Source organism: Marinomonas colpomeniae (assembly GCF_014803385.1).
In the GTDB taxonomy this organism is placed as follows: Bacteria; Pseudomonadota; Gammaproteobacteria; order Pseudomonadales; family Marinomonadaceae; genus Marinomonas; species Marinomonas colpomeniae.
Genome location: NZ_JACYFC010000001.1, coordinates 374,821 through 432,491 on the forward strand (window position 1 = coordinate 374,821; position 57,671 = coordinate 432,491).

Annotated in this window: 54 protein-coding genes and 1 riboswitch (2 of these 55 only partly in view); of the genes, 39 read left to right on the forward strand and 15 right to left on the reverse strand. The window is 40.1% G+C overall.

Annotated elements, in window-relative coordinates; all coding sequences use genetic code 11:
• On the reverse strand, positions 1 to 229 hold the 5' end (the start) of the coding sequence (locus tag IF202_RS01820; RefSeq protein ID WP_191593162.1) for an inositol monophosphatase family protein. Its footprint begins 560 nt before the window's first position; only the first 229 of its 789 coding nucleotides appear in the window; it begins with the start codon at positions 227 to 229; its stop codon lies beyond the left edge, outside the window.
• A 282-nt stretch (positions 230 to 511) separates the two neighbouring features.
• Here IF202_RS01820 and IF202_RS01825 point away from each other — a divergent pair, with 282 nt between their 5' ends.
• Entirely contained in the window at positions 512 to 1,234 is a 723-nt protein-coding gene (locus IF202_RS01825) for an RNA methyltransferase (RefSeq protein ID WP_191593163.1), read from the forward strand.
• Between the two features lie 110 nt (positions 1,235 to 1,344).
• On the opposite strand, the gene gndA is transcribed toward IF202_RS01825, so the two are convergent.
• Complete coding sequence (gene gndA / locus IF202_RS01830; RefSeq protein WP_191593164.1) at positions 1,345 to 2,868, reverse strand: NADP-dependent phosphogluconate dehydrogenase; 1,524 nt, start codon at positions 2,866 to 2,868, stop codon at positions 1,345 to 1,347.
• Positions 2,869 to 3,379: 511 nt separating this feature from the next.
• On the opposite strand from gndA, the gene IF202_RS01835 reads away from it, so the two are divergent.
• The 4 genes from IF202_RS01835 (at position 3,380) to IF202_RS01850 (ending at position 7,149) form a co-directional block, all read left to right on the forward strand.
• Entirely contained in the window at positions 3,380 to 4,936 is a 1,557-nt protein-coding gene (locus IF202_RS01835) for a phosphoenolpyruvate carboxykinase (RefSeq protein WP_191593165.1), read from the forward strand.
• A 100-nt stretch (positions 4,937 to 5,036) separates the two neighbouring features.
• Positions 5,037 to 5,816 carry a TatD family hydrolase gene (locus IF202_RS01840; RefSeq protein ID WP_191593166.1) on the forward strand — a complete coding sequence of 260 codons (780 nt, stop codon included), beginning with the start codon at positions 5,037 to 5,039 and terminating at the stop codon, positions 5,814 to 5,816.
• The gene (locus IF202_RS01845) at positions 5,813 to 6,691 is read left to right on the forward strand and encodes an SDR family oxidoreductase (RefSeq protein WP_191593167.1); all 879 of its coding nucleotides are present in this window, start codon (positions 5,813 to 5,815) and stop codon (positions 6,689 to 6,691) included. Before IF202_RS01840 ends, IF202_RS01845 begins: the two co-directional genes overlap by 4 nt.
• Before the next feature lie 50 nt (positions 6,692 to 6,741).
• Entirely contained in the window at positions 6,742 to 7,149 is a 408-nt protein-coding gene (locus tag IF202_RS01850; RefSeq protein WP_206705339.1) for a hypothetical protein, read from the forward strand.
• 96 nt (positions 7,150 to 7,245) lie between these two features.
• Here the strand turns inward: IF202_RS01850 and IF202_RS01855 are convergent, their stop codons facing one another.
• Positions 7,246 to 9,165, reverse strand: a complete 1,920-nt coding sequence (locus IF202_RS01855; RefSeq protein ID WP_191593169.1) for a beta-ketoacyl synthase — start codon at positions 9,163 to 9,165, stop codon at positions 7,246 to 7,248.
• A gap of 161 nt (positions 9,166 to 9,326) precedes the next feature.
• Positions 9,327 to 10,169 (reverse strand): glucosaminidase domain-containing protein, encoded by an 843-nt coding sequence (locus tag IF202_RS01860; protein WP_191593170.1) that lies wholly within the window; start codon positions 10,167 to 10,169, stop codon positions 9,327 to 9,329.
• A gap of 383 nt (positions 10,170 to 10,552) precedes the next feature.
• On the opposite strand from IF202_RS01860, the gene IF202_RS01865 reads away from it, so the two are divergent.
• The 3 genes from IF202_RS01865 to IF202_RS01875 all read left to right on the forward strand — a co-directional run bounded on the left by IF202_RS01865 (position 10,553) and on the right by IF202_RS01875 (position 13,448).
• On the forward strand, positions 10,553 to 11,713 hold the full coding sequence (locus tag IF202_RS01865) for a GGDEF domain-containing protein (RefSeq protein WP_191593171.1): 1,161 nt from the start codon (positions 10,553 to 10,555) through the stop codon (positions 11,711 to 11,713).
• A 467-nt stretch (positions 11,714 to 12,180) separates the two neighbouring features.
• Positions 12,181 to 12,831 carry a TetR/AcrR family transcriptional regulator gene (locus IF202_RS01870; protein ID WP_191593172.1) on the forward strand — a complete coding sequence of 217 codons (651 nt, stop codon included), beginning with the start codon at positions 12,181 to 12,183 and terminating at the stop codon, positions 12,829 to 12,831.
• Positions 12,828 to 13,448: a LysE family translocator gene (locus IF202_RS01875; protein WP_191593173.1), complete on the forward strand. Its 621-nt coding sequence runs from the start codon at positions 12,828 to 12,830 to the stop codon at positions 13,446 to 13,448. Before IF202_RS01870 ends, IF202_RS01875 begins: the two co-directional genes overlap by 4 nt.
• Before the next feature lie 68 nt (positions 13,449 to 13,516).
• On the opposite strand, the gene upp is transcribed toward IF202_RS01875, so the two are convergent.
• Positions 13,517 to 14,173 carry a uracil phosphoribosyltransferase gene (gene upp / locus IF202_RS01880; RefSeq protein ID WP_191593174.1) on the reverse strand — a complete coding sequence of 219 codons (657 nt, stop codon included), beginning with the start codon at positions 14,171 to 14,173 and terminating at the stop codon, positions 13,517 to 13,519.
• 261 nt (positions 14,174 to 14,434) lie between these two features.
• Between upp and lon the strand changes: the two genes are divergently transcribed.
• Positions 14,435 to 16,864, forward strand: coding sequence for an endopeptidase La (lon, locus tag IF202_RS01885; RefSeq protein WP_191593175.1), 2,430 nt, complete (start codon positions 14,435 to 14,437; stop codon positions 16,862 to 16,864).
• Positions 16,865 to 16,994: 130 nt separating this feature from the next.
• Positions 16,995 to 18,374, forward strand: a complete 1,380-nt coding sequence (locus tag IF202_RS01890) for an MATE family efflux transporter (protein WP_191593176.1) — start codon at positions 16,995 to 16,997, stop codon at positions 18,372 to 18,374.
• Between the two features lie 19 nt (positions 18,375 to 18,393).
• Here IF202_RS01890 and IF202_RS01895 read toward each other — a convergent pair whose 3' ends face one another.
• On the reverse strand, positions 18,394 to 19,158 hold the full coding sequence (locus IF202_RS01895) for a TlyA family RNA methyltransferase (protein ID WP_191593177.1): 765 nt from the start codon (positions 19,156 to 19,158) through the stop codon (positions 18,394 to 18,396).
• Positions 19,159 to 19,281: 123 nt separating this feature from the next.
• On the opposite strand from IF202_RS01895, the gene IF202_RS01900 reads away from it, so the two are divergent.
• Positions 19,282 to 20,118 (forward strand): sulfurtransferase, encoded by an 837-nt coding sequence (locus IF202_RS01900; RefSeq protein ID WP_191593178.1) that lies wholly within the window; start codon positions 19,282 to 19,284, stop codon positions 20,116 to 20,118.
• Positions 20,119 to 20,191: 73 nt separating this feature from the next.
• Here IF202_RS01900 and IF202_RS01905 read toward each other — a convergent pair whose 3' ends face one another.
• Positions 20,192 to 20,509: a hypothetical protein gene (locus IF202_RS01905; RefSeq protein WP_191593179.1), complete on the reverse strand. Its 318-nt coding sequence runs from the start codon at positions 20,507 to 20,509 to the stop codon at positions 20,192 to 20,194.
• A 313-nt stretch (positions 20,510 to 20,822) separates the two neighbouring features.
• On the opposite strand from IF202_RS01905, the gene IF202_RS01910 reads away from it, so the two are divergent.
• Both IF202_RS01910 and IF202_RS01915 read left to right on the forward strand, forming a co-directional pair.
• The gene (locus IF202_RS01910) at positions 20,823 to 21,851 is read left to right on the forward strand and encodes a glycosyltransferase family 9 protein (RefSeq protein ID WP_191593180.1); all 1,029 of its coding nucleotides are present in this window, start codon (positions 20,823 to 20,825) and stop codon (positions 21,849 to 21,851) included.
• Positions 21,852 to 21,854: 3 nt separating this feature from the next.
• Positions 21,855 to 22,955, forward strand: coding sequence for a glycosyltransferase family 4 protein (locus tag IF202_RS01915; RefSeq protein WP_191593181.1), 1,101 nt, complete (start codon positions 21,855 to 21,857; stop codon positions 22,953 to 22,955).
• Here IF202_RS01915 and IF202_RS01920 read toward each other — a convergent pair whose 3' ends face one another.
• From IF202_RS01920 to IF202_RS01935, 4 genes are read right to left on the reverse strand one after another with little or no spacing between them, the layout of a single operon-like run.
• Positions 22,956 to 23,732: a glycosyltransferase family 2 protein gene (locus tag IF202_RS01920; RefSeq protein WP_191593182.1), complete on the reverse strand. Its 777-nt coding sequence runs from the start codon at positions 23,730 to 23,732 to the stop codon at positions 22,956 to 22,958.
• A gap of 8 nt (positions 23,733 to 23,740) precedes the next feature.
• Positions 23,741 to 24,763 carry a lipopolysaccharide heptosyltransferase II gene (waaF, locus tag IF202_RS01925; RefSeq protein ID WP_191593183.1) on the reverse strand — a complete coding sequence of 341 codons (1,023 nt, stop codon included), beginning with the start codon at positions 24,761 to 24,763 and terminating at the stop codon, positions 23,741 to 23,743.
• Complete coding sequence (rfaD, locus tag IF202_RS01930; protein ID WP_191593184.1) at positions 24,756 to 25,703, reverse strand: ADP-glyceromanno-heptose 6-epimerase; 948 nt, start codon at positions 25,701 to 25,703, stop codon at positions 24,756 to 24,758. The genes waaF and rfaD overlap by 8 nt, the downstream gene beginning before the upstream one ends.
• 58 nt (positions 25,704 to 25,761) lie before the next feature.
• Positions 25,762 to 26,913 (reverse strand): AGE family epimerase/isomerase, encoded by a 1,152-nt coding sequence (locus IF202_RS01935; RefSeq protein WP_191593185.1) that lies wholly within the window; start codon positions 26,911 to 26,913, stop codon positions 25,762 to 25,764.
• Positions 26,914 to 27,013: 100 nt separating this feature from the next.
• On the opposite strand from IF202_RS01935, the gene hldE reads away from it, so the two are divergent.
• From hldE to IF202_RS01965, 6 genes are all read left to right on the forward strand, one after another.
• Positions 27,014 to 28,441 (forward strand): bifunctional D-glycero-beta-D-manno-heptose-7-phosphate kinase/D-glycero-beta-D-manno-heptose 1-phosphate adenylyltransferase HldE, encoded by a 1,428-nt coding sequence (hldE, locus tag IF202_RS01940; RefSeq protein ID WP_191593186.1) that lies wholly within the window; start codon positions 27,014 to 27,016, stop codon positions 28,439 to 28,441.
• Positions 28,442 to 30,226, forward strand: coding sequence for a lipid A export permease/ATP-binding protein MsbA (gene msbA, locus IF202_RS01945; protein WP_191593187.1), 1,785 nt, complete (start codon positions 28,442 to 28,444; stop codon positions 30,224 to 30,226).
• Between the two features lie 2 nt (positions 30,227 to 30,228).
• Complete coding sequence (locus IF202_RS01950) at positions 30,229 to 31,455, forward strand: 3-deoxy-D-manno-octulosonic acid transferase (protein ID WP_191593188.1); 1,227 nt, start codon at positions 30,229 to 30,231, stop codon at positions 31,453 to 31,455.
• Between the two features lie 22 nt (positions 31,456 to 31,477).
• Positions 31,478 to 31,596, forward strand: a riboswitch (TPP riboswitch).
• A gap of 71 nt (positions 31,597 to 31,667) precedes the next feature.
• Positions 31,668 to 32,681: a thiamine ABC transporter substrate binding subunit gene (thiB, locus tag IF202_RS01955; RefSeq protein ID WP_191593189.1), complete on the forward strand. Its 1,014-nt coding sequence runs from the start codon at positions 31,668 to 31,670 to the stop codon at positions 32,679 to 32,681.
• An 11-nt stretch (positions 32,682 to 32,692) separates the two neighbouring features.
• A complete protein-coding gene (thiP, locus tag IF202_RS01960) occupies positions 32,693 to 34,285 on the forward strand; it encodes a thiamine/thiamine pyrophosphate ABC transporter permease (protein WP_328797181.1) in 1,593 nt (530 codons plus the stop codon).
• Positions 34,272 to 34,976, forward strand: a complete 705-nt coding sequence (locus tag IF202_RS01965) for a thiamine ABC transporter ATP-binding protein (protein ID WP_191593190.1) — start codon at positions 34,272 to 34,274, stop codon at positions 34,974 to 34,976. The genes thiP and IF202_RS01965 overlap by 14 nt, the downstream gene beginning before the upstream one ends.
• 52 nt (positions 34,977 to 35,028) lie before the next feature.
• Here the strand turns inward: IF202_RS01965 and IF202_RS01970 are convergent, their stop codons facing one another.
• The 3 genes from IF202_RS01970 to IF202_RS01980 are packed head-to-tail and all read right to left on the reverse strand — an operon-like array spanning position 35,029 to position 37,622.
• On the reverse strand, positions 35,029 to 35,940 hold the full coding sequence (locus IF202_RS01970) for a DMT family transporter (RefSeq protein ID WP_191593191.1): 912 nt from the start codon (positions 35,938 to 35,940) through the stop codon (positions 35,029 to 35,031).
• Positions 35,941 to 35,951: 11 nt separating this feature from the next.
• The gene (locus IF202_RS01975) at positions 35,952 to 36,845 is read right to left on the reverse strand and encodes a DMT family transporter (RefSeq protein ID WP_191593192.1); all 894 of its coding nucleotides are present in this window, start codon (positions 36,843 to 36,845) and stop codon (positions 35,952 to 35,954) included.
• 48 nt (positions 36,846 to 36,893) lie between these two features.
• Complete coding sequence (locus tag IF202_RS01980) at positions 36,894 to 37,622, reverse strand: MipA/OmpV family protein (protein WP_206705341.1); 729 nt, start codon at positions 37,620 to 37,622, stop codon at positions 36,894 to 36,896.
• A 283-nt stretch (positions 37,623 to 37,905) separates the two neighbouring features.
• Between IF202_RS01980 and rpsF the strand changes: the two genes are divergently transcribed.
• From rpsF to IF202_RS02010, 6 genes are all read left to right on the forward strand, one after another.
• Positions 37,906 to 38,310 (forward strand): 30S ribosomal protein S6, encoded by a 405-nt coding sequence (rpsF, locus tag IF202_RS01985; protein WP_036161310.1) that lies wholly within the window; start codon positions 37,906 to 37,908, stop codon positions 38,308 to 38,310.
• Positions 38,311 to 38,336: 26 nt separating this feature from the next.
• Positions 38,337 to 38,567: a 30S ribosomal protein S18 gene (gene rpsR, locus IF202_RS01990; protein WP_036161308.1), complete on the forward strand. Its 231-nt coding sequence runs from the start codon at positions 38,337 to 38,339 to the stop codon at positions 38,565 to 38,567.
• 18 nt (positions 38,568 to 38,585) lie between these two features.
• Positions 38,586 to 39,446, forward strand: a complete 861-nt coding sequence (locus IF202_RS01995) for a hypothetical protein (RefSeq protein ID WP_191593193.1) — start codon at positions 38,586 to 38,588, stop codon at positions 39,444 to 39,446.
• 22 nt (positions 39,447 to 39,468) lie between these two features.
• On the forward strand, positions 39,469 to 39,912 hold the full coding sequence (rplI, locus tag IF202_RS02000; protein ID WP_191593194.1) for a 50S ribosomal protein L9: 444 nt from the start codon (positions 39,469 to 39,471) through the stop codon (positions 39,910 to 39,912).
• A gap of 120 nt (positions 39,913 to 40,032) precedes the next feature.
• Complete coding sequence (gene dnaB / locus IF202_RS02005; protein WP_191593195.1) at positions 40,033 to 41,409, forward strand: replicative DNA helicase; 1,377 nt, start codon at positions 40,033 to 40,035, stop codon at positions 41,407 to 41,409.
• A 122-nt stretch (positions 41,410 to 41,531) separates the two neighbouring features.
• Positions 41,532 to 43,085 carry a methyl-accepting chemotaxis protein gene (locus IF202_RS02010; RefSeq protein WP_235963162.1) on the forward strand — a complete coding sequence of 518 codons (1,554 nt, stop codon included), beginning with the start codon at positions 41,532 to 41,534 and terminating at the stop codon, positions 43,083 to 43,085.
• Between the two features lie 88 nt (positions 43,086 to 43,173).
• Here the strand turns inward: IF202_RS02010 and IF202_RS02015 are convergent, their stop codons facing one another.
• Entirely contained in the window at positions 43,174 to 43,920 is a 747-nt protein-coding gene (locus tag IF202_RS02015; RefSeq protein ID WP_191593197.1) for a ComF family protein, read from the reverse strand.
• A 38-nt stretch (positions 43,921 to 43,958) separates the two neighbouring features.
• Between IF202_RS02015 and bioB the strand changes: the two genes are divergently transcribed.
• The 14 genes from bioB to IF202_RS02085 form a co-directional block, all read left to right on the forward strand.
• Positions 43,959 to 45,038 carry a biotin synthase BioB gene (gene bioB, locus IF202_RS02020; protein WP_191593198.1) on the forward strand — a complete coding sequence of 360 codons (1,080 nt, stop codon included), beginning with the start codon at positions 43,959 to 43,961 and terminating at the stop codon, positions 45,036 to 45,038.
• 119 nt (positions 45,039 to 45,157) lie between these two features.
• The gene (locus IF202_RS02025; RefSeq protein ID WP_191593199.1) at positions 45,158 to 45,964 is read left to right on the forward strand and encodes an alpha/beta fold hydrolase; all 807 of its coding nucleotides are present in this window, start codon (positions 45,158 to 45,160) and stop codon (positions 45,962 to 45,964) included.
• A gap of 135 nt (positions 45,965 to 46,099) precedes the next feature.
• Complete coding sequence (gene bioD / locus IF202_RS02030) at positions 46,100 to 46,723, forward strand: dethiobiotin synthase (protein WP_328797182.1); 624 nt, start codon at positions 46,100 to 46,102, stop codon at positions 46,721 to 46,723.
• 134 nt (positions 46,724 to 46,857) lie between these two features.
• The gene (locus IF202_RS17650) at positions 46,858 to 47,328 is read left to right on the forward strand and encodes a helix-turn-helix domain-containing protein (RefSeq protein ID WP_191593200.1); all 471 of its coding nucleotides are present in this window, start codon (positions 46,858 to 46,860) and stop codon (positions 47,326 to 47,328) included.
• Positions 47,328 to 48,482, forward strand: a complete 1,155-nt coding sequence (locus tag IF202_RS02040; protein ID WP_191593201.1) for a sensor histidine kinase — start codon at positions 47,328 to 47,330, stop codon at positions 48,480 to 48,482. The genes IF202_RS17650 and IF202_RS02040 overlap by 1 nt, the downstream gene beginning before the upstream one ends.
• 1 nt (position 48,483) lies before the next feature.
• A complete protein-coding gene (locus IF202_RS02045; RefSeq protein ID WP_191593202.1) occupies positions 48,484 to 49,830 on the forward strand; it encodes a sigma-54-dependent transcriptional regulator in 1,347 nt (448 codons plus the stop codon).
• A gap of 66 nt (positions 49,831 to 49,896) precedes the next feature.
• A complete protein-coding gene (gene fliE, locus IF202_RS02050) occupies positions 49,897 to 50,259 on the forward strand; it encodes a flagellar hook-basal body complex protein FliE (protein WP_191593203.1) in 363 nt (120 codons plus the stop codon).
• A 27-nt stretch (positions 50,260 to 50,286) separates the two neighbouring features.
• Positions 50,287 to 51,960 carry a flagellar basal-body MS-ring/collar protein FliF gene (fliF, locus tag IF202_RS02055; RefSeq protein ID WP_191593204.1) on the forward strand — a complete coding sequence of 558 codons (1,674 nt, stop codon included), beginning with the start codon at positions 50,287 to 50,289 and terminating at the stop codon, positions 51,958 to 51,960.
• Complete coding sequence (fliG, locus tag IF202_RS02060; RefSeq protein ID WP_191593205.1) at positions 51,961 to 52,974, forward strand: flagellar motor switch protein FliG; 1,014 nt, start codon at positions 51,961 to 51,963, stop codon at positions 52,972 to 52,974. It begins immediately after the preceding gene.
• 7 nt (positions 52,975 to 52,981) lie between these two features.
• Positions 52,982 to 53,797, forward strand: a complete 816-nt coding sequence (locus IF202_RS02065; RefSeq protein WP_191593206.1) for a FliH/SctL family protein — start codon at positions 52,982 to 52,984, stop codon at positions 53,795 to 53,797.
• Positions 53,798 to 53,808: 11 nt separating this feature from the next.
• Positions 53,809 to 55,140 (forward strand): flagellar protein export ATPase FliI, encoded by a 1,332-nt coding sequence (gene fliI / locus IF202_RS02070; RefSeq protein WP_191593207.1) that lies wholly within the window; start codon positions 53,809 to 53,811, stop codon positions 55,138 to 55,140.
• Between the two features lie 53 nt (positions 55,141 to 55,193).
• Positions 55,194 to 55,628: a flagellar export protein FliJ gene (gene fliJ / locus IF202_RS02075; RefSeq protein ID WP_191593208.1), complete on the forward strand. Its 435-nt coding sequence runs from the start codon at positions 55,194 to 55,196 to the stop codon at positions 55,626 to 55,628.
• 51 nt (positions 55,629 to 55,679) lie between these two features.
• Complete coding sequence (locus tag IF202_RS02080) at positions 55,680 to 57,566, forward strand: hypothetical protein (protein WP_191593209.1); 1,887 nt, start codon at positions 55,680 to 55,682, stop codon at positions 57,564 to 57,566.
• A gap of 2 nt (positions 57,567 to 57,568) precedes the next feature.
• Positions 57,569 to 57,671, forward strand: the 5' end (the start) of a protein-coding gene (locus tag IF202_RS02085; RefSeq protein ID WP_191593210.1) for a hypothetical protein. Its footprint extends 1,766 nt past the window's final position; the window shows 103 of its 1,869 coding nt (coding positions 1-103); it begins with the start codon at positions 57,569 to 57,571; its stop codon lies off the right edge, out of view.

Here is a 57,671-nt window from a genome sequence, read left to right on the forward strand (position 1 = left end):
CTGGACCGTTTTGAACGGAACCTTGCAGACGAGTCGTAATAGTGTCTGCTGGGTAGGCTTTTTCTAGATGGTAAACAATACTACGCTCTGCACCAGAACATACTGTGTTGTAAACTTCTTCCGCTGTTTGACCTTGTTCTTTGTCAAAAAGTAATTTTTCTTGAGAGTGAACAATGTATTCTGCAGCGGAACGAGCTGCTTTAAGTGCGATATTGATTCTAGGTTGCATAATTTACCGTCGATTATTTCGTCAATTAGATGCACGTATCGCCATATAGACGACAAGTTGCCAGTTAAAGTGTTAAAGAGCGGGTACACAGTTCATTTCGCTTTGCAGTCAAATATTTAACAAGTGTGAACTGAATGCCTAAATTAAGAGCGCGAATTCTAGCGTAATGACAAACCTTTTACTAGTCAGAGTTTGATGAAAAATTGATCGATTTACAGTTTTGTAAAAAATATCTGTTAAGATACTCATCATTATCTGACCGTTATAATTGGTGTTAATACAATGCAAAATAAAGTAAGAATCGTCCTCGTTAACACATCGCACCCTGGCAACATTGGTGGGGCTGCGCGTGCCATGAAAAATATGGGGTTAGCGGATTTGTATCTTGTAGCCCCAAAACAATACCCAAGCGATGAGGCAGTTAGTCGTGCATCCGGCGCCACAGACATATTAGACAATGCTGTAGTGGTAGATACATTGGAAGAGGCGCTTGCTGATTGTCAACTCGTGATAGGAACCAGTGCCCGTGAACGTAATATACCTTGGCCTTTGGTTGATCCTAGACAAGCGGCTGATCTAGTGTTTGATGAAAAACTAGAAACCGCATTTGTATTTGGCCGTGAAGACCGAGGCTTGACGAATGAAGAGTTACAGCGCTGTCATTATCATGTGCACATTCCTTCTGTTGAAACTTTTAGTTCATTGAATCTTGGTGCAGCGGTTCAGGTTATTTCCTATGAATTACGTATGAAGTCTTTGTTAATAAAAGATGGTCCTGTTGTAGCAAGCAAATGGGATGTGCCTGCGGCAACGGTAGAGCAAACAGATTATCTACTTGAGCACCTTGAAAAAGTATTGGTACAGACTGAATTTTTAGACCCTGACATGCCAATGCAGGTGATGACTCGCTTTCGTCGTTTGTTTCAACGTGCGAGATTAGATCAGCAAGAATTAGGTATGCTTAGAGGCATGTTGACCTCAATGGAAAAGCAGATGAAAGATTAATGTCTTGTTTTGAATGTGTGGTTTGAGTAGACAGCGTTAGTGATTAAAACACAAAAAAAAACCGCAAACTGATTATTCAATTTGCGGTTTTTTTATGCAGCGAATTTAGATCAAGCTTTACGCTCTGGACGACCTTCTTCCTGCCAGTAAGTATGGAATTTCTGTCCCGCTTCAGCGTCTACTCTTTCGTATGTGTGTGCGCCAAAATAATCACGTTGTGCTTGCAATAAATTGGCTGGTAATACTTCAGAGCGATAGCCATCAAAGTAAGCTAGTGCAGAGAAAATTGATGGAGCAGGGATGCCTGACTGTGCAGCAAGAACAACAGCTTTACGAAGACCTGCTTGCTTGTCTGCCATTACGTCAGCGAAATAATCGCTTAGTAATAAATTTTCTAGTTGTGGATTTTCAACAAAAGCATCAGCAATTTTTTGTAGGAAAGAAGCTCTGATAATACAGCCTCCGCGCCAAATTTTTGCAATATCACTGAAGTTAAAAATCCAATCATATTCTTTTTGCGCAGCGCGCATCAGCTGGAAGCCTTGAGCGTAAGCGCAAATTTTTGCACAGTATAGAGCCTCTTCAATGGCCTTTTCAACTTCTTCTGCTTCGATTTCACCGCTTTCAACATCAGCTGTTAATTTTCCCGCTGCATGTTCGCGCTCAACGGTTAGAGTGCTCAATGCTCGTGCGTAAACAGATTCACTGATGATACCTGCAGGAACACCCATTTGAGTTGCGCTAATTGAAGTCCAGCGACCTGTACCTTTTTGTCCCGCACTGTCTAGAATCATATCGACTAAAGGTGCGCCAGTGGCATGATCGTATTGCTGTAAAATATCTGCTGTGATTTCAACAAGATAGCTGTTTAAAACACCGTCATTCCATTTTTCAAATAATTTGCCTATTTCTGCAGGCTCGTAGCCCAGTAAAGAGCGCAATAGGTGATAGGCTTCACAAATAAGTTGCATGTCGGCATATTCAATGCCGTTGTGTACCATTTTAACATAGTGTCCGGCACCGTTTGGTCCTAGATACGCCGTACATGGTTCACCTTCAGTGACAGGTTTCCCTGGAGTGTTGCTAACGATTGGTTTGCCATCTTTATCGACTTTGGCAGCTACCGCTTCCCACATAGGCTGTAGGTACTTCCAAGAGTCAGCATCGCCACCAGGCATTAGAGATGGCCCAAAGCGTGCGCCAACTTCACCGCCAGAAACTGCAGTACCGAAGAATTTGAATTTTTCTTTGTATTCTGACTCGCGACGAATAGTGTCTGTCCATTGGCTATTGCCACAGTCTACAACAATATCATCTGCTTCTAATCCCGCTTTTATAAGGTTTTTACAAACCGCATCAACAGGATTTCCTGCAGGTACTAAAACGACAATGACACGAGGCTTTACTAGATTATTAAGCATGTCTTCCATGCTAGAACAACCAATGATTCGAGGTTCTGTAGAGGACTCTGGGCGTTCAGATGCTTCAGTAGTAAGAACGTCTTGAATTTTATGTTCATCAAGATCAAAACCAGCAACTCGGTAGCCGTGATCGGCTAAGTTCAAGGCCAAGTTTTTACCCATGACGCCTAGGCCGACAAATCCAATATTGCAGTTCTGATTTGTTTTTAACATAAATATCGATCAACCTTTCGAAGAGTTAAGGGGGTATTCGAGAACGAATCTTACCATGAAGCGTGGCTATTCAGGGTAGATTGAAGGTGAGAAAAACTGAAATAATTGAGATTTTTTAATAAGAATTTTATATATAAAGTAGTTTTTATTATTAGATAGATCAAAAATATACTTTTTTTATATTCTTATATATTTTTTGAGACTGTAAAAAGTGATATATCGCGTAGTAGGGCAACGATAAAGAAAGAAAACTACAAGGTAAAAGTTGTTGAAGTTGTAAATAGTATTAGTCTTTCGCAAATATGATTAAAATACTCTGAGTTTTGTTATTTTGTCATACAAATCAAGGCGTTAAATTGTTTATTATTCTTTCATAATGGTAATAAAATAACATTTCGTTGTGAGTGTGTGATTATTTAGATTGCTTTGTTAGTATCAATTTAGACTAACAAAGCAATCTAAAATTACAGTAATAATCAAACAATCTTGATCGTTCAGAGGATTTAGCGACATGAACTCCGCACTAAACATGACCACGAAAAGAACAAACCTAACAACGGCACAATTGGTTGAGAAAGCCTTAAAAAATAATGAAGGTGTACTTGCTGATAATGGTGCACTCGTTGTTGAGACTGGCGATCGTACTGGTCGCTCTCCTATGGATCGTTTTATCGTAGAGGAAGAATCTAGTAAAAATAATATCCATTGGAGTGCGGTTAATCGTCCGTTCCCAGAGGAAAAGTTTGCACCGTTATGGGCTAGAGTAACTGCTTATTTAGATGGTAGAGAGTCGTTTGAGTCTAATGTTCATGTCGGTGCTGGTGATGACTATTATTTGCCTGTAATAATGCGGACAGAAACTGCATGGCATCAGTTATTTGGTCACAATCTGTTTATTCGCCCTGATACGTATAACCCATCAGTTAAAGGTGAGTGGCAGATTTTAAATGCCCCAGGTTTCATTTGTGAACCAGATCGTGATGGTACAAATTCTAATGGGTGTGTGGTTTTAAATTTTGCTGAGCGTAAAGTTTTACTTGCTGGTATGCGTTATGCGGGTGAAATGAAAAAAGCAATGTTCTCTGTTCAAAACTACTTATTACCTGCGCATGATGTTTTACCAATGCACTGTGCTGCCAATGTAGGTTCTGAGGATGACGTTACTTTATTCTTTGGGTTGTCGGGAACGGGTAAAACCACCTTATCAGCAGATCCAGAGCGTTTTTTAATTGGTGATGATGAGCATGGTTGGGGTAGAGGTACAGTATTTAATATAGAGGGTGGTTGTTACGCAAAAACAATTGATCTGTCTCAAAAAAATGAGCCAATAATCTGGGATGCTATTAAATTTGGCGCAATTGTTGAAAACGTTGTGCTTGATGAAAAAACACGTCAGGCAGACTATGCAAATATCTCTTTGACTCAAAATGGACGTGCTGCTTACCCTCGTGAACATATAGAAAAGCGTGCCGCTGGAAATCGTGCCGGTGAGCCTAATGCTATTATCTTTTTAACTTGTGATTTAACTGGTGTTTTGCCTCCTGTGTCTATTTTGACCAAAGAAGCTGCCGCCTATCACTTTTTGAGTGGTTATACTGCTTTAGTTGGGTCAACAGAGATGGGTGCAGGTAGTGGAATTAAGTCTACCTTTTCTACTTGTTTTGGGGCGCCTTTTTTCCCTCGTGCTGCTGATGTCTATGCTAATCTGCTTATTAAACGTATTGAAGAGTTTGGCAGTAAGGTTTATCTCGTTAATACGGGCTGGACTGGTGGCGCGCATGGTAAAGGCGGTAAGCGTTTTAGTATTCCAACAACTCGTGCGGTCATAGCAGCTATTCAATCCGGTGTATTGGTTGGTGCAAAAACGGAACATTTAGATGACGTCAATTTAGATGTGCCTGTCCAAGTACCTGGTATAGACAGTATTTTATTAAATCCACGTAAAACTTGGTCAGATCAATCTGCTTATGAAGCTCAGGCCAAAAATCTAATTTCTCAGTTTGTGGAAAACTTTAAGAAGTTTGACACTGTATCTAATGATATTAGGAACGCTGGTCCGACACTTTAAACGATTTTTGGTGTTTTCTAAAAACCGTGCATGTATGCGCGGTTTTTTTTTGATTTTTATAAGCTAGCGTTCAGCACCATAAATCATATAATCTTTATGCATGCTTATAGATAGCCATTGTCACCTTGATTTTGATTTATTTGATGACCAGAGAGACGCATTGATGGCCAATTGCCTCAATAGCGGAGTGCTGGGTTTTCTTGTGCCTGCAACAACTTATGCTAGTTGGTCGAAATTAGAAATGCTCGTAAAAAAATATCCACAGTGGCGCGCTGCTTATGGTCTACACCCGTATTTTTTGCAAGAAGCCTCTTTGAGTCAGGTTGATTTACTAGGTGAGCAATGTGAAGCAGATCGAGTGGTTGCTGTAGGCGAAATTGGCCTAGACTATTGGCCTGATTCTGTTGATATGACGCTTCAAATAGAATTTTTCTCTCGTCAGTTGATGGTTGCTAAACTGTTAAAATTGCCTGTAATTTTACACGCAAGAAAAAGTTACGATTTAGTTTTAAAGTGTTTACGCGATGCTCGTTTTGATGAAGGAGGTGTGGTTCATGCTTTTAACGGTAGTTTTGAACAGGCAAAACGATTTTTAGATATGGGTTTTGTTCTAGGTATAGGCGGCACCATTTCTTATCCAAGAGCGAAGAAAGCACATAAAACATTGAGCCTTTTAAATCCTAACGAATTCGTACTGGAGACGGATTCTCCAGATATGCCCTTGAGTGGCTTTCAAGGTAGAATTAATACACCACTTTCTGTTCTGGCTATTGCTAAGCATGTCTCCATGATAAGAAATGAGAGTATAGAGCAGATTGCTACACAGACGTATGCTAATCTACTTAGAATTTTCCCTAAGTGGTATGAGGACTTGCTTTGAATACAGTACAAGATATTAATGCCCCTATTCGTATTCTTCTTTTGGGGAGTAACACTGAGGTTGGTTCGTCTTTATTGCAGCTGTCGAAAGAGAATAGTGCATTTGAATGGCTGTGTCCGAAAGAATCCGTTTTACTAGGATCTGATGCGCAAGCTGAGTTAAAGGAAATGAAGTTCGATGTTGTTATTGATGCCTTGAGTTTACGTTATTCTTTACAGAGTGATTATGGGAATTTTCAATCTATCTTAACGTATTTGAGTGAAAAGCTCAGCGCGCCGCTTATTATGATTAGTAGTGCCCGAGTTTTTTCCGGTAATAAAGAGATTCCTTATGCCGAAACAGATGAACCTGATAGCACAGACCCTTATGCATTAGCTTTGATTGAAGCCGAGTCTATTGTATTAAAAAATTCTAAAAATATTGTACTGCGTACTGGTTGGTTGTTTAGTGGGCAAGGTGATGATTTTGTTTGTAGGACATTAGGGCTTATTCAAGATGGCGTTAATCTTGCTTACAAAGATGACTTGATTGGTAGTCCAACACCTATATCAGATCTTGTACGTGTTGTTTTATCAATGGTTAATCAAGGCCATTATGGGTCTAAAAATAAAGGTATCTACCATTATTGCTGCGCCGAAGAGATTAGCTGGATTGGCTTGGTAGAAGCTATTCTTGCTACGTCTGGCCAATTTGATCCAAAAGCACAAGTGGAGGTCGAAGCCATTGGTAATGCATTTCCTGAGGCTCCAGAAAGTACTATGCTTAGGCAGTCGTTGTCTTGTCGAAAAATTTTTAATAACTTTGGTATTAAGCAAAGACCATGGCGCTTGAAATTAAGAAATCTCGTTAAAGAATTGTATCAAACCGGTTTGTGAGTATGGCATATCGTTTATAAATCAAGATAGCAGGGATTGATGTGTATAGAATGAATTACAAAGCAATAATGTTGGCTTTTTTACTTCAAATAATCGCTGGGGTGGTCTGGTATGCTTCGACACCTGTTTCATTTTTAGGACGCTACTTTTCAGAAGGTATAAGCATACTTCCTTCTATAGAATTAGCTCTTACGTTTATTTTATCAGTATTTATATATTTGTTGTTTATCGCTTGGCTTTTATCAAAAGTGCGAATTCCATCATGGTTTGGGCAATTCTTTTTGGTGATTGGCATATGGCTATTCATTGTTATGCCTAACTATGTCTTTGTGAGCCTATATCTTGATATTAGTGAGCCAGATGCTATTTATATTTTATCTTATGGCGTCGTGAATTGCGTTATAGCAGCTGTTATTTTACCGTTATGGCGGTCTTCTCGGTCTATATTTAAAAGTTAATTTTGAATAGTGCGGCGGGTAGGTAAAAAATCTAGAGATGTTTTTTAGGAAAACAAATCAGTACAACATTTTAGCCTGTTGTACTGATTTTTTATTTTATTTTAGATCACTGTATTCGTTTTCTATATTACTAAGGTCAACGGCAATGTCGTAGCCAGGTAAATGTATTGCTTGGTTTGTGATATCTAGATCTTCACCTCCCAACACATTGAATCCAAATTTATAAATAGGCAGAGATTCTCCTCGAATAGCCGCCTGGTTGTAAGCTTCAGCTGCTTCCACAACGATTGCATTTTTCTTTTTATAGCTCTTTATTTCTTCTTCATTATAGCGTTTTTTTAGCATTTTCATTGTTTGGTGGGGCGAGAGTAAAACTGCTGTGGCGTTGTTACCGCCAAAGCCTTTCGAATTCAATAGCGCCGCCTCAAAGTAACCCTTTCCATACGCTTCATGTTTAAGCTGAAACTTTAGACCTTCTTGATACACATCATCAGCAATAGCGTCTGATGTTGTAATACCAGGTAGGATACCGTCCTTCCAAACACCTAAAGATAAGTGAAGCTGGTCTCCGCCAGCAGTACCTTGTGAATGCCCTAAAAAGGCTTTCATTGCAACAACGGGGATACTTTTTGCACCAAAGCTGGTAGCGGCTTTACTCAGTACATGAGACTCAGTAACTCTATTTTGCGGAGTACTTGTACCATGAGCCTGAATGAAGGTGCGTTGAGTCAGACCTTCATTTCCTATGACATTTTCCAAATAAGCCATGGCTTTACTCATGGTTAGATAGTTGCCAATGCCAGGTGCTGAAATGGATTTTTTATACCCATCTGCATGAGAAAAAACGGCAGGAATAGCGCCGAAAATTTCGGCACCTAGCTCAATTGCTAGTTCATCATCCATCAACAAAGTCCACTGACTTGATTCACCTATAGTGAAACCACAGTTTTGAGCAAATGGACGACAGCTACGTGAGTGGTCAGGTTCTGCCTGGTTATTTATTTGGTCAAGAGCCAGTAATGCAGTATCCTCTGCAAGGGCTCCCATAGTTCTAAACCCTTCAATGATCTCTGGTGTAATTGGTGCATCGCTCCCGCCGACCATAGTGACACGAAACTTACCAGATTTTATCCCGTCGATCGCTTTTTCTAAATTGAAAAAATAGGTCGCACAAGCACCCATGGAGGTGCCTACATTACCGACACTACCCAGAATATAGGCGTTCACAAAATCCGCTGGCATTTGAGCATAACCAAGAGGAAGGTGTTTCGATGTTGTACGCTTTCCCATGAGAGCCGATTTCAGCATGCCGCCAAAACCAAGATCATCCATCTGTCCAATAGAGTTCGCTGCATAAACAGCCATTTGATCGGGAGCAACTTTGCTGCGGATGACTTCCCAATCAATACCGCTACTTTTTACGGCGTCTGATGCACCATAAACTGTCATTTGTAGGCCGCGAGGGTGATTTCGGCTCTGGTATAACTTCGAAGGGTCAAACCCTGTAGGTAGCTGGCCTGCTGATTTTACAGACAGAGCTTTAGTATCTTTAATGAATGTCTCTAGATTGCCGTCAACGACTACTTCACTTAGGGTGTCTGATATTTCAGTTACTTGCCAATTCGTAGGGCGGTTTAATGGTAGCGATCTTGTTTTCGTTGTGAAGCTAAGTTTTTCTTCTGTGTTGCTAGAGCTTAAAACAGTCGATTTATGTAAAACGACGTGATCAGCATCAAATAAGCTTGGGTGGATACGGCGAATCAATGTTCGTGCGAGTAACGATTCGCCAATGCTATCAATTAATGCGGCTGCATCTAGCGCTTCGCCGCTGTCTGTATACCAAACATCATTCTTACATTTTGCCATGTTGGTTAGAGTGGCAAGATCAAGTAAAACGTCCTGCTGGATCGAACTTGGTAGAAGATCAAAAACAATTCGACGATATGCTTGATGTGAAGATGTACGACCAGCCGAATTGATTCCGCCAAAGCCAACAATAACAGGTAAACGGGCCAATTGAATTTCCTCGTTTTAGGAGTGGGTAAAATATTAGGGTATTGTAAAGGAGGGGAGGGCCTTTTAGCCACCCCCTATAAAGTGATTTAGCTACACTAATGTGGGTTTATCATGTTTTCGATTAGCTTTTATTACCTACAAATCGAAGTTAACTGCCATTTTTAGTTTTCTTCATGGTTATTAAAGCGCCATAACTTGTTGTAGTTAATTAGACCTTCTATTTCTTCTATGTAGGCTAAGCCACGTTCAGAGTAGTTTATTAATCCATTAGTAAGGCTAAGACCCGTTATAGACTCTTGGTTTTGCCTAAGGTTTGAACGTGAAGCGCGGAGAGTTTTGTAGGCGTTATTGCTATTCAAATTGTCTATATAAGCAAAAACAGACTCTCGAACATCGTGAAATTTACGAACTTCATGATCCGCATCGATGTCTCTTGATTCAGGCACTAAACCACAGCCTTTTTTGAAGCACCATTGGCCAAAAAAATTATTACCTTTGGTTGCAAAGCGAGAAGTCCCCCAAGCAGACTCATTTGCCGCTTGAGCTAATGCAAGGGAAGCAGGAACAACGTCAACATGATCTAATAACTCTCTTAAATCGTCTTTTGAGTAGTTATTAAGTGTCTTTAACTTATGTGATTTTCTAAGCGTTGAAATCCATACTTTATTTTTCTTAGACAATTTTTTATTGTTGTCTATTAGGGCTAATATGCGCTCACGATCTTTAAGGATAAGAGTATTTTTCTCATATACGAATTGTGCTAAATAGTTAAAAAACGTTTTCTTCCGTTCTTTTATATCTGTTATGGATTTAAAGTTAGGAGGCGTTGCATCAATAGGATGAGACTTGAAGTAGCTTTTCTCATAAGGGCTTGCTTCATTTTCACTTTGGTAGTCATCAATTGAGTTATTGTCCTGATTTTTTTCGGACTGATAGCTAATGAATGAACTCAATATAATGAGTATCAGTATGGGATAGACTGTCCAGAGTATTTTCTTTTTCATAAGAGTACGATTCTCAAATATATATTATTTCAGGTTTGCTCTTCATTAAGTAATTACCTAAGTAATTAGCTAGAGTTCCTTGATAAAAAGTTTCTCATTATCCTCATTATAGACTTACTTTAATAGGTTTGAACGAAAGCTTTCACAATTTCCCTTACTGCTTCCTTACAATTTTAGGGCTTGAATATGACCTCATTAAGTATAGAAAGAGTATCAATCACATTAATATTACGGGATTGTTATGTGGCTTCTATCGCTAACTCATCAGTTCTCTCTTTGGTTTTTAACTCATATTATTGTGAATGAATTAATGAAAAATAATCTTTTTCGAGGCAATATGTCGTTTATATTTAATCGAATGGTTCGATGGGTTTAAGGTTTTTATGTCTGAGCGTTTAAGTTCATTGTTAATTCCGTGTTTAATTTTAATAGTGAGTGTCTACGCGAGCTTACACGTTAGTCAGTTACCGCCGTTATGGTTCAGTCTGTTACCTTTATTACCGCTTATCTTAGCTAGTGTCGCTATTTTACTTGCTTGGCACTTCAATAAAGGTCGAGTATTTATTCTTGTATTATTACTTTTGATTCCAAAACTGTATGGAGACTTCGATCAGGGTGCGTCATTAACTGCATACTTAGTTGTATCTTGTTTTTGTGTCGCGTTATTAGGTTTTGTGTCTGAGAGAGGTTTTTTCAACAGATTTGCAGTTAATCGAATACTGTTTGTGTTGATGTTGGTTTGTTGGTGCTATGCAATTGAACGTAGTTGGGTGTCGTTTGCTTTCTTAGACAGTGCCTTTCTTTACACCTCTACTAGTTGGTCTACTGTTTTACTTTGGTTTATTTTAGTTGTTAGTTCATCTGCGTTAGGTATTGCGTGGTGGCTGAGTAGTGACATATTCAGAGCATGTGGATTAATTAGTATTGTTAGTCTGTTAATTGTCAGCCATTTTGCTATTTCTGGTGTTCAATTTGATACGCTTTTATCTGCACAACTTTTACTGTGGATTTGGTTTTTGTTGATGGAAAGTCACCGAATGGCCTATCTCGACGATATGACTAAGCTTCCGGGAAGGCGGGCATTAAACGAAAAATTGGTGGGATTGCCTAGGCAATACGCTATTGCTATGGTTGATGTTGATCATTTTAAAAAATTTAATGACACTTATGGCCATGATATGGGAGATAAAGTACTTAAAAGTGTGGCGGCTCAACTGAAACGTTTTTCTAACCCTGGTGTGGCTTTTCGATATGGTGGTGAAGAGTTTACGATTGTATTTCGTAATAATAAACATCTTGATGATGTAGTTAATGTGCTAGAGCTTGTTAGGGAAAGTATATCTGATGCACTAGTAGAAGTGTTTGATCCAAAAAAGAAGAAAGAAATCGACGTGAGTGTTACCGTTAGTATTGGTGTTGCTTTTGCCTCTCTTGGTGAGCTTCCTGATTCTGTATTGAAACGGTCAGATGAAGCCTTGTATGAATCGAAAAAGAAGGGACGGAACCGCGTTTCAAAATCTCCAATGCCTAAAAAACTGCAATAAATGTAAATAATTGATCGATCGGTCAATTATTTACATCCAAACTATTGCACTGAAATATCACCTGTCTATAATCAATGCATCATTTTTATAAGTGTCTGTGCTGTATGGTTTATTTTAATCGTTTTTAATAACCACAAATTAGCATGGCTCCTCCGGCTTGTAATCTTCGTTGCCGGCAATGGGTTCTTCCATTGATTCAAGAACATTGATTTAGCAATGGTATATTGCAATCAATTACAGCGCCAACGTGGTGTAGCAGTTAGCCTAGTGACGAATGCCTATAGTCACTAACGTCTCTGCTACGAGGGGAAATGGGGAGCTTCGGCTCCCTTTTTTTATGCTGATTTTTTGTTATCACTTCGTGCCTATTCTAAAAAATGCTATTCTTATGACGTATTGCTAGGGATGATAATGCAATATGAGAATATCCCCCTTTTTAGTAGATATTTGATCAGCGAGGCTAATCCTTGAGTGAAGTTAAACGACCAAAAGATCAGTTGAAATCTCATATTCGAGCACAAAACCAAGAGCTTATTTTAGAAACCTCAGAGCGTGTTTTTGCTCGCCAAGGCTTGGCCAAAACCACAACGCAGATGATTGCTAATGAAGCAGGTCTTCCCAAGGCTAATATTCATTACTACTACCGTTCTAAAAAAGATTTATTAGAAGCGGTATTAGGGCGAATTCTTCATCTTTGGCTGAGTTCTGTTAGCGAATTTAATGTTGATGATGGACCACAAAAGAACTTATCACGTTATATTAGTGAAAAAATAGAACAATCTCGTCTTAATAAAAACGCATCAAAAGTTTTTGCCATGGCTCTGATTGGCGAAGAAGATTTCGTTTTGGATTATTTGAGGCGATTATTTGTCACTGAATTAGCACGAGAGAAAGCCACGATACAAATATGGGTAGATAAAGGGTTAATGGCTCCGGTTTCTACTGAGCATCTTTTTATCAGTATTTGGGCAATGACTCAGACTTATGCGGATTTTGATGCACAAGTTAAAATCATGTTACAAAAAGAAAATTTGGAAGAATCGGACTACGAGGATGCTAAGCAATTTATTACGCGTATGGTGTTGGCTGGTTGTCGAGTAATAGAGGATGAGATATGACATTAGAAAGTGGTATTACTTTTTTCTTCGCAATTTTGATTTTTGCTGTAACGCCAGGTCCTGGAGTCTTTGCTGTTATTGCGAAAAGTATGACGAAGGGTGCCCGTGCTAGTGTTTCTCTTTGCGTTGGCATGGTGATGAGTGACATTGTTTATTTAGTTATGGCGTGTTTTGGATTGGCTGCGATTGCATCTGCTTGGGAAGGCGTTTTCTTAGTGATTCGTTATGTTGGTGCAGCGTACCTTATCTATTTAGGTTGGAAAATGTGGGTGTCGCCAGTATCAACATCTACCGCAGATTTCGCACAGCTTGAGTCAAAAAGTGAAGTGGCGAGCTTTATTCAAGGCTTTATGATTTCAGCATCGAACCCTAAGGTCATTCTTTTCTATGTTGCATTTCTGCCGACCTTTATGGATTTAACCGTATTAAGTGGGTTTGATATTGTCATAGCGTCTGTTCTTGCTTTTACAGCACTTATGTTAGGCATTAACCTTATTTCTGTGTGTGCTTCTCAAGCGAGGCGTTTGATGAAATCTGAGCGTTCTATGAAAACGTTAAATCGTGCATCGGGTGGAATTATGGCAAGTGCTGGGGCTTTTTTAGCATTGAAGAGTTAGCCTGAAATAGCTTTTAAAAAGCCACTTTTTCTTAATGAAAAAGTGGCTTTTCACTTAAATTAATCAGCTTATCGGGTACCGTAAATACGGTCTCCAGCATCACCAACACCTGGACGAATATAAGCGTTTTCGTCTAATTCTCGGTCAATTGCGCCAATATACATAGCCACATCTGAATGTGCTTTTTTGAATGCTTCAATGCCTTCAGGAGCGGCAAAAAGACAGATAAAACGAATATCAGTAGCACCCATTTCTTTCATTTTATCGATTGCCATAATGGCAGAATTACCTGTCGCAAGCATTGGATCAACGACGATAATGGTACGTTCGTTTACCGAATGAGGCATTTTTAGGTAATACTCAACTGGTTGTTTTGTTTCAGGGTCACGGTATAAGCCAACATGACCAACACGTGCTGAAGGAGATAATTTTAGTACACCTTCCGCTAAACCATTACCTGCTCGCATGATGGTCACGATACAAAGCTTTTTACCTTTTAGTGCTGGGCACATAGCTTTTTCTAATGGCGTTTCTATTTCAATATCTGCCGTTTCTAAGTCTCTAGTGGCTTCATAGCCAATAAGAGTACCTAGCTCTTCAACTAGCATGCGAAATTCACGTGTACTGGTATTTTTATCGCGAAGACTTGTTAGTTTATGTTGTACAAAAGGGTGCTTGATCACAAATATGTCTTTGTAGGTATTAAGCAGTTCGTCGCGGGTCATTGGCCTTTCCTTTATATCGCTTGGGGCGTTGATTGATGAGTGTCTTGCTCTCTGTTTATATAATAGCATTAAGTGTATATCGACCAAATAGTTAATCTTGTCCTTTTGGTTGGTATTTTAGAGGTAAGTAAGAAGCTTAAAAGACTTAGTTTAGTGTTGTTTTCGCTAAGATCGTCATTACATAGAGGGTAACCTAATAGAAAATCACATCGCGGCTTCATGCTTTGAAATAAGTAAGATGGATTTATTGAGATATTTATTATGAACGATGACGAACAATATATTGATATAGAAAATGATGAAGGTGTAATGCCAGAGGAAGGGGTTATTAGTGACCCTAAAGGGTTAGCACTACCTGATGATGTTCTACCGGAAACTTTATTTATACTCCCGCTTTCTAGCCGTCCATTTTTTCCTGCACAAGTCCAACCTGTTATGGTGGATGCAGATAAATGGGAAGACACATTAGAACGCATAGCTGAGCATCCACAAGCTGTTGTTGGTTTGGTGTACGCTGAAAAAGCCGGTAGTAAAGCGCCTTCTGTTGGATCGTTCCGTTCAATTGGTTGTGTGGCTAGAATGCACAAAGCTGAGAAACAAAACGATAAGCTTACTTTTTTAGCGCAAGGTGTTAAGCGTTTTGAGGTTGTTGAGTGGTTGAGTGATACGGCTCCATATCTGGCCCGAGTTCGCTATATAAGTGATGTAAAGTCTAATGACGATGAGTCCAAGGCTTATTCCATTGGTATCTTAGACGCGATTAAAGAATTGATTCGCCTAAATCCTTTATTCAGTGAAGATCTAAAGCAGTATTTAGGACGTTTTTCGTTTAATGAATCTGGTTTACTAGCCGACTTCGCCGCTTCAATTACGTCTGCAGAGCCAGATAAATTATACGAGGTGTTAGCGACGATACCGGTGAAAACCCGCATGCATTTGTCTCTTATATTATTAAGAAAAGAGTTAGAGATAGCTCGGCTACACAATGAAATCAGTGCAGAAGTAAACGACAAAATTAGTCAGCATCAACGAGATTTTTTTCTTAAAGAGCAGCTTAAAATCATTCAGAAAGAACTCGGTATTTCTAAAGATGACCGCACGTCAGATGTAGAAATGTTTGAGTCCCGTCTAGAGGGGAAAACTTTAACAACAGCCGTGAGTGAAAAAATTCAAGATGAACTACATAAATTAAGTATTCTTGAAACGGGTTCGCCAGAATATGGCGTAACACGTAATTATTTGGATTGGGCGACGTCGTTACCTTGGGGTGTTCATTCTAAAGATAACTTAGATATTGCATTAGCTCGTGATGTTCTCGAATCTCATCATGCAGGACTGGGAGATATCAAAGATCGCATCGTCGAGTTTTTGGCACTGGGTGCACACCGAGGCGAAATGGGTGGAAGTATTTTGCTACTCGTAGGTCCCCCTGGCGTCGGTAAAACTTCGATTGGTAAGTCGGTTGCTGAATCTTTAAATCGTAAGTTTTACCGTTTTAGTTTAGGCGGAATGAGAGACGAAGCTGAAATTAAAGGTCATAGACGAACCTACATAGGTGCTTTACCAGGTAAGTTTGTACAAGCGTTAAAAGATGTTGAAGTAGAAAACCCCGTCATTATGCTTGATGAGATAGATAAAATTGGCAACTCTTTTCAGGGTGACCCTGCGTCTGCATTACTGGAAGCGTTAGACCCTGAACAGAATAGCGAGTTTTTAGATCACTACTTAGATATGCGTATTGATTTATCAAAAGCTTTATTCATCTGTACGGCAAACCAATTAGACACGATTCCTTCTCCTTTGTTGGATCGGATGGATGTTATTCGTTTGTCTGGCTACATTGGTGATGAAAAACTGGCCATAGCGAAGCAGCATTTGTGGCCGAAGTTGCTCAAGAAAAATAAGTTACTGAAAAAACAGTTGAACATTACAGATGCGGCATTGCGTCATATTATCGAGCACTATGCTCGTGAAGCAGGTGTGCGAGGTTTAGATAAACTCTTGCAGAAAGTTTTACGCAAATCTGTTGTTACCTTGATGACAGGTGAAAAAGACCACATCAATGTAGGAATTAAAGATGTTGAAGTTTTGTTAGGTATGCCTTACTTCCGTCCTGAAAAAACCTTACAAGGGGTTGGTGTTGTTACTGGTTTAGCTTGGACATCAATGGGAGGAGCCACTTTGCCGATTGAAGCAAATAAGGTGCATGAATTAACTCGCGGCCTAAAACTCACAGGTAAGTTAGGTGACGTAATGAAAGAGTCTGCTGAAATTGCTTATTCTTATGTGTTTTCACATACGAAGAGTTATCAAAAATCACCAGAATTTTTTGATAAAAGTTTGATTCATTTACATGTTCCTGAAGGGGCGACACCTAAAGATGGGCCAAGTGCAGGTGTAACTATGGCGACGGCATTAATGTCTTTGGCTCGAAACGAACCTATTCGTAGAGGGTTAGCTATGACAGGGGAGCTGACATTAACGGGTCAGGTGCTTGCCGTTGGAGGCATTAGAGAAAAACTGATTGCTGCGAAACGAAGTAAAATAAGTGAAATTATATTACCTGAACCTAATCGTCGAGACTTTGAAGAATTACCAGACTCAGTGAAGGAGGGGATGACTATTCATTTCGCGGAACGTTTTTTGGATGTGGAGAAAATAGTTTTTAATCGAGATAATAATCTTCACTAGATTTATCCTCAAAGTAGGCATTCTCTCAATAGCCTATACATGAGAAAATAAAAAAACCGGACAAGCAATGGCTTGTCCGGTTTTTTGCATTTTTCAACGCTTGGTTACACATAATATTCAAAGGGGTTTCATGTCCAACTCAGCAAAACTTACACAAGGCTCAACCTTTAAGCATGTTGTCAGCATGTCTTTAATGGGGGCGCTTGGTTTGATGTGCATGTTCGTTGTTGATCTTGTTGATATGTTGTTTCTTTCTATGTTGGGTGAAAAAGAAGCTGTTGCGGCTGTTGGCTTTTCTAGTGCGATTCTTTTTTTCACTATCTCTTTAAGTATTGCTGTTTCTATTGCAGCTACGGCGTTGGTTTCTAAGGCGATAGGAGAAGGCGATATTGAATTGGCAAAGCGCCGTGCTGTAAATGTGTTGGCGTTTGGCATATTTTTTTCTTCAGCGGTCGTTTGGCTAATGTGGCCTAAAATTCCAAATATTCTTTTATTTGTTGGTGCGACAGGCCGAACACTCGATTTAGCAACAGGGTATTTACAAATTCTAGTGCTCGGTATGCCTGCTGTTATGATCAGTATGATTGGCTCGGGTATTATGCGTGCTCTAGGAGATGCCCGTCGTGCTATGTATGCCACACTTATTGGTGGGTTGATTAATGCTGTATTAGACCCAATTTTTATTTTTGCTTTTGGTTTAGGCGTACAGGGTGCAGCTATTGCGTCACTGCTGGCGCGTTTTTCTATGATTGCGGTGTCCTATTATGGCGTTGTTTATGTTCATAAAATGCTAGGCGAGTTTGATTTAATGGACTTTTTTAAAGATGCTAAGTCCATTACTGTCGTTGCGGTTCCTGTCATGCTGACTAATATGTCTTCGCCTCTGGCTAATGCCATTGTGATGGCACACACGTCGACTTTTGGTGATGATGCGGTTGCTGCGGTCGCTGTGATTGGGCGAATTATTCCTGTGGTATTTGGTGGTGTCTTCGCTTTATCTGGGGCAGTTGGCCCTATTTTAGGCCAAAACTATGGTGCAGGGCGTTTTGATCGTATGCATAGCACAATAAGTAGCGCTGTGATTTATGCTTTTGGTTATTGTATGGTGTTGTGCATTATTTTGTATCAAATGCAGGATTGGCTGGTGGACGTTTTTAATGCCACTCAAGGTAGTGCGGATTTGATTCGATTCTTTGCCACTTTTGTTTCTTTTAGTTTCTTTTTTCAAAGTCTTTTGTTTATTTCGATTGCAGCTTTTAACAATCTAGGTAAACCATTGAATAGTACTTTGCTTAATTTTGGTCGCGCTACGTTTGGAACATGGCCTTTAATTGTTGTGTTTTCTTTATTCATGGGTGCTGAAGGTATACTTTTTGGCCAAGCGATAGGCTCAGTAATATTTGGATGCTTAGGGCTTTATATGGCGAGAAACTACATTACCCAATTGGAGAAAAAGGAAACGAAAGACATGGTATCAAGTCGGCCTATTAATTTTGATGAGTTGATTTAAATAAATCCATAGTCATAGCTTATGATTCCCTCTGTGTTGCCCACAATAAATACTCTTGGTTTCCATCTCCACCCTTAATTGGACTCTCTATATAACATTTCACTTCAAATCCTAATGTTTTAACGAAAGCCTGTATGTCTTTTGTAAGTTGGCTTACACGTTGCTTGTTTTTTACTATTCCTCCTTTTCCAACGAACTCTTGGCCAACTTCAAATTGAGGTTTGACTAGTGTAATAAGGTGTCCAGTTGTGTTTAATAAACTTGGAAGTTGGGGAAGTATTTTAGTTTGAGAGATAAAAGAGACATCCATTACTACAAGGTCAAAGCCATTTTCTGGAAAATGGCCATTCAAATCTTCAATACAAAGATGACGAGCATTAACGCCTTCTAAACAAGTTACTTTCGGGTTATTACGTAATCTAGAGTCTAGTTGATCATGACCGACTTCTACACCGAGAACATGAGCTGCACCGTGCTGAATAGCGCAATCACTAAAGCCTCCTGTAGATTGGCCGATATCTAATACTTGGAAACCTGCAATGTTGAGTTGAGTGTGCCGTAATGCCCCCTCAAGTTTCAGTGCTCCACGAGAGACATATTTATCCGCTTCGTCGGGTGTAAGGTCTATTTCTATATCTGCAGGTAGTTTAAGGCTTGGTTTGTTAACGAGTGTCCATTTTTTATCTTGTTTATACGCTACTCGACCTGCGCTGATAAAGGTTTGTGCCTGTGAACGTGACTTGGCTATGCCTTGTTCTGTAAGTATTAGGTCGATACGTAACATAAAGAAACTCAATAGTTAGTGTAATAAACACAAATTTTAGCAAAAATTGAATAAGCAAAATAGATTTATAAGAAAGAAGCAAAGTCTGCTTTAAAATTGTTGACGATTGTCTAAGGAATGCTTGTGTTATTAAAAACACTCATAAATACAAATGAACTGAAAACTCTGCTTGGGCAGGAGAATGTTATTGTATTGGATTGCCGATTTTATTTAACGGATCATTCTAAAGGTAAATTGGAATATGATAATGGACATATTCCTAGTGCAATCTTTGTTGATGTACATCATGAGCTTGCTGCGCCAGAAACAGAACTTACTGGTCGACACCCTTTAATAGGTGAAGCGGTTTTTTCTAAACAGCTGAGTAAGTGGGGAATTGATTCTTCCAGCCAAGTTGTTGTATACGATGATATGGGAGGTGCTATAGCTGCTCGTGCTTGGTGGATGCTTGCACAGCAAGGAATTAATGTTCGAGTCCTTAATGGTGGTTTCCCTGCATGGTTAAGGCGTGGGTTTAGGGTGTCATTAGATTCTAATTCTACTATCTCTACAGATTATGAGTTCGAAGTGTCGTTTCCTTGGGCTGTTGATGAACAGGCTGTTGTTGAAAATATTGAAATTGGACAGTTTCAGCTTGTAGATGCAAGAGCTTCAGATCGATTCAATGGTAAGAATGAAACAATAGACCCTGTTGCTGGACACATCCCGGGCGCCATTAATCGGCCTTTTAGTGATAATTTGGATATCGAAGGCTGCTTTAAACCAGCAGAGCAACTGCATGTTGAATGGCAGGATTGGTTATCCGGTAACAGTGATGATTATGTTTACTATTGTGGTTCTGGTATTACAGCTTGTCACAACGTATTGGCATTAAACTATGCAGGTATAGAAGCAAGGCAGGTGTATGTTGGATCTTGGAGTCAATGGGCGAAACGTATGCAAAGAGATTCATCTTCCTAGTACTTGTTAGTCACACCTTTGAGCCGCGAAAAAGTATAAAGAAAAAACCCTCCAAAGGAGGGTTGTCATGAGGTTACCTAGGTGTAACTCCAGCGATAAAGATCTGAACTTGCTGGTGTTTTTCTCCCCAAATATGGGATTTTATCGCAAGTAGAAAGTGTTCAGCCTCTTTCAGAGAGACAATGCCATCCATAAGCTTTATACCTATCCCTTCATGGGTGAAGAAAAAGTACCAAGTATGCTTATCTATAACTGCCTTCCCTTCACCGTCGTTAAAGCTAATTTGCTCAAAGGAATAATTGCTGGGAATAAAGCCAGCAAGCTCTTTTTCCGCTTCACCATAATTAAGGTCTGGAATATAGCCTTGACGATCAACCAATTCAAATTTCATATCTAGCTCCTTGTTTTAATTTTAGATTAGTTCAAAAGCGATTTCTTTGCTGGTTTCTTTATCGAATTTGTAAAAAAATAGATTAGGTGTTTTTAATTCTTCGACAGGCTGTAAAATAATCACCATTAATTGCAACGTTTGTTACTACTGAATAAAAGTCTGAAGTAATGTAATTGAGTTATGCTCGGAAATAGTCAAGGTTATTTAGAGTAAGTTATGTTGTTGGCGTGAGTGAAATAATACCCACGTTTTTTCGTTTTTTTAAGTTTAAGATCGTTTTGTATAAGCTTGGTCGTTGGTAAGGATGAAGTTGATGTCTCAGATAAAGAAAATTTTAGTTGTGCGTAATGATAAGATTGGGGACTTTGTTCTTGCTTTACCTTCAATACAATTAATTAAAAAAGCGTTCCCTCAAGCTAAAATTACAGCATTAGTACCTGGTTATACCCAAGACATTGCTTCGTCTTTTTTATGGATTGATGACGTAATTATTGATACCAAAAACTCTATAAATAAAAAAAGACTGGTACTAGGGCTTAAAGATCAAAATTTTGATGCCGTTCTTTGTTTGTTCTCGGATAGCTATAATGCCACTTTGGTTAGGCAGGCTAAAATTCCGATACGTGTTGCTCCTGCTACTAAATGGGTGCAATTTTTATATACTCATACTTTGCGTCAGCGTCGTTCTCAATCCCTTAAACCAGAATTTGAATATAATCTGGACCTAGCTCGTTACTTTATTGAAGTCTTAGGTGGCAGAGTTGAGAGTGATATAGATCCGATGTTTTTTTATGATGCAGATACTCTATCTAGTCAATTAGTTAAGTTAGAGAAAGTGGGTGTTAATAACGAGTATAAGCGTTGTTTTATACACCCAGTTACCGGAGGCTCTTCAAACACTTTATTGCTTGAGCAATGGGCTGTCTTGATAAAGTTTTTAAACACACTAGATACTTTTCATTTTGTAATTACAGCAGGTCCAGGCGAGACCCTTATTTCTCAAGCCTTAGTGGCGTTGGTGAAAGACGAGATTCCGCATGTCAGCTTATATGATAAGAATGATGGGGTTTCTGATTTTATGTGTTCTATTGCAACCGCAGACTTATTTATTGCTGGCTCTACTGGGCCATTACACATTGCAGGAGCGATGAATGTTCCTACAATAGGCTTTTATCCTAAAAAACGATCATCTACTCCATTGCGTTGGAAAACACTTAACACCGAAGGGCGTTGGTTACCCTTATCACCTAATGAGCAAGAAGGGTTGTTGACTAATATGGATGTGAGTAGGGAATTTGAAGAGATAAAAAATTGGTATCTTAACTTGGCTGAGAAGAGATAGATTATGTCTAATTCATTGAATATTTTGCATGTTTGTTTGTCTCCAGGCTACGGTGGTTTAGAGATGTACCCTATTAGAACTGGTAAGGCTATGGTGTTTAATGGGTATAATGTTTATGGTCTTGCGCAATTGGGTACTCCGACTCACGATAGTATGTTAAATGAGTTTACAGATACCTTTTCATTGCAGAGTAGAAGTTCGGGTTATCTTAAGCTTTTTACATTAGCTAAATGGATAAGAAAATATAATATCAGTCATGTTCATTGTCATAAATCTAGTGATCTGATATTAGCAGTATTGCTGAAAAAATTATGTGATTTCAAGCTCATTTATACAGATCATATGGGAGTTAAACGGCCCAAAAAAGATTTTTATCATAACTTTATTTATCGCAATGTCGATTTGCTATTGTCTATCAGCCATTTTACTCGTTCTTTTAATGTTAAGGCATTACCGATTGACCCAGATAAGAATAAAACCTTATGGCTTGGTACGAAAATACCTGAAACCCACTCAACTGATTTAAATTTAAGACAAGAGTTGTCGTTGTCTAATGAAATCAAACTAGTTGGCATTATTGGTCGTGTATCTCATGGTAAAGGTCATGAAGAGCTATTGGCTGCTTTTAAGAAAATGGAGTGTACTGAGACTCATTTATTGATTGTTGGTGGGTTAACTGCTCAGGCAGGAGGTGATGAGGGTTATGTGCAAGGGTTAAAATCTTATGTAGCGGACAATGATCTACAAGATAGGGTGACTTTTTATGGTTTCAGTGATGAGACTAAGCGCTTGTTAAGTGCAATCGATGTAGTTGTCATTCCATCACATCTTGAAGCGTTTGGTTTGACGGTAATTGAGGCCATGGCTGTTGGTAAGGCCATTATTGGCTCAAGTCACGGTGCAATTCCTGAAATTCTAGAAGACTCAGGTATTCTAGTGGACCCATTTGATGTATCTGCTTTTTCGAAAGTAATTGATGCACTTTGTTCTAACTCTCAGGAAAGAGAGCGTTTATCTAGGATTTCTAAACGTCGCGCTCAAGAGTATTTTGATCAAGATAAGCATATTCAATCTTTGTTGGCTTTATATCAAGAGTGCGGTTGATTAATCTGGGCGCTTAGGTTGTGAGCGAATCCACAGGTCCGCGTACTTTACAAAAGTAGAGTGCGAGGATAAAACAGCTAATAAAAAACCTTGTTTACCATCTAAAAATCCGCGCTTAACCACATACATTTTGATAAAACAGGCAAAAGCGTGCAAAGACGCATTGCTTAAGGATGTTGTTTTGCCTCTCGCTTGTTTTTGGTCTGCAGAAAGTTTTGCGTAAGATGCAGACTTTACTAAGTAATGCTGTAGATCATCATAAGTATAGTGGGTTAAGTCACCATCAAGTGATTGTAAGGAAATACCGTCATTTAACTGTACTTTTTCATGAACTAGGTCATTGGAATAGAAGCCTTCATCTATTTTGTAAAGTCGAGTAACTCTATCTGGATACCAACCAGAGTGCTTTATGAAGCGTCCAAATACCCAGCTCTTTCGGTTAATAGTATAAGCTGTTTTATCTGTGTTTTTGGTAAGGGCCGCTAAAATACTATTTTTAAGTTTATCAGTAACTACCTCATCAGCGTCGATCCAAAGTACATAGTCTGTTGTAACAAGTTCTTGAGCCGCTTGGCGTTGTACACCAAAGCCTTGCCAGTCAGTTTTTAGATGAAAATGTTTAGTGTATTTTTGTGCAATCTCTCGAGAGTTGTCTGTGCTGCCAGAATCTAGAATAACAATGTCATCAACCCATTCAACTAAGCTGCTTAAGCAGGAATCTAAGTTGTTGGATTCATTTTTTACAATTAATGCAGCTGTTAAGGTGGGTTTTTGCATTTTATTGATCATGAATTAAGTTCCGAAGAGGTTAAATCCAAAGCGTTAATCAATCTTTCTGGCCGAAGTAAGTTTTGGCAATTAGTATGATTAAGAGGGCATTGGCGTTTGAAACAAGGTGAGCAATCAAGGTGAAGATTGTGGATGGTTGCATTATCGGTTAAAGGTGGTGTGAATAATTCACTTGTTGAGCCGTAAATACCGTGTATATGAGTTCCTACAGCTGCAGCTACATGCATTAGGCCTGAATCATTGCTTATGGCTTGTTTTGCTGCACCTAGTAAATCAATAGCATCCACCAACGACGTTTTGCCACATAAATTTAGGGCGTATTCACCTAAATTCATGATGATTTCATCGGCGTCTATTTTATCTTTTAATCCTCCTAATACCCATATCTGATAGCCCGCATCTATTGCGTTTTTTGCCACTTCATGAAAATAAGCAATAGGCCATTGTTTTGATGGGCCAAACTCTGCACCAGCCATTAAGGCTATGGCTGGTCGATCGGATAAGCTGAGTTTTTGATATAGACTCTTCTGGTTCTCTGGGTCAATTGTTAATTTTGGTTTGGGAGGTGTTAGCGGAAGATAGGCTTCTGCTTTAGGAAGGCCTAAAGAAGTGAAGCGTTTAACTGTTTGATTTAAAATTGATTTGTCTAGCTTACGACGCTCAGTTAATAAAACGTACCTTTCTTCACCATGAAAACCAACTCGGTCTCTGATGTTTGCAAAAAAAGGGACTAAAGCGCTTTTCCAAGATCGAGGTATTGTAATTGCTTCATCATACTCTTCATGGCGTAGAGATATACCGAGTTTTCGTCGAGTACTAATTCCCCATTCACCGTGGCTTGTAGGTAGCGCAATCGCATTTCTGACTTGAGGCATACGGGCAAGTATAGGCAAAGACCAATTTGGCCCAATAACATCAATAACAGCCTTTTCATCACGCTGTTTAAGTGTGATGAAAAGGCTTTGGGCCATAACCATATCTCCAACCCAAGAAGGCCCGACTATGAGGTATTTAGTCATTACTATCGAGCCAATTTAAATAATCTTCGACACCTTGCGCAAGACCTCGAAATTTTCCTTTATAGCCAGCTTCACGAAGCTTACTTATATCTGCCTGTGTAAAGCTTTGATAAGCACCTTTTAAATGTTCAGGGAAAGGGATGTATTCTATTTCACCCTTTCCATATTGATTAATAACGGTTTCTGCTATCGTTTTGAAAGGTTCTGCGTTTCCTGTACCTAGGTTGAAAATCCCACTTTTTTCTGTATTTTCAAGAAACCACAATTTGGTATTAACTAAATCCTCTACGTAAATAAAATCCCGACTTTGGCCGCCAGCTTCATAACCATCATAAGCACCAAATAACTTAGGGTTTTCCCCTGCAAGAACTTGGTTTCTTAAGTGAAAAGCAACACTTGCCATACTACCTTTGTGTTGTTCACGTGGACCGTACACGTTGAAATAACGAAAACCTACAATTTGGCTAGTCGCTTCTGGTAAAACATTACGGATGTATTGGTCAAATTGAAATTTAGAATAGGCATACATGTTAAGAGGTTGTTCATGTTGGCGAGATTCTTGGAAAATAGGTCCAGAGCCATAAACTGAAGCTGATGATGCATATGAAAAAGGTGCTTTGTGCGTTAAACAAAAGTCTAACACAGCCTTTGAATATTGATAATTTACGTCCATGACATATTTGCCATTCCATTCGGTTGTTGCTGAGCAGGCACCTTCATGAAACACAGCGGTTGGTACAATACCTAATGTATTATTTTTAATAGCGTCTAAAAAGTCATACATGTCCATGTAATCTGCAATGTCTAGATCTGATAGATTCAAACATTTTTTGCCATCAGTTAAATCATCAACCAACAAAATATTTTTGATACCCTTGTTGTTTAATGCTTTGATGATATTGCTGCCGATAAAGCCAGCACCGCCAGTAACTATATACATAATTTTATATCCTAAGTTAATTTATGAAGGCTCTGTAAGTGGAATTAAATGGAAGCCTTTATATGTCAGTTTCGCTATCAGATAATGTCTGTTTGTCCCATGTTAGCACTTCCGTTAGACCGAGAAAAATATGATAACTACTGGTGCCAGGCAGAGGGAATGATTTTGCTTCGTTATTTGCATCAAGGTACTCATTCCAGCGACCATTTTCTAAAAAGTAATGTTTTGTCATAAAAGAAAGAGCGCTTTCTATGCGATGTTGCTTTTCCTCTAGGCCCATAGGTAAAACAGTAATGGCTTTTAAATACTCTGTTATTGGCCAAATACGCTTTTCTTTATCTATAGCCTGATATGAGTTTCCATCGATTTGATTATAAATACCGCCATCACTTTCTATGCCATGACGTGTGGCCGTTGACCATAAACTTTGAGCTAGGTCAATATGAGTTTGGTCTGGTGATATTTTATTTGCTTGATACAGTAACCAAACCCACTCGAAATGATGGCCTGGTTCTACTTGATGCCCTGTAGTTGAATGATACTTCCAATTTTCTGAGAAAAATTCGCGTAAAGTTTTTGTTTTTTTGTCGTAAAAGTGCTCGACGGCTAAGGATAAAAGCGAGTTGATGACGGTCTTATAATCCTCGTCTCTAGTTGTATTGAACGCCGCGATATAGCCTTCTAATAAATGCATGTGAGGATTTTGGCGTCGAACTTGTTGAGTATCTATGGGGTATGCTTCATAAAAACCTCCCATTTTTGCTTGCATATTATCAAGCAAAAAATGATGAGTTGATTTCATGTAATCTAGAGCTCGTTTGTCCTTAGTTACTTGGTAATAATAACTAAAAGATAATAGTACAAACGCCAAAGCATAAGCGTCTGATTGCTTGTCTTTAACGGATAAATCGTCATTTAAGGAAAAAAACCAGCGATCATCATGGAAATATTGAGTCGTTATAAAGTCAAATAACGGTGTTAATTTTGCTAACCATTCCGCCTTGCTTTCGAATTGATAAGCATGACTAAAAGTATAGAGTTGACGACATTGAGTTAGCAGACGAATGCGACCGACAGCATTTTTTGTCCAATTATGATTCATACTTTCATAGCTGAAACCTTTTTCAGCATCAATTCCGTATTGAGACCAATTTGGCAAAAGTTGCTCAAATAGAAAGTCTTTACTGGTAGATAAAAGAGAACGAAACATGATGTAAATAGCCTTACTCAGGGAGATTTTAGTATGTCCAACTTCTGATATGAGTATGATAGGATAGGAGCTCTCAAAAATCGATTATTATGTTTTTATTATGAACTCTTCGTATCTGAATTTTAAGGACAAACACATCCTCGTTGTGGGTGATGTAATGTTAGACCGCTACTGGCATGGTGGTACATCTCGTATTTCCCCTGAAGCACCAGTGCAAGTTGTAAAAGTGTCTGATATTGAGGATCGTCCCGGCGGTGCAGCAAATGTGGCGCTTGGTTTGGCTAAATTGGGTGTCTCTGTCACTCTAGTTGGTGTTGTTGGCGACGATGAAAATGCCAACATATTAACTCGTTGTTTAGAGAAAGTTGGTGTGACTTGCCGTTTTGTTCGTTCGGAGCGTTTACCAACAATTACTAAATTACGAGTGATGAGCCGCCATCAACAACTGATTCGTTTAGATTTTGAAGAGCGTGAAGACAGCCAGACTCAGAATGAAGCCTTGGCAAGTGTTGTTGAGGAGTGTTTGATTGCATCTGATGCTGTGATTTATTCTGATTACGCGAAAGGTTGCCTCGCGGATGTGCAAACGCTTATTAGTTTGTCTAATGCTGTAAATGTTCCTAGTTTCGTTGATCCTAAGGGGAATGACTTCTCTATTTATAAAGGTGCAACGCTAGTAAAACCAAATTTACTTGAGTTTGAGACAATAGTCGGAAAGTGTGATTCGACTCAAGCTTTGGAAAGTAAAGCAAAAGATCTTCGCGAGACTTTCGGTTGGGAAGCGTTGTTAGTCACTCGAGGTGAAGATGGCTTGATCTTATTCAACGAAGATAAGCCGTCTTTTTCATTAGCTACAGCGGCCAAAGAAGTGTTCGATGTCACTGGCGCTGGGGATACTGTTATCGCTGTCTTGGCTGCTATTTACGTAACTAGCAAACGCTTTACTGATGCGGTTGAATACGCGAATCAAGCGGCGGGTTTTGTTGTTGGAAAATTAGGAACGGCATCTATAACGGCAGATCAGTTAGCGGCCATTATGTATCAGCGTTCCCATTCAACTAATTTTGGTGTACTTGCTCCAGAAGAGTTATTGAAGCAAGTCAAGTTTGCTCAAATGAATGGAGAAAAAGTAGTCTTTACTAATGGGTGTTTTGATATTTTACACCCAGGTCATATTGCCTATATGAAACAGGCAAAAGCACTGGGTGAACGTTTGATCGTTGCGGTGAATACTGATGCATCAGTAAAACGTTTAAAAGGTGAGAAACGCCCGATAAACAATCTTGTACACCGTATGGCTGTATTAGAAGGTGTTGGCGCTATTGATTGGGTTACTTGGTTCGATGAGGATACACCAAAAGAAATTATTGAAGCCTTATCACCTGATGTACTTGTGAAAGGTGGAGACTATACGATAAAAACCACTGTTGGCGCTGACCATGTACTAAGTACTGGCGGAGAGGTCAAAATTCTATCTTTTGTTGATGGTTATTCAACTACTTCTATTATTGAAAAAGCGAATTTCTAAATGCAAGATAACGTAATACCTGAGGCATCTACTAACAAAGAGTCAATATCTGGTGCAAAAACTTACCTTCGCCTCCTTAGTTATGTAGGCTCGTCTTGGGTATACCTACTATTGAGTTTTATTGGTTATGTATTATATGCCTCAATGGAGCCAGCTCTTGCTGCGTTGTTAAAACATATTGTTGATGTCGTTTCAGAAGGAACGGTTACTGAAAGTCGTATGATCATTCCTCTTGCTATACTTGCTATATTTATTTTGCGTGGTATAGGAACATTTCTTGGGGGGTACTTTATGGCGCAGGTGGCTAATAAAGTGGTTTTTGATTTACGTACTAATATGTTTAATAAATTGGTACTACTTCCTTCTAGTTATTATAACTCTATTCCAACAGGCCGATTATTAGCTAAGTTAACCTATGATACAGAGCAGGTGATTGGTTCAATTACTCAAGCAATTCGAGTGGTATTACGCGAAGGTTTAACTGTTGTTGGTTTGTTAGGTTATATGATTTACATGAATTGGCGCCTATCTCTGTTGTTTTTGCTTGTAGTGCCTTTGATTGGTTTAGTTGTTTCTTACGCATCAAAGCGTTTTCGTAAACTTAGTACACGTATTCAAGATGCGATGGGAGGTGTCACAGACGTTGCTTCCGAAGCAATTAAAGGGCATGAAGTAGTAAAGATATTTGGTGGTAGTCAATACGAAACAAATCGTTTTTATGATGCGGCTAACGAGAACCGACGCTCCCAGCTGAAAATGGATAAAACAAGATATTTAAATGTTCCGATAGTGCAGTTTATTCTTGCTATTGCCATGTCTATATTGATTTGGTTTGCTTTGAGTCCATCTATAAGTTCAGGGATGACACCTGGAGATTTTATCGCATTTTTAACGGCAGCAGGAATGCTGGGTAAGCCGATACGGCAGTTAACAGATGTAAATAGTACTTTGCAGAAAGGTATTGCAGCATCTCATAGTATTTTTGAATTTCTTGATATGAAGGAAGAGGTTAATACTGGTGAGATAGTGGCAGGCCGACTTAAAGGTTCAATCGAGTGGCGCTCGATGTCATTCCGTTATCCTGAAGCGGATAAATCAGCATTGAAAAATATTACTTTATCTTTGCCTGCTGGAAAAATGTTGGCCTTAGTCGGCCGATCCGGAAGTGGTAAGTCGACAATGGCGAACCTGATTCCGCGTTTTTACAATATAGAGGAAGGGGGCTTGAGTATTGATGGTTTTTCTATTGATGAGTATGAGTTAAATAGTCTGCGTTCTAATATCGCGTTGGTGAATCAGCAAGTGATTCTTTTTAATGGGACTATTCGAAATAACATCGCTTATGGTTATCTTAGTGATACTAATGAGGGCGACATTATTGATGCCGCTAAAGCCGCTAACGCTTGGGGCTTTATTCAAGAGTTGGATCATGGATTAGATACCATGGTTGGTGAAAATGGTGTTCTTTTGTCAGGAGGTCAGCGCCAACGTATCGCTATAGCAAGAGCCATTCTAAAAAATGCGCCGATTCTTATTTTAGATGAAGCCACATCTGCATTGGATACCGAGTCTGAACGAGCTATTCAGTCCGCCTTAGATGGCTTGATGGAAAACCGAACTACCATTGCTATTGCTCATCGTTTATCAACGATTGAAAATGCAGATATCATTGCAGTTGTCGATCACGGTGAGATTGTTGAGCAAGGTTCTCATAGTGAGCTATTGGCAATGAATGGCGCTTATGCACAGCTTCATAACCAACAGTTCAGTGATGCCCCAGCTTAATTATGTGGTTGTATCGTGTTCTATTGTTTTTGTTAACGCCGGTTATTTTATTGAAGATACGGCGTTTTCAAAAAAATCATCCTCATTACCGAGCGAAAGAAGCATTAGGCTTTTGGCCTTCAGTAGAGGCAGACTTATGGATTCATTGTGCTTCTGTTGGTGAGGTGCTTGCTATACGACCACTTGTTACTCAGTGGCGTGAAAAACATCCTAATCACCGTTTCCTGATTACCACCATGACCCCTACAGGGGCAGAACAAGTCGAAAAAACCTTTCCTTTTGCCGAGCATAGATATTTACCTATGGATTGGCGTTTCACTGTAAAAAGAGCGCTTAAGCGTCTTTCCTGCAAACATCTTCTTATTGTTGAAACGGAACTTTGGCCTAATTTATTGCATCAAGCAAAGAGACAAAAAATTCGTGTCGATGTTATTAACGCTCGACTTAGCGAGCGTTCTTTTTTGCGTTATCAAAAATTTCCTATAGTTTCTCGTCCTCTATTTAAATTACCTGATTGCTTTTTAGCTCATGCTAAAGACGATGCAAAACGCTTTGAGAAATTGGGCGCTAAGAAAGTATTGGTAACAGGAAGTATTAAGTTTGACCTTTCTGTTTCTCCTGATGTTTTGCAAGACGATTGGCGCCAAAATTTAGGTGCTCGGTTTGTGTGGGTGGGAGGGAGTACGCATCAAGGTGAGGATGAAATTCTATTAAGTGTCCATAAAGTACTTTTACAAAAAGTTCCTGATGCTCTGCTTTTATTAGTACCTCGTCATCCTGAACGTTTTAATGCGGTTTATACATTGGCAAAGCAATGCTTTGATAGCGTTACCTTGCGCAGTCTCACGCCACCAGATCAATGGTCAAACTTCGATGTGGTGATTGGCGATTCAATGGGAGAGTTGATGCATTATTATCAGGCTTCTGATCTTGCTTTTGTCGGTGGGAGTTTGATTAAGCGCGGCGGACATAACCCCATTGAGCCTGCGTTATTAGGTAAAGCAATTTTAGTTGGACCTTACACTTTTAATTTCTTAGAAATAACAGATCAGTTGTTGCAAGTCAGAGGTGCCATACGCTGTTCGGATGAAGATGAGCTGAGGAAAGCCGTTATTACTTTCGCAGGGCAGCCTTCTCAATGCTATCGGATTGGGCAGGCTGCTTTGCGTTTTGCTGAACAAAATCAAGGTGCCGTTACTCGAGTGCTAACTGAAATAGACTTCCGTTGATCGACTCTTTACAATAAGCGCTCATTATCTCATGGGGTGCTTTATTTTTCTAAAAACTAAAGCTGAGAAGCGGAATTGTCCGCTAACCCACCGAACCTGATCCAGATCATGCTGGCGTAGGAATCGAGGTAGCAAAGGCTTTTTGATTTAATAACAAAATAGCATCTTGCCGTTTCTCCTGTACGCCGCTCACTTTTTTTAGGAGCGACACATTGAATAAATTCCTGTTAAAAACTTCCTCTACAGCCTTTTTGTTATCTTTGGCTGTGCTTTTTTCTTCTGCTTCATCGGCGACTGAAACGCTTAACGTCTACACCTATGATGCATTTGCGTCTGATTGGGGTCCGGGTCCTAAAATCAAAGAAAACTTTGAAAAAGAATGTGACTGTGAGTTGAATTTTGTCGCTTTGGATTCTTCTGTTGGCATCTTGTCACGTGTTCAGCTTGAAGGTAAGTCGTCTCAAGCGGATGTTTTGTTAGGACTTGACCTTAATCTAATGGAAGCGGCAAAACAGACAGGCTTATTGGCAAACCACTCAGTAAACACATCTGCAGTAACGGTTGCTGGTGGTTGGAACGATAAAACTTTTGTACCCTTTGACCAAGGTCACTTCGCTTTTATTTATAATTCAGAAACACTGAGTAATCCACCAACTAGTTTGAAGGAAGTGGTAGACAACCAAAACCTTCGTGTGATTTATCAAGACCCAAGAACCAGTACGCCAGGTTTAGGTTTGTTATTGTGGATGAAGTCGGTTTATGGAAATGATGTTTCTGATGCTTGGGAGCGTTTGGCTGGACATACTGTAACAGTGACAAAAAGCTGGTCTGATGCTTATGGTTTATTCTTAAAAGGTGAGGCCGATGTAGTGTTAAGTTATACGACTTCGCCTGCGTACCACATCATTGCTGAAGGCGACAACAAGTATCAAGCTGCTACTGCAACTGAAGGGCTTTATCCGCAAGTTGAAGTGGCTGCGATGATGAAAAGCGCACCAAATCAAGCTCTAGCAAAGCGCTTTATGCAATTTATTCTGCAACCAGAGTTTCAATCTGTTATCCCAACAGGGAACTGGATGTTACCTGTAGTGACTCTTTCTGAAAAATTGCCTGCAGCGTTCGACAGTGCTTTAAAACCAACGAAAAACTTGGTGTTGTCAGCGCAAGATGTAGCGAAAAATCGTAAGGTTTGGGTTAACGAGTGGTTGAATGCAACGACTCGATAAGATTCGTTAACGTGTTTTCATCGCGTATATATCAAGGACTGACACCTGCTATTTTGGGTGTTGGTTTTTTCTTGTTAATAGGAGTTGCCAGTTTGGCGGCTCTTTTGCGTTATAGCGAGTTGTCTGACTGGTTTGGTTATGTTTCTCAGCCTTATCTCTGGCGTGTGGTACGTTTTTCATTGTGGCAAGCTTTACTGAGCAGTGGAATCAGTATCCTAATTGCGATTCCTGTGGCGTCGTGTCTTGTTCATCGGCGATTTTATGGACGGGCGTTTTTGTTACAGCTTTTTTCTGTGTCTATGGTTGTTCCAACCATTGTGGCAATTCTTGGTTTAGTTGTGGTGTATGGCCGTACCGGTTGGCTTAGTCAGTTATTTGGTATTCAAATTCCTTTATATGGTTTGACTGGAATCTTACTGGCGCATGTTTTTTTCAATATGCCTTTGGCTGTGCGACTCTTGTTACAAGGCTACGATTTAATTCCTTCTGGTCAGTGGCGACAAGCTTCGCAATTGGGCTTTTCTCGTATTACTGCATTTCGTTTGATCGAATGGCATTACATTAAAAAAGCCTTGCCCGGTGCTTTTGTGTTGATTTTTATGTTGTGTTTTTCCAGCTTTGCAGTGGTGTTGAGTTTAGGTGGTGGACCCAAATCGAGCACTTTGGAGGTGGCAATTTATCAGGCGTTAAGGTTCGATTTTGATCTTAATAAAGCCAGTTTTTTAGCTTTGATGCAGGTGGCAATATGCACCTTGTTTGCCGTTATTGTTTATCGTATTGCGCCTGTAAATCGTCAGGACGCGAGTTTACTGTCTATTGAGCTATATGTTCTAAAGGACTCTTTGTGGGCAAAAACCACTGATAGTGTCGCAATGCTGTGTGTGTTTTTCTTAGTGATACCACCATTTCTTGCCATTTTTGATCCAGTGTTTTCTACCGTTTTTCTTCAAACCTTGTTGTCTTCTTCTTTGTGGCGAGCGGTGATAGTTTCATTGCAAATAGCACTCCCCGCTGCTGCGGTGAGTGTAATGTTAGGCTTTTGTTTTGGTGTTCTGGCTCGCTTTTGTATGGGGCGTAAATATTTAACGTTTTTGCCTAATAAAATTGAGCATCTCGGAAATATGATTTTGATGGTGCCAGGGTTGGTGATTGCAACAGGGTTATTTTTACTCTTACGTGATTTTGGCTGGGGGCTTCAGTCGAGTTATTGGATTGTTGTTTGGGTCAATGCTGTGATGGCGTTGCCTTTTGTGCTCAGAGCTTTAATGCCTTCTTTATATCAGCAAGAGCGCCGTTTTCGGAATGTTTATTTAAGCCTTGGAATTCGCAATTGGTCACGTTGGAGCTTGGAGTGGGCTCTGATTCGTAAGCCTGTGGCGCAAGCGTTTGGGTATGCTTTGTTGTTATCTCTTGGTGATATGGGCGTCATTGCTTTATTTGGTAGTCAAGGTTTGGTGTCTTTGCCTTTGTATCTTTTTCAATTGATAGGTTCTTATCGACTAGAAGAAGGCGCTTGTGTCGCGGTGGTGTTGATTACGTTTTGTTTGGTTTTATTTTATATGTCATCTCGACTTATCGGAGGCGCAAGTAGTGTTAAAAATTAAGCTCCAATACAGCTGGGATAGTTTCCATGCAGATTATCGAGTGAATATTTCACCTGGCGTTACCACTTTATTAGGTGCAAGTGGTGAAGGAAAGAGTACATTGCTTCATCTTCTTGGCGGTTTTCTAAATGGGCATGGAGAATTGGACTTTAATAGTGAGTCATTGTTGGGTTTAGCCCCTTATGAAAGGCCGATTTCTACATTATTTCAGAGTGATAACCTTTTTCCGCAGTTAACCGTTTGGCAAAACGTGGCCATTGGTGCGTCGCCTTCTTTGTCTCTCAGTACTGAGCAGAAAGATAAGGTTGATTGGGCTTTAGAAAAAACACAGCTTGTTGATAAAACAGGCCGTTTTCCACAGGCTTTGTCTGGTGGGCAAGCTCAGCGAGTTGCGATTGCGAGAGTATTGGTAAGGAATAAACCGATACTGTTATTGGATGAACCTTTTAGTGCTTTGGATCCTGCATTACGAGAAGAAATGCTTCATCTCGTCAAAGAGGTGACAGAAGAGCTTTCGTTGACAACCCTGTTGGTGTCGCATTTACCGCAAGAGGCAAGTCTAATTGGGGGGAAGGTAATCTTGATTGAGAAAGGAAAGGTTGTTGCTTATGAGCCTGTGACTGTTTTAAACCAAACACCTGCTCATCCTCTGTTTTCACATTATTTTGGTGTATCTAGCCATTCATTATAAATAATCAAACTATGCCGCCCAGCGGTATCGTTGAGCGGCATAATGATGCGTTTCAGATCATTTGCTTTCGTTTTTTATGTTGCTCTTGTTTGTTGTTTAGCATTGTTGCCACAAATATTCCTGAGAAAATAAGTAGAATGCCAATATAATGGAAGCGCAATAGGTTTTCGCCTAAAAAGATGACGGATAGAGTGATGCTAAAAACGGGGAGAAGATGGATGAACTGTCCGGCCGTTGCTGCTCCTAGTTTTTGAATTCCCGTATTCCAGCATAAAAAAGCACCAATCGAAGCAAATAAAGCCATATATAAAATGGTGCCCCAATTTCCAGTGGTTAAATCCGTTAATTGCGTCTCGCCGAATATAAAGAATAAAGGCATCTGAAATAGCGTGCCTATGATGGCTGTGCTGGTGAAAAAACCAATCAAGGACATTTCCTTTGGTCTTCTGACAATCATCACTGAATAGATGGCCCAGCTAATGGCGGCAGCAATAATCCACAAATCGCCTTGTGAAATGGTGAGGTGTAAAAAAGTATCTAAGCTACCGCGGCTAACAATCGTAATAGCGCCGACAGTGGAAATAAATATCCCCATATTCTGTAACCAAGAGGTTTTATTGCCTAATAAAAATCGTGCAGTAATTAGAATTATCACAGGCATTATTGAGTTGAGTAACACTGCATTGGTGACGGTGGTTGATGTCAGTCCAATATACAGAAATAAATTATAGTTACAGATTCCAAGCCAGCCAAAAAGAATCAGTATTGGCCAATTTTTTGCGATGATTTTGCGTTCTAACCAAAGTTTTTTATACGCAAAAGGCAGCATGATTAGACAAGCTAAACTCCACCGAAGAAAGGAAATAGTATATGGGTCTATCCCATTAGAAACTGTCAACCTACCCAATATATAATTGCCCGCCCAGAAGGCGATAGGAAGCAGTAGATAGATAGATGCTGGCATTGAGTGTCCTTTTATTTTTTTCGTTTGGCCCAGTTTTGCACGAATAGGCCGATGAGGATGCACGCTAACCCAACTAAAGTCGACTGTAAAATAGGCTCTCCTGCGAGTTGAGATAACCACACTATCGACAGTAATGGTGCTAAAAATATTAGATTAGCCACTTGGCTAGTATTGGAGGTTAGCTTAAGTGCTTGATTCCATAATATAAAACTTAAACCCATCTCAAAAAAACCAATATAAACTGCACTCCATAACCCCTCTTTTTTCCAATGAACTAGTTCACCTGTAATACCGGCATAGAGAGTAATTAATGGTAGGGCGAAAGCGAAATTTAATGTCAGGCCGATAAGGCTAGGGCGCTTGTCTTTTGTATTAAGCAGCCAATAAATTGCCCATATCACAGTACTCAGAAGAGCAAAAGCAACACCGATAGCATTCGAAAACTCTAAAGACGCTATTTGTCCACGCGTAGATATATAAAGTACACCAAAATAACACAGTCCAGCAGCGACATAGTCAGCAGGTTTTAAGCGTTGTTTCAGGATAGGTACTGCCATAAAACTAAGCATAATCGCCCATGTGTAATTAATGGCTTGAGCTTCTTGGGCGGGTAATATGTTGTAAGCTTGAAGTAGAATTAGATAGTAGATGAAAGGGTTGATAGCGCCAAAAAAGAAAGAAGATTTCCAGGATTGTTTGGCGAACGCGATTAATTCTCTAAAATCGCCTTTAAATACGATCAAAGAAGTTAAGAAAAGCAACGATACTATGTTGGCAACAAGCAGTAGCTGTGTAGGTGATAAATATTTAAGAGAAATTGAAAATGCGGTTGCTACGGTTGACCAAAGTAAAACAGCACCGAGCCCAAATAATATAGCTTTAGTATTATTAGTTAGGGTTCTCATTTGTGTATTACTGACCTTTTTAGCGGATAAAATTGATATTGGGGGAAATTAAAATTTATAGAAAATACCAACTAAAAAAGAATTCACAGTGTTGTCATCTACAATTGGGCTGTTTGTGATGTTTTCATTATATTGAGTCTGCTTGATAGAAACCATGGTGTTTATGTTCTTTGTGATTGAGTAAATGGCTGTAGCGCCATAGGACACTTTTGATGTTGCTGGTGAGTCATAGGTGGAGATAGTGCCTCCAGTCTGAGCTGAATCGCTTTGTGACACGCCAAACATGTAGTCGCTCATACCTGAACTGATATATTGGTAACTTATCGATGGGATGATTCGCCAAGCTTCAATAGAAATGGGGTAGCCCAATGATAATTGGCCGTAATAGCCATCGTGAACGCCGGTAACATCTTGAGCTAGTTTCGTTGTGATTGGGCCAAATCGGTAAGAAATAAAAGCCATTCCACTATCATGGCGATCGTCCAAAGATTGTACATCGATATTGTTTGATTCATCTGGGTCAAAAGGTGATGGAGTGTGTCTTAGTCCTGCAGATAGGCTTTGATGTGGGCTTTTGGGAATTAAATGATAACCAATTTCAGGGTAATTAAAGAAGAAGCGTTCTCCCTTATAAGACAAGGCAGGGAGAATATTTGATTGCGTATTGGTTTCTTTGTATATGCTTTGCGAATAAGTGCCCACTACACCTATGCTGCTTTCGGCCATAGCAAAGCATGGAACGATTAATAAAGGCATTGAAAAAGCTTTATTTAACATAACAATAGATACTTATAAAAGAAGGTTGTTGAGATTCTATAGCGGTTTTCTTTAATTTGTAACTCTTTCCGCTTAGTTGGTTTTCTATTTTAATAGAAATGCTAACTAATTATTTCTTAACGATTTGATTTGTATCTTAGGCTTAATTCTTTGCTTTCATCGATTTCGTTTACTTATTGTCCACTAATACTATATAATGCGCGTCCCTGTAAATCTATACTCCTTGTCTCAAGGCTTCGTAACAGGGGGAGCGTGGAGACTAAAACCCATAAGGAGAGCTTAAATGCGTCATTATGAAATCGTTTTTCTGGTTCACCCAGATCAAAGTGAACAAGTACCAGCAATGGTTGAGCGTTACACTAACCTAATCACTGAAGATGGTGGTCAAGTTCACCGTCTAGAAGATTGGGGTCGTCGTCAACTAGCTTACCCAATAAACAAAATTCACAAAGCACATTACGTTCTTATGAACGTTGAGTGTTCTGACAGTGTTTTGTCTGAATTGAACGACACTTTCCGCTACAACGATGCAATCATCCGTAACTTGGTGATTCGTTGTAAAGAAGCGGTAACTGACGTATCTCCTATTAAAGCTTCTGAAGGTCGTGAAGATCGTCGCCCAGCTCCTCAACGTGAAGAGCGCAGCAACGAAAGCACTGACGAAGTAGCTGAAGAATCTGAAGATTAATCAATATTTTTTATTAGGAGACACTCATGGCTCGTTTTTTTCGTCGTCGTAAATTCTGTCGTTTTACAGCAGAAGGCGTTAAACAGATCGATTATAAAGATCTAGAAACACTGAAAGGTTATGTTACTGAAACTGGTAAAATTGTACCTAGCCGTATTACTGGCACAAAGGCACGTTACCAGCGTCAGTTAGCGACTGCTATCAAGCGCGCTCGCTATATTGCTTTACTTCCTTACACTGATAGCCACTTTAATTAATAGGCTGAGAAGCGCTTTATGAGTGGTTTAGCTAAGTGGGTTATGAAAAAACGTCTGAATGCCATTATTGGTGTGATGGTGTTTTGTCTTATTCCTATGATGTTTTGGCTGGCTGCTGCAATCTTAGGGTTGGTAGTGCTTCGTAAAGGTGTAAAAGAAGGAATACCTGTATTAGCTTGGGGTTGTCTTCCAGCACTTGTGCTGTGGGTCCTTCAAGGCGATGCAACGGCGTTATTGGTGTTAGTGGATGTGATGTTGTTGAGCTGTTTGCTTAGATCAACCTCGTCATGGAGTTGGGTGTTATTAGTTGGCAGCTTTATTGCTGTTATTAGTACACTCCTTCAGCCTCTCTTGATGACAGATATTTTGAATTTTGCTGTGGCATTGGTTCAAAAAATGATGGAGTCGGAAGGGATTGAAGTACCTGCTAAAGATTTGATTTTCGACCAGGCGGTGGTGGCTGTATCCATCCTCCAAGTGGTTATTGCTATATTGTCCTTGTTTTTGGCGAGGAAGTGGCAGGCAGGGCTTTACAATCCAGGTGGATTGCGTACAGAATTTCATCAATTAAGATTACCAGTGGTATTTAGTTTAGTGTTAGGTGGGATGGTGTTAATTGGAGAAAGCTTAGGCGGATCCTTTAGTATCTTCTCCCAAGCCGCTATACCGGCATTGGTATTGCCTGGGCTCGCCCTTGTGCATGGTGTTTTAGCAAAAAAAGAAATTGGGGTTGTTGGACTGATCGCATTTTATCTTGTGGGTTTTTTCGTTTTGAATGTGTATTTTGCAAACATTCTGGTCACACTTTGTGTGATTGATAGTTTTGTTAACATTCGATCTAGGATCCAAGATAAGGCGTCCAACTCAAGTAATGGCTAATTATTAATTAGAGGTGATCGAGATGGAAGTTATTCTACTCGACAAAGTAAACAAGCTAGGCGGTATTGGTGACGTTGCAGTCGTTAAACCGGGTTATGCTCGTAACTTTTTGATTCCGAACAAAAAAGCAGTAAAAGCAACAAAAGCCAACTTGGCTAGCTTTGAAGAGCGCCGTGTAGAACTTGAAGCGAAAGCAGCAGAGCGTAAAGGCGTTTCTGAAGCTCGTGCTTTGACTCTAGAAGGTAAAACTTTCACTATCTTAGCTAACGCTGGTGATGAAGGTAAGCTTTTCGGTTCTATCGGTACGCGTGATATCGCTGAAGCAATTTCTGCTGAAATAGCAGTAGAAAAAGCTGAAGTTCGTCTTCCTGAAGGCGCTATCCGTCATACTGGTTCTTTTGAAGTAGATCTACAGCTTCATTCTGAAGTAGTAGTGACTGTTACTTTGAGTGTTGTTGCTGAGTAATTTGGTTGTCCAAATTGTTTGCTCAAAAGGGGTGTCTTGCTGATTGCAAGATGCCCTTTTTTTATGGTCGTGATAAGCTAATCCCTCTTTATTTTTTCCGTTTTTGTATGGGTGCTCTGCGTGCAACTAAATGATTCTGAAGTCGCTTCAATTAAACTACCTCCATATTCTATTGAGGCTGAGCGTTCAGTCGTCGGTGGATTAATGCTTGACCCTGAAGCTTGGGAAAAAGTCTCTGAGCTTGTTATTGCAGATGATTTTTATCGTCCAGAGCATCAATCTATTTTTGCCGTTATTGCTCGATTAGCCGATGAGTCAGAGCCAATTGATGTAGTTACCATTGGTGAACGTCTAGATAAACGTGGCGATCTTGAATCCATCGGTGGTATGGCGTATTTAATCGAGGTGGCTGAAGCAACGCCCAGCTCCTCAAATATAGCCTCTTATGCAGATATTGTTCGTGAGCGCTCTATTTTACGTCGTTTGATTTCTACTACAAATGACATTTCTTCGCGGGCTTTTCGCCCTGAGGGAATGACGGCTGCAGAAGTGTTGGATGAAGCTGAGCGAAAAATATTCCAAATTGCTGAAGGTGGGGAGAAAAAAGGCGGCCCTCGAATTGCGGCTGATATTCTTAGTGCGACAGTAGATAAAATTGATGAGCTTTATCATCAAGAAGGTGCGATTACTGGTTTAAGTACTGGCTTTACAGATTTGGATGCTATGACCGCAGGTATGCAAAAATCAGATTTGATTATTGTTGCGGGTCGTCCTTCTATGGGTAAAACGACCTTTGCGATGAACTTAGTCGAAAACGCTACCATGATCACAGATAAGCCTGTGATTGTCTTCAGCTTAGAGATGCCCTCAGAGCAGTTGATGATGCGTATGTTGTCATCACTTGGTCGAATCGATCAAACGCGCATGCGTTCTGGTCAGTTGATACAGGAAGACTGGGATAAATTAATGTCAGCGGTGAAAATGCTGAAAGATCGAAAATTATTTATAGATGATACTGGTGGTATAAGCCCTACGGAGATGCGCTCACGTGTGCGTCGCATTGCTCGTGAGCATGATGGTGTGGCTATGATAATGGTCGATTACCTTCAGTTGATGCAGATTCCTGGCTTTACGGAAGGTCGTACCAATGAGATCTCTGAAATATCTCGATCCCTTAAGGCTCTTGCTAAAGAAATGGAATGCCCCGTTGTTGCCTTGTCTCAGCTTAATCGGAGTTTGGAGAATCGACCAAATAAGCGCCCTGTAAACTCCGATTTGCGTGAGTCGGGAGCGATAGAGCAGGATGCGGATGTTATTTCATTTGTTTATCGTGATGAGGTGTATCACGAAGACACTCCCCATAAAGGTATTGCCGAAATAATTATTGGTAAGCAGCGTAACGGACCTATTGGTACTTGTCGATTGGCTTTTGTTGGTAAATATACTCGCTTTGAAGACTTGGCTCCGGGAGCTTATCAAGATTTTGATGATGAATAGGCTTGTTTGTTGATATATGTCAGTTTTCTATGTAATTATTTGTAAGCTCTTATGTGTGTCAAACTGCTAGAATGGATTGATTACTAATAATAAAACCTAAACCGAAGGTGTATATGCGCAAAATGCCCGTCACACATAGGGAAAATGATTTTCCTAAAGAATATGTTTTAGTTTCTAGTACAGATACAAAAGGGCGTATTACCTTTGTTAATGATGCTTTTTGTGAGGTCGCGGGTTATGAGCGTGATTCTTTAATAGGCTCCCCTCACAACTGCATTCGTCACCCAGATGTTCCTTCTGCTGTTTTTGCTGATATGTGGGCTAATCTGAAGGCTGGAAAAAGCTGGATGGGGTTAGTAAAGAACCGTTGTGAGAATGGAGATCACTATTGGGTGAGCGCTCATGTTAGTCCTTTGTTAGATGGCAACAAGGTGATTGGTTATGAGTCTGTTCGGCGCAAGGCTACAAAAGATGAAATCACTCACGCTCAGTCCATTTATGATCGAATTAATTCTGGAAAAAATTTACTCCCTTGGGCAGCAAAAATTGGTTCGCATTTGACTAATGCGTCGTGGCCTCTAATCGTATTTTTTCTTATGTTGGCTTCAGGTTCTGTATTATCTAATGTTTTGTTTTTTCAATTTTTTTCTCCCATTGTCGCGCTTTTAGGTATTTGGTTGATCTATCATCAAAACAAATCGTTGGATTCTGTTGTTTCGAGTTTATCTGATGAAGCACATAACCCTATTGGGCAGTATTTATACTGTAAATCAGTCGGTGCAAAAGCTGCTATTAAGTTTGCAAAAATACATCAGGAAGCGGCGGGTAATACTTTTAGATATCGTTTGAAGGAAGGTGCTCAGCAGCTTCGTCAAAGGGCCTCTGATGCGAAGGGAAGTGTGACGACAAATTTGGAGAATTTTAATAAGCAACGTAATACATTCCAAGATGTTGTTGCAGCAAGCTCTCAGTTGCTTTCAAGTGTTACCCAGGTCGCATCGCATGTAGCAGTTGCTGTTGAGGCAACTGAGTCTGTTGGGTCTTTGACCCGAGAAAGTCGTTTATTGGCTCAGGAAACTGGTGAAACGATGAGGCAAGTTTACAGTGATATATCAGACGCTAAAGTGGTGGTTTCTGTGCTGGCAGAGCGAAGCGATAGTATTAATGAAGTTGTTAATTCAATTAGTGATATTGCAGATCAAACAAATTTACTGGCGCTGAATGCGGCGATTGAATCTGCGCGAGCGGGTGAGGCTGGTAGAGGTTTTGCTGTTGTTGCTGATGAAGTAAGGGCTTTAGCAATTCGTACTCAAAATGCAACACAAAGCATTAATGATATGACTGAAGAGCTGAAAAAGAATACGGCTAATGTGAGTGAAACTATTGATAAAGGCACTTTGGTTGCGCAAAAAGGTGTTGACAGTGTTAATGACGTTGCTCAGAAAATGAGTGATATTGAGGTGGCGATTAAGCAGGTTGTTGAAATGACTGCGCAGATTAATGTTTCTTCTGAAGAGCAGGCTGAAGTGGCTCGTGACTTAAATAGTAAAATGGCAGAGGTTGATGCTTTAGGTAGTAATAGTATTGAGCGTGCTGAAAATATTGTGCTAAATATTACCCATATCGAAGAAGAGGCATATGAGCAAGGGAATCTTGCTGAACGAATGAAGCAGTAATTATTTGAGTTTCGAAACAATATAGTTTTTAAGCCTCTTGGAAGATTTTCAAGAGGCTTTTTTATAGGAAAAATTATCAGTGTTTAGGTTAGTGTTCTTTATCTGGTGTTCTGGCAATTACCCAGATATCAACTTGCTCGGCACCTGAGTTTAATAGCAGTTTTGTGCAGTTTTCGATTGTACTTCCGGTTGTCATAACGTCATCGAATAAAGCGACATGTTTTGCAATAGACTGATCAACTAGATAGTTGTTTTTTGGGTTTTTTAATCGTTCTTTCTTATTTAGTAAATGTTGTGCTTGGGTATCCTTAATCTTTTTTATTGGATTGGGGTGGGTTATTTTTATGTGCTTTTCTGTGGTGTATGTTTGAAGGTATTTAATTAGTTGTTTGGTCATTATTTGTGTTTGGCAAAAGCCACGCTCTTTAATTCTGCTTGGATGACTTGGTACATAAAGTATTTGCTCTGGCCAAGGTTTTGATGAATATTCTTTAATAAGCTCTTCGCCTAATAGGTAGGTTAGTGGGCGAATGTGGTGGCTGCTTTGGTTGAATTTAATACTATGAATGAGGATTTTGACGATTCCCTCAAATCGATAGGGTGCAATGCAGTTTTGGTAGGCAGGGAGTGATATCTGACATTGTCCGCATAAAATGTTTTGTGTATCTGTTGGGTGTTTGCAGTGATAACAGCTAAATGTATTTTTTGTGAAGCCTTTGCGGCAGTGTTGACAGAGGGGGTGTTTGCTTTTTGTGTCGCAGAGATAGCATTGAGTTAAAAACAACCTATTGTAAACACTATTTAAAATCTTAGTTGACAGTGTTTTCCAGTCCATTAGTATTACTCCATTGAATTTCTTCTATGGAGAGTAGTATGCCTTTAAATACATCTGTAAATAAGCCTATATTAAATGCTAGTGAGCCACGCTTTGATTGGAGTCGCCCTGAGATTGCAGCGTTTTTTGATATGCCATTTATGGATTTAATGTTTCGTGCGCAAGAAGTTCATAGAGAAAATTTTAAACCGAATGAAGTACAGGTGAGCACTCTTTTGTCTATTAAAACGGGAGCTTGCCCTGAGGATTGTAAGTATTGTCCGCAAAGTGGTCATTACAATACCGAGTTAAAAAAAGAAAAACTCATGGAAGTTCAAAAAGTACTCGAGGAGGCGGCTCTTGCTAAAGAAAAAGGTGCAAGTCGTTTTTGCATGGGGGCGGCATGGAAGCGTCCTTCAGAAAAGGATTTTCCTTATGTGCTTGAGATGATCAAGGGTGTGAAATCTTTGGGCTTGGAGTCTTGTGTTACTTTGGGTACTTTAAATAATGAGCAGGCTGAGTCTTTGTCAAGTGCTGGGCTTGATTATTATAATCATAACTTAGATACGTCTGCTGAATTTTACGACAGCATTATTACCACAAGAACCTATCAAGATCGACTTGATACGCTAGCTCGCGTGCGTGGTTCTGGAATTAAGTTGTGTTGTGGTGGCATTATGGGGATGGGAGAGGAGCAGAAAGATCGTGTTGGTTTATTGCGTCAACTTTCTCAAATGTCTCCGCACCCTGAAAGCGTGCCAATTAATATGTTGGTGAAAGTGGAGGGTACGCCAATGGAGAGTGTTGATGACCTGGATATCTTTGAGTTTATTCGAACTATTGCTGTTGCGCGTATTTTGATGCCAAAATCTCATGTTCGTTTGTCGGCAGGTCGTCATGGCATGAGTGATGAAACGCAAGCTTTATGTTTTATGGCTGGCGCGAATTCTATTTTCTATGGTGAAAAGCTGCTTACTACCGGTAACCCTGAAGCGGATAAGGATATGACGCTGTTTGCTAATTTGGGTATCAATTCTGAAAAACGTGAAGAGAATTCTGACGAGGTCGTAGTGGAAGCTATCGCATTACAGGCGATGAGGCAGGAGGAGTCTAAGTTATTCTATGAAGTTAGTGCGTAATATATCTAATTTAGTCTTAATGCTTCTTTGCGTTAGTTGTTACCCACTTGAAAGGTAATTTAGTGCTATTATGACAAGCACTTCAGCGAGTTAGACTAACGAAAACATAGAGGGCTAGTATGCGCGCACCTATTGAGACAGAGGCGTTTGGAGATTCATCAAACCTGGCTATTTTCATGGTGTCTGGTTGGGCCATGCCAAAAGAAGTAATGCGTGCTTTTGCTTTACGTCTTAGTGAGCGTTTTTATGTGGTGTTGGCTAACTTGCCTGGAATATCGCTTGATGAGCAGTGGATTGTTCGTTCTCGTATTGGGCCTAATTATGATATTGATGCCCTATCTGAGCAGTTGATTGCAGCGGCGCCAAAGCGTGCGTGGTGGATTGGTTGGTCTTTAGGGGGGATGGTATCTGTTTATGTTGCTGCTCGTCGCTCTAGTTGTGTTCAGGGTTTGATTACTTTATCTGCGTCCCCAAGTTTTGTGCAGAGAGAAGGCTGGTCTGACGCCATGTCGTTGGATGACTTTAATGTTTTGGCCTCTTTAGTGAAAGAAGCTCCAGGGGAGGGGGTAAATCGCTTTGTTATGCTTCAATCTAAAGGTGCTGGAAATACGGTTTTTCTTACTAAGCAGTTGCAATCTTTCCTGCCTATTGCAACCTTGAACCGTTCGGCTTTAATTGGCGGTCTTCGTTTGCTTAAGTCATTAGATGTTCGTCGTGAATGGTCCGTTTTGGATATGCCTAATTTGCACATCTTAGGTAATAAAGATGCCCTAATTTCTATCCGGGCTTTAGAGCATCAAACTGACGTAAATCCCTTGCAAAAAATTGTAATATTGTCGGATTGTGCGCACCAACCTTTTCTTGAAAATCAAAATGAATGTGTGAAATACATAGAAAAATTTATCGATGCGAATTCATTATCATAGTGGTGTATTTGCTTTGGTATAGTGTTTAGTTAGGTATATTTCTAGGTTTAATTATTCCTTTCAGTACAGTAAAAAATGTACTTTGGATTTTTCTGTAATGTTGCTACTTAACGAGTTACTATTTTAAGGTCTGGTGTGAAAAAACGTTTTTTTATAACAGGTGCGGATTCAGATACGGATCAGACATCTTTGACCGTGGGGTTGCTAGCTGCTGCAGCTCGTGCTGGAGCAAGGTCTTTGGGGCTTAAGCCTATTGCGACAGGTGCTAACTTAATTAATGGCGCTTTACGAAATAGAGCTGCATTACTTATTCAAGAAGCAAGTAGTGTGAACTTACCTTATGAACAAACCAATCCTATTGTGTTTGAGTTAGCTGTTGAGCCTTATGTTGCGGCAATGAAGAGTAATAGATTGGTGACAGTGTCTCGTCTGGAAGGGTTTATAAAAGGAGCTTTGTTGACGCCTCATGAATTTACTTTGGTAGAAGGCATTAGTGGGTGGAGGGCTCCGCTGAATGACAGGGAGTTCTTGTCTGATGTTGCTAAGGCTTTGGGCTTCCCTGTTATTTTGGTCGTAAATATTGAGCCTGGTGGTTTAAATCATGCAATATTAACCGCTGAAACTATTGTTCGTGATGGTTTAATATTAGCTGGTTGGGTTGTTAATATAGGGCAGGAAAAAATGCCTTTTTATGAAGACAGTGTATCCAGTCTTGCGTCACTTTTATCTGCACACATTATTAGGTGTGTTACCTTTTAAGGCCGATGAAAATGATTTTGATAAGCTCTTTTTTTCATTATAAATAATTATGTGGCTTGAAAGTGTAAGATAACACTGCATTATTATAGTAATACAGTGAGTGTTACTTATTTATTTTAGGTTGAGGTGGTGGTGTGAAAGCTTGGTTGTGCGGTTTAGATGACGAAGAGGTTTCAAGTGTTTCCAGTATCTTAACTTTTATTGGCATAGAGCATGGTACGTCTTTGATGGCCTTTCAATTGCCCGATTTTGTGGTGTTAGGAAAGGCTGTACAATCTTTTGAGCTAGATGAAATGGTTCCTATTATCTCTTTGAGTCATTCAATGGATGTAGTTGGTGATTACAATGTTTGGCTATTGCCTTTGCCTTGGCGTTCTCAAGCCCTTTCTTTAATACTAAAAGATATTAAGCAGCTGCAAAGCTTTCCTCAGGCATCTGGTTTGAATTTAAATTTACACGTACGCCACCTAGAGGCTCTTCTTATTCGTCAAGCTTTAGTGTCTACCCAAGGGGTAGTGTCTAAGGCGGCGCAAAATTTACAAATACAACGTACAACGCTGATTGAAAAAATGCGTCGCTATAATATTGATAAGTCGGAGTTTTAGTGACTAAGGATGAAGAAATAGCGGAATTAAAAACCGCCTTTAAAGAGTTTAGTGAATCTTCTGATGTATTGGCAAAATCTTATTTAGACCTTCAGAATCAAGTGGCTCACCTATCCAATCAATTAGAAAAATCAGAGCAGGCAAAGCGTCAGGAACAAGACAAAAATCGTGTTCTGGTTTTGCAATTTCAGCAGCTGTTTGAATCTATGCCGGTTGGTGTGTTGTTGCTAAGTGAAGAGGGTTTGGTTGTAATGGCTAACCCTGTTGCAGAGCGTCTCTTTAATTTCCCGTTAACGGGTAAGTCATGGGGGGCGATTGTCCCTCTGAGTTTTCGTCCTCAAGAGGATGATGGTCATGACGTTAGTATGGTAACCGGGCGTCGCGTTCGTGTAGAGACTGCGTCTCTTGGTAATGTGCCTGGTCAATTGGTGATTCTGGTCGATTTAACAGAGGCTTATTTATTGCAGAAAAAGCTTAATCATCATGAGCGTTTATCTAATATGGGAACCATGGTTGCGGCTCTTGCTCATCAAATTCGAACGCCTTTGTCTTCCGCAACACTTTATGCTGGGCATCTGCAAAAACCAGATCTTGCACCTGTTATGCGACAAAATTTCGCGAATAAATTAGTTGATCGATTGGCAAAAATAGAAAAGCAAATTCGAGATATGTTGATTTTTTCTCGAAGTGAAATAAAACTAGACGAAACCGTTGGAGTTTCTGCTTTTATTGAAGAGCTTACGAGTCATTGTCAGGAGATATCAGAGCAAAAAAACATGCAATTTGACTCGGATGGTGAAGATTTTTCGTCAACGGATTATATTCAATGTAATAAGGAAACTTTACTAGGCGCTCTATTGAATCTTTTAAATAATGCTATTGATGCTCAATCTGAAGGCGCTATTGTGCGATTGAGCTGGCATTGTAATGAAGGAAATATAATACTGACCTTTAGAGATCGTGGTATCGGCATGTCTAAAGAGCATTTAGAGCATGTGCAGGAAGGTTTTGTAACGACAAAACAACATGGAACAGGTTTGGGCTTGATGGTTGTTAAGGCTATTGCTAGGGCTCATCATGGACAGTTTGATATAGACAGTATAGAGGGGGCTGGCACAACAGCCAGTTTGACACTTCCTCTTGTAAGGGTATGACATGTCTGATGTTAAGTTATTAATTGTAGAGGATGATAAAGGGTTGGCTGAAGCGCTGGAAGATACGCTGATGTTGGCCAGTTATCAATGTAAAATGGTTTATAGTGCAGAAGAGGCAGTAGTTGCACTGAAACATAATCAGTTTGATATGGTTGTGTCAGATGTAAACTTACCTGGCATGGACGGCTATGGTTTACTTCATCATGTGATTGATACTTACCCAGAGCTGCCTATTATGTTGATGACGGCTTACGGTGATATAGCGCATGCTGTAGAGGCGATGCGAGATGGCGCGGTAGATTATTTGTTAAAGCCTTTTCAAGAAGAGGAGTTGCTAAGTGCTATTGCTAAATATACCGTTAAAACAGTATCTTCTTCTAATTCTCAGCCTATTGCGAAAGACCCATCAAGTATTGCTCTATTAGAACTTGCGAAGCGAGTGGCAGTAACCGATTCTACCGTGTTAATTTGTGGTGAAAGTGGTACCGGTAAAGAAGTGCTTGCGCATTATATACATCAAGAATCCAGTCGACCAAATGCACCTTTCATTGCTATTAACTGCGCTGCTATTCCTGAAAATATGCTTGAGGCGATTCTTTTTGGTTATGAAAAAGGCGCTTATACAGGAGCTGTTTCCTCTCAGGCTGGTAAGTTCGAGCAAGCTAATGGTGGTACTTTGCTGTTAGATGAAATTACAGAAATGGACGTTGGTTTACAGGCGAAGTTATTACGTGTTTTGCAAGAACAAGAAGTTGAGCGTCTTGGTGGTAAGAAGTCGATCCCTCTCGATGTTCGAATTATTGCTACAACAAACAGAGATCTTGTGGAATATGTTCGTGAGGGCGGCTTTAGAGAGGATTTGTATTACCGACTTAATGTGTTTCCACTTCGCTGGTCACCAATCCGTGAGCGAAAAGGCGATATTTTACCCATCGCTCAGCATATACTTGCTAAGCACGCTGCTAAAATGCGCATACCTTCAGCCGTATTTAAACCATCAGCTCAGAGTAAGTTAGAGGCGCACCCTTGGCCTGGTAATGTTCGGGAACTGGATAATGTGATACAGAGGGCGTTAATTTTGAGCCCTAATGCGCAAATTAATGAGGACCATATCGCATTTGATATGATGAGCTTATCACCTGCTGTAGAAGAGGTAGAAGTCGAAGAGGACAGTGTCGCCTCGATTCTTGGTAAAGGGGTTCAGCAGCACGAGTTCCGTATTATTGCTCAAGCATTAATCGATGCGAATGGAAAGCGTAAAGTGGTTGCAGATAAATTAGGTATTAGTCCTAGAACTCTGCGCTATAAAATCGCTAAAATGCGTGAAAGTGGTATTGATGTTGATTGATTTTTGTATCTTGTTTTAATTAGCTTTATGCTAAGCTGTATGTATATGGTTTTTTAGGTGAGTAACATGATTACTGGTCGACCAGACATTAATCAGGTGTTGTCCCAAATGAGGGATATGCAGTCGCAGGTTCAAGCGCCGGGCACTCCTGTATCTAATGTTACTAAAATAGGTGGTGAAGGCGGCGGTCTTCAAAGTGTTGAGCGTGCGGATTTTTCCGAAATGTTGAAAAATGCGGTTAATAATGTGAACGCCTTGCAAAAGGATGCGACACAGTTGGCCCAATCTTATGAACGTGGTGACGACGGGGTTGATTTACCTCAAGTTATGATAGGTCTGCAAAAATCGAGTGTGTCATTTGAAGCAATGACCCAAGTACGTAATAAACTTGTAGACGCGTATGAAAAAATCATGAATATGCCTATTTAGGCATAACAAACCGCTTGGCGCTTTTTAATGGATAATGTCCCTGCAGAACAATCGGAGCAAAAGCTCTATTTAGAGTTAGTTACTGGCTTTAACAAATTGACCGTTATTCGTCAGCTTGCATTAATGGTCGGCTTAGCTGCGTCTATCGCAATTGGATTATCGGCGGTTCTATGGAGCAATGGTCCAGAGTACAAACCGGTACTTAGTAGTATTACTGACTATAACGCCGATCAAATAGTTGAACTTCTTAGCGTTAATAATATTCCTTTCAAGTTAGATGAGAATACAGGTGCTTTGCTTGTTGAATCTGAATTCTATCATCAGGCTCGTCTTAAATTAGCAGGCTCTGGCATTGTTTCCGATAATATCGTTGGTATGGAGATAATGGATCAAGAGCAAGGTTTAGGCACCTCTCAATTTGTAGAAACAACGCGCTATAGACGAGGGTTAGAGGGCGAATTAAGCCGAACTATTACTAGCTTGCAAAGTATTAAAAGTGCTCGAGTTCATTTGGCTATACCAAAGGAATCTGTATTTGTTCGTGATACTCGTAAACCTTCAGCTTCTGTTTTTTTAGAGTTATACCCTGGTAGACGCCTAGACAGAAGTCAGGTTGAGGCCATTGTTAATTTGGTTGCTTCTAGTATTTCCCAGCTTAGTGACAAAGACGTCACTGTCGTTGATCAGCGAGGTACGTTGTTAAGTGAAAAGGATTCAGATTCAGAATTATCTGTTGCTGGAAAGCAGTTTGATTATGCTCGTAAAGTTGAAGAAGTATTGTTGCAGCGAGTAAATAGCATTCTTGGTGCCGTTGTTGGTCAGGGTCGATTTAGGGCAGAAGTGTCTGCTGATGTTGATTTTACCGCGATAGAAAAAACTGCTGAACAATTCAATCCTGACCTTTTGGCGCTACGAAGTGAGCAAACACTAAAAGAAAATAAAGGCGCTGGTGCTAACACTAGTGGTATTCCTGGTGCGTTAACGAATCAGCCTCCTGGAGCGGTAACCATCCCTGAAGCGGTCGATGAAAATGGTGCGCTTATTGGTGGTGATTCTAACGCTGCAAATGGTCAGTCTCGTGAAGAAACAACCCGTAATTTTGAGTTGGATCGAAGTATCAGCTATACAAAGAATCAACAAGGTACTGTAAGGCGTCTATCTGTTGCTGTTGTTGTTGATGATTTGGCAAGTTTAGATACAGATACGTCGGCCTTAGTGCGTACACCTTGGAATGATAACGACCTCGGACGTTTGACTTTATTGGTTCGCGATGCTGTAGGTTATGATCCATCACGTGGTGATAGTGTCAGTGTAATTAATTCGCCTTTTGCGGTGCCGGATCCTGTGGAGCCGGCTGTAGAAGTTCCATTTTATAAGCAGGCTTGGTTCTTAGACTTACTACAGCCAACTTTGGTTGGGATATTTGTACTAATATTATTACTTGTTGTTGTTCGTCCTGTGTTGAAAGCGCTTAGTGAGCAGAATAAAATCGCAGTTGCGGATGATACCGAAGCGGCAATTTTCTCTGATGAAACGGATGAAATTTCAGACGATCAAGTGTCACTTGTTAGTGCTGAAGATATATTGGTACCTGGCTCCCCTGAAAAAATTGATCGTCAATTAAATGCAATTCGCGGTTTAATCGCAGAAGAACCCGAGCGTGTTGCTCAAGTTGTTAAACAATGGGTAATGGAAAAATAAATGAGTGATACTGGCCAAGGTTCAGAATTAAGTTCAGTAGAAAAAGCAGCCGTGCTTCTCATGTCGCTTGGCGAGTCTGATGCTGCGCAAATTCTTAAGCATATGGGGCCGAAAGAAGTTCAACGAATCGGTTCAACTATGGCTCAACTGGCCAATGTTCAACGACATCAAGTAGAAAAAGTCCTTGATGATTTTTTGGTGTTAGTTGGTGATCAGACTGGTTTAGGTTTAGGGGCGGATGGTTATATTCGTAACATGCTTAGAGAAGCTCTCGGTGAGGAAAAAGCCGGTAGCTTAATTGATCGTATATTGCTGGGTGGCAATACAACAGGTTTAGATACTCTTAAATGGATGGAGTCAAGGGCGGTAGCTGATGTCATTCGTTATGAGCATCCTCAGATTCAAGCCATCGTTATTTCTTATTTAGATCCAGATCAAGCAGCAGATATTCTTGCTAATTTTGATGAACGAGTTCGTTTAGATATTGTATTGCGTGTTGCGGCTTTAGAAACAGTTCAACCTGCTGCGTTACAGGAATTGAATGACATACTTGAACGACAATTTTCCGGTAATCAATCTACCCAATCTACAACCATTGGGGGGGTGCGTACTGCTGCCAATATTATGAACTTCATTGATAGTTCTGTGGAATCAGAATTGATGGAGTCTATTCGTGATGTGGATGAAGATCTTGCTAATACGATACAAGACATGATGTTTGTCTTTGATAATTTGTTAGAAGTTGATGATCGTGGTATTCAGGTTATTCTCCGTGAAGTAGAGTCTGAAACCTTAATTTTAGCATTGAAAGGTGCTGATCCAGACATGCAAGAAAAAGTGTTTAAAAATATGTCGTCTCGTGCTGCCGATATGTTGAAAGATGATCTAGAGGCGAAAGGTCCTGTTCGCGTTAGTGAAGTGGAAGTGGCTCAAAAAGAAATACTGGCTGTTGCCAGACGCCTTGCTGATAACGGGGAGATTGTTCTCGGTGGCGGTGGCGAGCAGATGGTATAGTTAGCCGATGTCCGATCAAAACAAAGATAAAAACGAACGTAAGCTGACGGCTTACGAGCGCTGGGAATTGCCACATTTAGAAAACAATACCTCTAAGGCTAATGATACTGGCCCTGCAATTTTAATAAAAAAAAGTCTCATTGAAGATATAGAAGAAGTTGACGAGGACTCTTTGGTTTATGAGCCACTCACTGCTTCTCAGTTAGAAGAAATCCGTTCCGCAGCTTATGATGAAGGTTTTATTCAAGGTGAAGAGGAAGGGCATAAGAAAGGTCATGCAGATGGCTTTTCTAAAGGTGAGGTTGATGGTTTTGAAAAAGGCCATGAAGATGGGCATCAAATTGGCGTTGAAGAGGGAAAAGAGCAAGCTAAAGTGCAGGCTCAGAGTCAATTAGAGGCGCTTGAAGCACTCTTGGCTAATGTTGTTAAAGAAATTGCACAGCCCCTAGAAGATAGTCGTTCTGCTGCAGAAGATATTTTATATCAGACGATGGCGAGAATGATAGAAAATGTCTGCCTGTCTAAAATGACTCAAGACGGTCATCAAGTTTTAAAAGAGCAGCTATCTAAAGTATTTGAAGAAATTGGTGAATATGAAGGCCGTGTTCGTCTTCGTTTGCATCCAGATGATGTTTCTATGTTGGAAGATCTAGGTGTAAGGGATAGATTGACTTTGCAACTTGATCTTGATGGTTCCTTGACTAGTGGTGATTTTGTTATCGATTCCAAATCCTTTCACATTGATGGGCGAATTGAGCAGCGGCTAAAAGCCGTATGCAGTGAACTTCGTCAGCTTTCCTCTCCTGAACATGAAAACCAATAGAGCTAATAACTTTGTCTACTCTTGAAGATCGTTTAAACAAGCTCAGAGGTTTATCTCCTGTAGCATTGCCACCTCAACTCGAAGGTAAAGTTACACGTATGGTTGGTTTAACTATGGAGGCGGTTGGTTGTGTTGTGGCATTAGGTGACCGGTGTTCTGTTCAAGTAAGAAAAGATCGCTGGGTGGAGTCTGAGGTGGTTGGTTTTACTGGTGATCTAACCTATTTAATGCCCACTGAAGCTATTGAAGGTATTTCTCCTGGCGCAAGAGTTCGTCCGCTACTCGGAGACAGCAAAATGCCTGTAGGCGATGAATTGTTAGGACGGGTGGTAAACGGCCTCGGCAAACCTTTAGATGGCAAAGGTCCTATAAAAACAAAAGATGCAGTGAGTTTACATGGCGATGTAATTAATCCTTTGCAGCGTAAGCCCATTAGCGAGCCTTTAGATGTTGGCATTAAAGCAATTAATAGTTTACTCACAGTTGGTAAAGGGCAGCGATTGGGTCTCTTTGCGGGCAGTGGTGTAGGTAAAAGTATACTGCTAGGCATGATGACGCGCTTTACTGAAGCTGATGTGACTGTTGTCGGCTTAATTGGTGAACGTGGCCGAGAAGTAAAAGAGTTTATTGATCAAATATTGGGTGAAGAAGGGTTGTCTCGTTCAGTTGTTGTTGCTTCACCTGCTGATGATTCTGCATTGATGCGCTTGCGTGCAGCTATGCTAGCAACTCGTATTGCCGAGTATTACCGAGATCAAGGTAAAAATGTATTGTTGCTGATGGATTCTCTTACTCGCTACGCTCAAGCTCAGCGAGAAATTGCACTTTCAGTTGGTGAGCCGCCAGCAACAAAAGGGTATCCGCCTTCGGTTTTTTCTAAGCTGCCTCAATTGGTCGAGCGTGCGGGTAATGGTCGTGAAGGTAGTGGTTCTGTAACTGCATTTTATACTGTATTAACGGAGGGTGATGATCAGCAAGATCCTATTGCTGATGCTTCTCGGGCTATTCTTGATGGTCATATTGTTTTGTCTCGACGTTTGGCTGAAGAGGGCCACTATCCTGCTATTGATATAGAGGCATCGATATCGCGAGCTATGCCTAATATAGTGAGTGAGGATCATTTGTATGGTGCAATGCGCGTGAAGCAGTTGTACTCTAAGTTTCAGCAGAATCAAGATTTAATCTCAGTAGGAGCTTATGCCAAAGGCAGTGACCCAGATCTAGATCAAGCTATCATTCAGATGCCAGAAATACGAAGCTTCCTTCAACAATCGCTTTCTGAAAGTTTCACAATCGATCAGAGTTTAGAGGCTCTGGTTACTGCTATGACAGCAGGGCAGTAGACGTTAAGATATAAAACAGTCTATTATTTAGTTAATTTCTAAATGAGCTATGCATGAAAAAATCACATCGAATGCAAATATTAGTAGACCTTGCTAAGCGCAAAGAAGATTCGGCCGCTCAGCAATTGGCGCGCGATAAAGCAAAAGTTCAAAGTGATATGCAAAAACTAAATGAATTAAAAGATTATGCAGGACAATATGAGTCAGAACGTAATCTTTTAGGTCTAAGTGCTTACTTGACGACTAATTATCAGCATTTTGTAGATCGAGTGCAGCAAGCTATTGTACAGCAAGAGCTTGCTGTAGGTCGTGCGGAACAGCAAGCGGATATGAGTATGCGTGGTTGGTTACAAACAAGATCAAAAACAAAAAGTATGGATTGGCTAAAAGATAAGAGCCATAAAGCGGAATTGGCTATTGAGGCCCAGCAAGAGCAGCGACAAAATGATGAATTTGCTATGCGTCGTTTTCTGGAGAACACACGATAAAGTTTACAAAGACTGTTTTTACAGCCACTGAACTTATTGGTAGGGTGAGTCATGGAGCGACCTAATAAAGAGTTCATCAGTTTATCCTTGTGTGTTTCTGAGGTGGAATTTGCACTGCATGAGTATACTTATGCCCCTCAACTTGGTTTGGATAGGCTACAAATTACTCTGCTCTCTTTTCAAGAAAATGCTCAATTAGAGTCTCTTCCTAAAGCCTTCCACTTAAAGCTTATTTTGCTTCTCGATACTGTTAATAGGTTACTCATATCTGGTGCTCCTTACTTATCTCATTATCATGTTGCTTTTTTGTCAGCTACTGACGCACTTTTTCAAGTGGCTATAGGCAGTCAGTTCGGTAAAGATCGAATTAAGCAGTTGAGCCCTCTTTTATCAATTGATCGCCCTTGTTGGACTGCACTGTCTTTGGTTGAAGAAAAATTTACTCCTATCTATTCTAAGTATGAGGCTCGATTTCAATCGACAAATGTCAAAGCGCATTCGATAACAGTAGATTCTTATTTAAAATCACTAAGTGCTGTAGGGCGAGTCTCTTTTTGTTTAGATTCCATAAAATTCTCATGTTTAGAGGGGCGATTCTCTTTAGTTAGTGTGCAGTCTCTCTCATGGCTTAAGGCTAGATTTCCCGCACTGAGTTGGCGTGTGGAGCTTGAGGGTGATGATGAGTCACTGAGGAGGTTATGTGAACTTAGCTTTTTGCCTATTTTTCAGCATGATTCTATGGGGGCTAATTCTCGACATGATCTTTTAGAATTACTTGAGAATAAATCTTCTCGACTTTTTTATATAAGGTTTGGGGCGCTTTTTGGCTCTGACTCCGTGATTCTAAGAGAGTGTGACCGTCTTGTGCCTAGATTAGGTGATGCAAGATTCATTGATATTAAAAGCAAGTATAAAGATGAAGTTTGCATGTCGCCTTCATGCTTTCCTATCCGTCATGGCGGTTTTTTCTATGCAGGGCTGATGTCTCAGCAAGAAAAACGCTCTAAAATTATATACGTAGAGCGATTAGGTCAGGACTTTTTATCTTCTTTTCTGTATGAGATCCAAGCAACTAATAGTTATTTTGTATTTGATCAAAAAGAGTGTTTAGGTTGTTACTCTGTTTTTGCGTCTAAGATTGTGACTGTAAATGATGAATTTTGGTTTAAATCTAATGAGTGTGTTGATGCGAAAGTACCTCCTAGCATGATAGAACCTTTTCTAGATGAAGGTGTATTTCCAGCTGATGAGATTCTTGAGTTATTGGTCGTAGAGCAAGCAGGAGAGTATTTTGCCTTGCCTTACTTGTCGATTCGGGAGCTAGAGGGTGTATGTTCAGTTATGCCATCACCTCGTCCTTGGGTAAAGAATATTTGGTTGAATAGACTGAATGAGCCTTTAATGGAGCCTTGGTTAATTAGTTGTTCTCGGCTTCCTGAGATTTGCTTACCTGCAGAAACAGCTCAATTGATTCGTACGCCTAAGAGTGGCTACTATTCAGGGAAAGTTGGTGGAGCAATATTTTGGATCGAAGCTAGTTTAGTTTTAGAGGTGGCACCCTATAAAACACCTATTTTTGTTGTTGGTAATAATTGCGTTAAACCTTTTGTTATTCATGAAGGGCGTAGCTTTGATAGGGTTTTCTCTGAGGGAAATGTTAGTACGCTAAAGCGTAATGCCAGTGAGCAATATGCTTTTTCTGCTATTCTTGAATGGAGTGGTGAGTCTTTGGTTTTGTCTTTTGACTCTTGTGAGTGGCATGCTTCATTGCCTGAAAATACAGACTCAATTCTTATGCCTTCTGAAGTGGTTGATTTAGGAAATGAAATAAGACACTTGCCTTTTTTACAAACACGTATTGTTATAGATAAAACAAATTTTTTATCCTTTGTTGATGACTCTCAATCGTCAGCATTCTTTTTTAAAGGTGATGATTAACTATGAATATACCGCATCCACCATCTTCTAGTGTTCCAAGAAAAGAATTGACTCAGAGTCTACAAAAAGGCGTTGTGGCTCTACTGTTTATTTTGGTACTGGCTT

Coding starts and splice junctions, on each gene's coding strand:
- IF202_RS01825 (WP_191593163.1), top strand. CDS start 512: ATGCAAAATAAAGTAAGAATCGTCCTCGTTAACACATCGCACCCTGGC.
- gndA (WP_191593164.1), bottom strand. CDS start 2,868: ATGTTAAAAACAAATCAGAACTGCAATATTGGATTTGTCGGCCTAGGC.
- IF202_RS01835 (WP_191593165.1), top strand. CDS start 3,380: ATGAACTCCGCACTAAACATGACCACGAAAAGAACAAACCTAACAACG.
- IF202_RS01840 (WP_191593166.1), top strand. CDS start 5,037: ATGCTTATAGATAGCCATTGTCACCTTGATTTTGATTTATTTGATGAC.
- IF202_RS01850 (WP_206705339.1), top strand. CDS start 6,742: ATGAATTACAAAGCAATAATGTTGGCTTTTTTACTTCAAATAATCGCT.
- IF202_RS01860 (WP_191593170.1), bottom strand. CDS start 10,169: ATGAAAAAGAAAATACTCTGGACAGTCTATCCCATACTGATACTCATT.
- IF202_RS01865 (WP_191593171.1), top strand. CDS start 10,553: ATGTCTGAGCGTTTAAGTTCATTGTTAATTCCGTGTTTAATTTTAATA.
- IF202_RS01875 (WP_191593173.1), top strand. CDS start 12,828: ATGACATTAGAAAGTGGTATTACTTTTTTCTTCGCAATTTTGATTTTT.
- upp (WP_191593174.1), bottom strand. CDS start 14,173: ATGACCCGCGACGAACTGCTTAATACCTACAAAGACATATTTGTGATC.
- lon (WP_191593175.1), top strand. CDS start 14,435: ATGAACGATGACGAACAATATATTGATATAGAAAATGATGAAGGTGTA.
- IF202_RS01890 (WP_191593176.1), top strand. CDS start 16,995: ATGTCCAACTCAGCAAAACTTACACAAGGCTCAACCTTTAAGCATGTT.
- IF202_RS01895 (WP_191593177.1), bottom strand. CDS start 19,158: ATGTTACGTATCGACCTAATACTTACAGAACAAGGCATAGCCAAGTCA.
- IF202_RS01905 (WP_191593179.1), bottom strand. CDS start 20,509: ATGAAATTTGAATTGGTTGATCGTCAAGGCTATATTCCAGACCTTAAT.
- IF202_RS01910 (WP_191593180.1), top strand. CDS start 20,823: ATGTCTCAGATAAAGAAAATTTTAGTTGTGCGTAATGATAAGATTGGG.
- IF202_RS01915 (WP_191593181.1), top strand. CDS start 21,855: ATGTCTAATTCATTGAATATTTTGCATGTTTGTTTGTCTCCAGGCTAC.
- IF202_RS01920 (WP_191593182.1), bottom strand. CDS start 23,732: ATGCAAAAACCCACCTTAACAGCTGCATTAATTGTAAAAAATGAATCC.
- waaF (WP_191593183.1), bottom strand. CDS start 24,763: ATGACTAAATACCTCATAGTCGGGCCTTCTTGGGTTGGAGATATGGTT.
- rfaD (WP_191593184.1), bottom strand. CDS start 25,703: ATGTATATAGTTACTGGCGGTGCTGGCTTTATCGGCAGCAATATCATC.
- IF202_RS01935 (WP_191593185.1), bottom strand. CDS start 26,913: ATGTTTCGTTCTCTTTTATCTACCAGTAAAGACTTTCTATTTGAGCAA.
- hldE (WP_191593186.1), top strand. CDS start 27,014: ATGAACTCTTCGTATCTGAATTTTAAGGACAAACACATCCTCGTTGTG.
- msbA (WP_191593187.1), top strand. CDS start 28,442: ATGCAAGATAACGTAATACCTGAGGCATCTACTAACAAAGAGTCAATA.
- IF202_RS01950 (WP_191593188.1), top strand. CDS start 30,229: ATGTGGTTGTATCGTGTTCTATTGTTTTTGTTAACGCCGGTTATTTTA.
- IF202_RS01970 (WP_191593191.1), bottom strand. CDS start 35,940: ATGCCAGCATCTATCTATCTACTGCTTCCTATCGCCTTCTGGGCGGGC.
- IF202_RS01975 (WP_191593192.1), bottom strand. CDS start 36,845: ATGAGAACCCTAACTAATAATACTAAAGCTATATTATTTGGGCTCGGT.
- IF202_RS01980 (WP_206705341.1), bottom strand. CDS start 37,622: ATGTTAAATAAAGCTTTTTCAATGCCTTTATTAATCGTTCCATGCTTT.
- rpsF (WP_036161310.1), top strand. CDS start 37,906: ATGCGTCATTATGAAATCGTTTTTCTGGTTCACCCAGATCAAAGTGAA.
- rpsR (WP_036161308.1), top strand. CDS start 38,337: ATGGCTCGTTTTTTTCGTCGTCGTAAATTCTGTCGTTTTACAGCAGAA.
- IF202_RS01995 (WP_191593193.1), top strand. CDS start 38,586: ATGAGTGGTTTAGCTAAGTGGGTTATGAAAAAACGTCTGAATGCCATT.
- rplI (WP_191593194.1), top strand. CDS start 39,469: ATGGAAGTTATTCTACTCGACAAAGTAAACAAGCTAGGCGGTATTGGT.
- IF202_RS02010 (WP_235963162.1), top strand. CDS start 41,532: ATGCCCGTCACACATAGGGAAAATGATTTTCCTAAAGAATATGTTTTA.
- IF202_RS02015 (WP_191593197.1), bottom strand. CDS start 43,920: ATGGACTGGAAAACACTGTCAACTAAGATTTTAAATAGTGTTTACAAT.
- bioB (WP_191593198.1), top strand. CDS start 43,959: ATGCCTTTAAATACATCTGTAAATAAGCCTATATTAAATGCTAGTGAG.
- IF202_RS02025 (WP_191593199.1), top strand. CDS start 45,158: ATGCGCGCACCTATTGAGACAGAGGCGTTTGGAGATTCATCAAACCTG.
- IF202_RS02045 (WP_191593202.1), top strand. CDS start 48,484: ATGTCTGATGTTAAGTTATTAATTGTAGAGGATGATAAAGGGTTGGCT.
- fliE (WP_191593203.1), top strand. CDS start 49,897: ATGATTACTGGTCGACCAGACATTAATCAGGTGTTGTCCCAAATGAGG.
- fliF (WP_191593204.1), top strand. CDS start 50,287: ATGGATAATGTCCCTGCAGAACAATCGGAGCAAAAGCTCTATTTAGAG.
- fliG (WP_191593205.1), top strand. CDS start 51,961: ATGAGTGATACTGGCCAAGGTTCAGAATTAAGTTCAGTAGAAAAAGCA.
- IF202_RS02065 (WP_191593206.1), top strand. CDS start 52,982: ATGTCCGATCAAAACAAAGATAAAAACGAACGTAAGCTGACGGCTTAC.
- fliJ (WP_191593208.1), top strand. CDS start 55,194: ATGAAAAAATCACATCGAATGCAAATATTAGTAGACCTTGCTAAGCGC.
- IF202_RS02080 (WP_191593209.1), top strand. CDS start 55,680: ATGGAGCGACCTAATAAAGAGTTCATCAGTTTATCCTTGTGTGTTTCT.